We start from the raw sequence: 42445 nt of genomic DNA on the forward strand, positions 1-42445 counted from the left end.
CGGCAAGATCCGGTCGCGAGCCTCGACCACGCTGACGTCCGCGCCCAGCTTGCTGTAGGCAATGCCCAACTCCAGGCCAATATAACCGGCACCGACCACGATCAAACGCTTGGGGATGGCGCTGGGTGTCAGCGCTTCAGTGGACGAAATGATCGGCCCACCGAGGGGCAGCATCGGCAGATTGACCGAGGTCGATCCGGTGGCCAGCAGCAGGTGCTCGCACTGAATACGCATGCCAGCGCCTTCAACCTCGACGGTCTTGCCGTCAATGATCCGCGCCCAGCCGTGAATGACCTGAACCTTGTTTTTCTTCAGCAACGCCGCGACGCCCGAGGTCAAGCGGTCAACGATGCCGTTCTTCCAGTTCACGCTTTGGCCAATGTCCAGGGTGGGCGGCTGGACACTGATACCCAGCGCCGAGCCTTGACTGAAGCGCGTGGTCTGATGGAACTGTTCCGCGACGTGGATCAGCGCCTTGGACGGTATGCAGCCGACGTTCAGGCAGGTGCCACCCAGTGTCTGGCCTTCGATCAAAATAGTCGGTATGCCCAACTGCCCGGCACGGATCGCCGCGACATAACCGCCGGGGCCGCCGCCGATGATCAGCAAGGTGGTGCTCAGAGTCTGCTGCATGATTACTCCACAAACAGGGTGGCGGGTTGTTCGAGCAAGCCGCGAATGGCCTGGATGAATTGCGCCGCGTCCATGCCATCGACCACGCGATGGTCGAAGGAGCTGGAGAGATTCATCATTTTTCGAATCACGATCTGGCCTTTAATCACCATCGGCCGCTCGACGATGCGATTGACCCCGACGATGGCCACTTCCGGCAGATTAAGTACCGGCGTACTGACAATGCCGCCCAATGCGCCGAGGCTGGTCAAGGTAATCGTGGAGCCGGACATCTCGTCGCGACTGGCTTTGCCTGTACGTGCAGCGCTGGCGAGCCGGGAGATCTCCTCAGCGTTGGCCCACAGACTGCGGGCTTCGGCGTGACGGATTACCGGCACCATCAGACCGTTATCGCTTTGGGTCGCAACACCGACATGCACCGCGCCGTGACGAGTGATGATTTGCGCTTCATCGTCGTAGCGAGCGTTGATCTGCGGGAAGTCGCGCAGAGCCACCACCATCGCGCGTACAAGAAATGGCAACAGCGTCAGTTTGCCGCGACTGGCGCCCCATTTTTCGTTGAGGTGGACACGCAGTTCTTCGAGCGCGGTGACGTCCACTTCTTCGACATAACTGAAGTGCGCCGCACGGCGGGTGGCGTCTTGCATGCGTTGGGCGATTTTGCGTCGCAAGCCGATCACTGGGATCTGCTGTTCGTCATTGCGCTCGGCGTAAGCGGCTGCGGGGGCTGCACTGGCCTGCTGGCTCTGCTCGATATACGCGTCCAGATCTTCATGCCGAATAATGCCGGCCGGACCACTGCCCTGCACAAAACGCAATTCAATACCGGCATCCAGGGCACGCTTGCGCACGGCTGGCGAGGCTAACGGACGATCATTGGCCTGCCGAGTAGACCGGGCTTCCAGCGAGCGTTTTACACCGGGGACAGGCGCGGCTTGAGGTTTGGCTTCAGCCACGACGCTGACATCGACCTTGGGCGGGGCGACAAGCACGGGCTCACGGGCGGATTCGGCCACGGCACCCGAGGCGGTCTCCTTGAGGTTACCGGCGCCTTCGACTTCGATCCGAATCAGCTCACTGCCTACGGCCATGACTTCACCGGGCTGCCCGCCGAGGGCGATCACCTTGCCATGTACCGGGGACGGGATATCGACCATCGCCTTGTCGGTCATGACATCGGCCAGCACCTGGTCTTCAACGACCATATCGCCGACCTTGACGTGCCACTGAGACAATTCAACTTCTGCAATGCCTTCACCAATGTCCGGCATTTTAATAACGTGCGTGCCCATTCAGACCTCCATGACCCGTTTCAAAGCCGCACCCACTCGGGATGGACCGGGGAAATACGCCCACTCTTGAGCATGAGGATAAGGGGTATCCCATCCGGTGACGCGCTCGATAGGTGCTTCCAGATAGTGGAAGCAGTGTTCTTGCACCAACGCCACCAGTTCAGCGCCAAAGCCGCAGGTGCGCGTGGCTTCGTGAACCACCACACAGCGACCGGTTTTCTTCACCGAATTGACAATGGTTTCCAGGTCCAGCGGCCAGAGGCTGCGCAGATCGATGACTTCAGCGTCAATGCCGGTTTCCTCGGCCGCCACTTGAGACACATACACAGTGGTGCCATAGGTCAGCACGGTGACGTCGTTGCCGGGGCGGGCAATCGCCGCCACGTCCAGCGGCACTTTGTAATAACCGTCAGGCACGGCACTCGCCGGGTGTTTCGACCACGGCGTTACCGGGCGGTCGTGGTGACCATCGAACGGGCCGTTATACAGGCGTTTGGGTTCAAGAAAAATCACCGGATCATCATTCTCGATGGAGGCGATCAACAGGCCCTTGGCGTCATAGGGGTTGGACGGCATGACCGTGCGCAAACCGCAGACTTGGGTGAACATCGCCTCAATGCTTTGGCTGTGAGTCTGACCGCCATAAATGCCGCCACCGCAGGGCATGCGCAGGGTCAATGGGGCGGTGAACTCGCCGGCCGAGCGATAGCGCAAACGTGCGGCTTCAGAAATGATCTGATCCGACGCCGGGTAAACGTAATCGGCGAACTGAATCTCGACCACTGGCCGCAATCCGTAAGCCCCCATGCCCACCGCGACGCCGACGATCCCGCTTTCGGAGATCGGCGCATCGAACACTCGCGAGGTGCCATATTTGCCTTGCAGGCCTTCGGTGCAGCGAAAAACGCCGCCGAAATAGCCCACGTCCTGGCCGAACACAACCACGTTATTGTCACGCTCAAGCATGATGTCCATGGCCGAGCGCAAGGCCTGGATCATGGTCATGGTGGTTGTGGTCATGGCGGTTTCCAACTGAATATTATTGTTGTGATCGTTCATGTCAGATCCCCAGTTGCTGGCGCTGCAGGCGTAGGTGCTCCGGCATCTCTTTATAGACGTCTTCGAAGATGGTCGCGGCGCTGGGCATTTGCCCGCCCGCCAAGGTGCCGTAGCGTTCGGCTTCTTTCTGCGCAGCGATGATTTCGGCTTCGAGCTCGGCGCTGGTGGCCGCGTGCTCCTCTTCGGACCATTGGCCGATGCGGATCAGGTGTTGCTTGAGGCGCATGATCGGGTCGCCCAACGGGAAGTGACTCCAGTCATCGGCCGGACGGTATTTGGACGGATCATCCGACGTCGAGTGCGGGCCGGCACGGTAGGTCACCCACTCGATCAGAGTCGGGCCCAGGTTGCGTCGTGCGCGTTCAGCCGCCCAGGCCGAGGCCGCGTAGACCGCCACGAAATCGTTGCCATCCACCCGCAACGAGGCAATACCGCAGCCCACACCGCGACCGGCAAAAGTCGTTGCTTCGCCGCCGGCAATGGCCTGGAAGGTAGAGATGGCCCATTGATTGTTGACCACGTTGAGGATTACTGGCGCACGGTAGACGTGGGCGAACGTGAGGGCGGTGTGGAAATCCGATTCGGCGGTGGCGCCATCGCCGATCCAGGCCGACGCGATTTTAGTATCGCCCTTGATCGCCGACGCCATGCCCCAGCCAACCGCCTGGACGAATTGGGTGGCCAGATTGCCGGAGATGGAGAAAAATCCGAAGTCACGTACTGAGTACATGATCGGCAGCTGCCGTCCTTTGAGGGGGTCGCGTTCGTTGGACAGCAGTTGGCAAATCAGATCCACCAACGGCACTTCGCGGGCCATCAGGATGCTTTGCTGACGATAGGTTGGAAAACACATGTCGGTTACGTTCAATGCCAAAGCCTGGGCGCTGCCAATGGCCTCTTCGCCAAGACTCTGCATGTAGAACGACATTTTCTTCTGGCGCTGGGCAACGACCATGCGGTTGTCGAAAATCCGCGTCTTGAGCATGGCACGCATGCCTTTACGCAGGATTTCGACAGAAACGCCTTCAGCCCATGGGCCGAGTGCCTGACCTTGATCGTCGAGCACCCGAATCAGGCCTTTGGCGAGGTCAGCGGTATCGGACGGTTCGACATCAATCGGGGGCTTGCGGACGAGACCGGCATCGTTCAGATGCAGGTACGAAAAATCGGTTTTACAGCCTGGACGGCCAGAAGGTTCAGGAACGTGCAGGCGCAGGGGTTCGTATTCGTTCATGGGCTTTCTCTACGCTCGCTTTTGTCATGTGTTTTTGTTGGGCGCTGGAGCTTGTTCAATCATTGGACGCCGATATCCCCTTTGGAAAATCTTGTCCTACACAAATCATAGGCCTGAGCGTGGAGAATATTTTTCTCAACTTCGTTGCGTGCAGAGCCATTTAAAGATATTTATTCTGAATAAATAGAATAAACAGGCGTATTTGTCTCATGAGAAAGCTTGATCGTACTGACATAGGGATTCTCAACAGTCTTCAAGAGAATGCCAGAATCACCAATGCCGACCTCGCACGCTCCGTCAATCTCTCCCCTACCCCCTGCTTCAATCGGGTCAAGGCGATGGAAGACCTGGGGCTCATCCGGCAACAAGTCACCCTGCTGGACCCGGAACTATTAGGACTGCACGTCAACGTGTTTATCCATGTCAGCCTGGAAAAGCAGGTTGAGGAAGCCTTGCACGAGTTCGAAGAGGCCATCGCCAATCGTCCCGAAGTGATGGAGTGCTATTTGATGGCGGGCGACCCAGATTATTTGATCCGGGTGCTGGTGCCGACCATTCAGGCACTGGAGCGTTTTTTGCTGGATTTCCTGACCAAAGTGCCAGGAGTGGCCAACATTCGCTCCAACTTCGCGCTCAAGCAGGTGCGCTACAAAACGGCGTTGCCATTGCCAGCCAATGGGCTGAGTCTGGAGCGTTAGTGAGCTTGGTACGGACGCTTGTCAGCGTCTGACCCGCTGCAAACGAACCGCCCGTCAGCCACGGCCGTGTTACTATCGCCCCTCATTCGCAGCCGTCTGGCATCGTCGTGAAATCTTCTCTTCTCTTCTTTTTTTGCCCATGACCTCGACGTCCGATACCCAACCCGACTTGCCGACAATTCTTGTTGTCGATGACGAGTTGCGCTCGCGGGAGTCGCTGTGTCGGGTGCTGAATCAAGAGTTTGAAGTGCTCCTGGCCGACTCGGCGATCGAGGCCCGCAAGCTGCTCGAAGAGCACCCGGTCTCGGTGATTATCTGCGACCAGCGCATGCCCGGCATGAGTGGCATCGAGTTCCTCCAGGAAGCTCGCGAGCGCTGGCCGGAAGTCGTGCGTATTGTTCTTTCCGGCTACACCGATTCGGAAGACATCATCAACGGCATCAACCTCGCCGGGATCTATCAGTATCTGCTCAAACCCTGGTTACCGGAGCACTTGCTGAGCACCGTACGCAACGCGGTGGAAAGCCAGGCCCTACAAAATCATATGCAACGACTGGATCTGGAGCTGCGCGCCGGCACGCCAGTGTTGCGACGGCGCAACCAGGAGACCCTTTCCAGGGTCCGTGAAACCTTCGACTTTTCACGCATTGTGCGCGCCGTTGGCGGACCGCTGGATGCGCTCTGTGAAATGGCCGCGCGCGTTGCCCGCTACGACCTTCCAGTGCTGCTGCTGGGTGAGTCGGGCACCGGCAAGGAACTGCTCGCTCGCGGCATTCACTATGCCAGCCCGCGAGCGGCCAACGCGTTTGTCATGGAGAACTGCGCGGCGCTGCCCGACACCCTGCTTGAGTCCGAGCTTTTCGGTCACAAGCGTGGCGCCTTCACCGGCGCCCACCAGGATCACATCGGCCTGTTCCAGAGGGCAAACGGCGGCACCCTGCTGCTCGACGAGATCGGTGATACTTCACCGGCGTTTCAGGTCAAGTTATTGCGGGTTCTGCAAGAAGGCGAGCTGCGTCCGGTCGGCGCGTCCAGCACAGTTCGAGTCGACGTTCGGGTCATTGCCGCGACCCACCGCGACCTTGAAGAGGACGTGCGCGCCGGACGTTTCCGTAGCGATCTTTATTACCGGCTGGCGGGCGTCAGCCTGGCGCTGCCGCCACTGCGCGAACGCAGCGCTGACGTATTACCGATTGCCAACAAGTTGCTGGATGACGCCCGCCAGGAACTCGATTTACCCGAATTGAACTTCGCCAACGATGCCTTGGCCAGCCTGATCGGCTATTCCTGGCCCGGTAATATCCGCGAACTGCGCAACGAGATTTACCGCGCCGCCGCCTTGTCCGATGGCGCGCAAATCAACGCGCGGGCCTTCTCCTGGCGCGTATTGCAAGGCCAGGCCAGACTTGCCCTGTCCACCAGTACACCGACCTCAAGCCCAAGCGGGACACTGCAAGAGCAACTCGACGCCATTGAGGCAACCCTGTTAAAAGAGTCGCTGTTGCGTCATCGCTGGAACAAGACCCACGCGGCCCGTGAGTTGGGCCTGTCCCGCGTAGGCTTGCGGCAGAAACTGCGCCGCTTCGGTTTGGAGGAGTCCTGATGAAAGACAACGCGTTCAACGTGCTTTGGCTGCAATCGGGTGGCTGTGGGGGCTGCACGATGTCGCTGCTGTGCGCCGACACTCAGGACTTCGCAGGCATGTGGCGCAGTGCCGGAATCGAACTGCTCTGGCACCCGTCGCTGTCGCTGGAAACCGGCGACGAAATGGTCAGTATCCTCAACGACTGCTTGCAGGGACGTACCCGTCTCGACGCGCTGTGTATCGAAGGCTCCATGCTTCGCGGCCCCAACGGCACCGGGCGCTTTCACATGCTGGCCGGCACGGGTCGGGCAATGATCGACTGGGTTCGGGACCTGGCCGAAGTAGCCGAATACACGTTGGGCATCGGTACCTGCGCCGCGTATGGCGGCATCACCGCTGCCGGTAATAACCCGACGGACGCCTGCGGCTTGCAATACGACGGCCATCGCCTGGGCGGCTTGCTGGGTGCCGATTACCGTTCACGTCGCGGCCTGCCGGTGATCAACGTTGCCGGATGCCCGACTCACCCTGGCTGGGTCACCGACACCCTCATGTCACTGGCCGCCGGCCTGTTCGCCGAGCCCGACCTGGACATCCTGGGGCGGCCGCGCTTCTACGCCGATCAGTTGGTTCACCACGGCTGCACGCGTAACGAGTTCTACGAATACAAGGCCAGCGCCGAGAAACCTTCGGACCTCGGCTGCATGATGGAAAACCTCGGCTGCAAGGGCACCCAGGCCCACGCTGATTGCAATACGCGCTTGTGGAACGGCGAAGGCTCCTGCACCCGTGGCGGCTATGCCTGCATCAACTGCACCGCCCCTGGTTTCGAAGAACCGGGGCATGCGTTCAACCTCACGCCCAAGGTGGCAGGCATTCCCATCGGCCTGCCAACCGACATGCCCAAAGCCTGGTTTGTCGCCCTGTCAGCGCTGTCCAAATCGGCAACGCCCAAGCGGGTCAAGCAGAACGCCACGTCCGACCATCAACTCATCGCGCCCGTTGTGCTTATCCCACGGCGTTAGGAAAGCCTTATGTCACGTCTGGTGGTGGGTCCTTTCAATCGTGTCGAAGGTGACCTCGAAGTGCAGCTTGAGGTGGAAGACGGCCGCGTGCGTTCGGCGCAGGTCAACGCCACCATGTTTCGCGGCTTCGAGCAAATACTGCTACAACACGCCCCGCTTGATGCGCTGGTCTATGCCCCACGTATCTGTGGGATTTGCTCGGTATCGCAGTCGATTGCCGCCGCCCGTGCACTGGCCTCACTGGCTGGCGTGCAACCGCCTGACAACGGTCTGCTGACGATTAATCTCATGGCGGCGACAGAGAACCTCGCTGACCACCTGACTCATTTCTATTTATTTTTCATGCCCGACTTCGTGCGCCCGGCGTATGCAGAACGACCGTGGTACGCGGCGGCTCAGGCGCGCTTTACGCCGGGCCAGGGCAGCCAGCAACGTCTGGCGGTGTCCGCCCGCAAACGCTGGCTGGATCTGATCGGCACCCTGGGCGGAAAGTGGCCGCACACGGGCTCCATCCAGCCCGGCGGCTCGACCCGTGCCATTGATGCGGCCGAACGCCTGCGTTTGCTGACACGGGTGCGCGAGTTCCGCCAATTTCTCGAAACCGAGCTGTTCGCCACCCCACTGGAGCGCATCGTCGGGCTTGGCAGCGAAAACGAACTTTGGGCCTGGCAGGCAGAAGCGCCAGGCCAAGGCGATCTGCGCCAGTTCCTCGATATCACGCTGGACAGCGGTCTGGAGCATCTCGGTCCGGGACCGGGGCTCTACCTGTCCTATGGCGCCTATCCGCAGCCCGACGGACATATGGTGTTCCCACAAGGCCTGTGGAACGCTGCTACGCAGCGGGTAGAAAGCCTGGAGCTGGCGGATATCAGCGAGGACGCCGCCCACGCCTGGCTGGATGACAGCGGCGGCCCGCTGCATCCGGCCCAAGGCCAAACCGAGCCGCTGGCAGAAAAACTTGCCGCCTATACCTGGAACAAGGCCCCACGACTGGCAGGCGCCGTGCTCGAAACCGGCGCCTTGGCCCGTCAACTGATCGCGGGTCAACCGTTGCTGCGCGACGCTGTCGCCCGCTGCGGGGCAACCGTCTACACCCGTGTACTGGCTCGGCTGGTGGAACTGGCCCGTGTAGTGCCGCTGATGGAGCAGTGGCTGATGGCCCTGCGCCCCGGCGAACCCTATTATCGCGCCGCAGAACTGCCCGACAACGGCAGCGCCGTGGGCCTCACTGAAGCGGCGCGCGGCGCCCTCGGCCATTGGCTTCGGGTCGAGCACGGACGCATCGCCAGCTACCAGATCATCGCGCCGACCACCTGGAATTTTTCCCCGCGTGACGCTCAGGGTCGACCCGGTGCACTGGAGCAAGCCCTGGAGGGCGCACCCGTGCTGCCCGGCGAGAAAACGCCGGTTGCGGTGCAGCATATCGTTCGTTCTTTCGACCCGTGCATGGTTTGCACGGTGCATTGAACCTGGAGAACGTCATGGCGCGCAAAGCAGCGCCCGGCAACCTCGACGAGGACGCCTGGCTGGAAGTGATCGGCAAGATGGATGAAGTCTATTCACAGCTGGTGCAGGACGAAATCGCCCTGGAAGAAAAAAATGCCGAGCTGGAGCAGTCGCAGCAATTCATCGCCGGGCTGCTGTCGTCCATGTCCGACGTGCTACTGGCCTGCGACCCGGACGGACGCATCGAAGAATCCAACAATGCCCTGCGCACGCTGGTAGGACGCGACGAACAGACACTCCTCGGCAGCCCGGTCTACGCCTTGCTGGCCGACGCGCGAAGTGACGAACAGCTGCGCAAGACATTGGCCGGCCTGCGCAGACCCAATGCCAGCGCCAGCCTCGAACTGAATTTCAAAGACGGCCTCGGCGCGCCGGTGCCAGTGGATATCAGTTGCACCGTGCGCAGTACTGGCAACGGACGCTGCATCGGTCACGTGCTGGTGGGGCGCCCGCTGGGTGAGCTGAAACACGCCTACCGCCAGTTGCACGAAGCCCACGAAGCCCTTAAGCGCACCCAGCAACAACTGCTGCATGCGGAGAAAATGGCCTCCCTCGGTCGGTTGGTCGCCGGGGTCGCCCACGAACTGAACAACCCGATCAGCTTCGTACTCGCCAATGCCCATGTTCTGGGGGGTTACCGAGAGCGTCTTGAGCAGTATCTGGAGGCGGTCAACGCCGACGAACCACGGGAAATACGTGAAGCCCTGCGCCGACAGTTGCGCATTGACCCACTGCTGGCCGACCTGCCGTCGCTGATCGAAGGTACGCTGGAAGGCGCGCAACGGACCGCCGACATTGTCAGCGCGCTGAAGCGCTTTTCGGCGGTGGATCGCGAGACGCTGGGCGAGGTTGCGCTGAACGAAGTAATCGAGCGGGCCATTCACTGGATCACCCGCGGCATCGCACCAGATCTGCGCGTGCACTGGCACCCCGAAGGTGCACCTTGTGTGCACGGCAACAGCGGGCAGTTGCTGCAAGTGCTGATGAACCTGATGCAAAACGCCTACGACGCCGCCCAGGCTGCCGAGCGCGAAACACCGGAAGTGTGGATAAGCGTCGAACAGGAACCCGGCTGGGTCACCCTGCGCCTGCGCGACAACGGCAGCGGCATTGCCGCAGAACATCTGACCCAAGTGTTCGACCCCTTCTTCAGCACCAAACCGGTTGGCAAGGGCACAGGCCTGGGGCTGTCGATCAGCTACAGCATTGTCGAACGCTGCGGTGGCCGTCTGATCGCAGGCAATCATCCTAAAGGCGGGGCCGAGTTCACCCTGATCATCCCCAGCCAGTCCGCTGACTAAGCACAGACGCGCCTAGCGCCACTGCAAAGCGAGTATCCGTTTACCCACGAACAGTGCAAGAACAGTGTCCAGCGCACGGCACACAAACACGGCTGCAGCGCGTTCGAACAGGGCTGGCACAGGGTTTGTATGACATTCTCTTTGATTTCCAGCCAGCCCCCCTTCCTTGCGGAGTACCCATGCCTGTATCCAACGCCGCCGGAACCGCCAAAAGCGCGGCACCTTTGATCTTCAAGCGCCACGTGGTGATGATTTTCGGTGGCCTGCTCGCCGTCAATCTTATGGCCTGGCTCTGGGCCTTCATTGCCTTCCGCGACTACCCGTTGCTGCTCGGCACCGCGTTCCTCGCCTACAGCTTCGGCCTGCGTCATGCCGTCGATGCGGACCATATCGCCGCCATCGATAATGTCACTCGCAAGCTGATTCAAGAGGGTCAACAGACCGCCACCGTGGGCCTGTTCTTTTCCTTGGGACACAGCACCATCGTGATCCTCGCGACCTTGGTCATCGCCTTGACCGCCTCGACGTTCAAGGCGGACATTGAGGCGTTCCACGGTATCGGTGGCCTGATTGGCACCTCGGTTTCCGCCGTCTTCCTTCTATTGGTGGCGCTGATAAACCTGATCATCCTGCGCTCGGTGTACCTGGCTTTTCGCCGGGTTCGGCGCGGCGAGCGGGTCGGCGAACAAGAGATGAATGCAATGCTGGCGGGCGGCGGCCTGATTGCGCGACTGGTACGCCCACTGTTCGGCCTGATCAGCCGCAGCTGGCACCTTTACCCACTAGGCTTTCTGTTTGGCCTGGGCTTCGATACCGCCACGGAAATAGGTTTGCTGGGCATTTCAGCGGCACAGGCTTCGCAGGACTTGCCCATCTGGTCGATCCTGGTCTTCCCCGCGCTGTTCACCGCTGGCATGGCGCTGGTCGATACCGCCGACAGCGTGATGATGACCGGCGCCTACCACTGGGCTCTGATCAAACCTGCGCGCAAGCTCTACTACAACCTGACCATCACCTCGGTCTCGGTGTTGGTGGCGCTGCTGGTGGGTGGCCTGGAAGTGCTGCACCTGATTGCCTCGCGCCTGGGTCTGGAAGGTGGCGCATGGGACGTTATCGCGTCCCTGAACGACGACTTCGGCTTGATCGGCTACCTGATCATCGGGCTCTTCATCCTCACGTGGACCCTCTCCCTGCTGTTCTACCGTCTTAAAGGCTACGACCGGCTGGACCTCGACTACCCTGCGGCTTAAAGCGGGTCCCCGCCTGACAAACAGGTCGGAGCCTTCGGGGCAGCGTTGGCTGAGCGACAGCGCTGCCCTCACCGATCAGCCCGTTACCAGTAAAGAAGACCAGTGGAAACCAAGTATCCACTACTGCGCGTTCGACCCTAAAGCGCAACGCTCGAATACGATTAAAAACTCCTTAAAAAACAACCGCATACATGAAATTAAGCGCTACCCGGCAAGACCGCGACGAAATGGCACAGGTCTTGTAGTTACCAGGCATTACTTTCAGTACGTGGCGTGCAACCCCACTCGAAGAATATTCCTGGGGAGGAGAAAACAGGTGACCGAAACATTTTATGAAGTGATGCGCAGACAGGGCATCTCACGTCGGAGCTTTCTCAAGTTCTGCTCCCTAACCGCGACGTCACTGGGGCTCGGCCCGGCGTTCATGCCCAAAATCGCCTGGGCGATGGAGAACAAGCCGCGCACGCCGGTGCTCTGGCTGCATGGCCTGGAATGCACCTGTTGTTCCGAGTCGTTCATCCGCTCCGCGCACCCGCTGGCCAAGGACGTGGTGCTGTCGATGATCTCCCTGGATTACGACGACACCCTGATGGCTGCGGCCGGGCACCAGGCCGAAGCCATCCTCGACGAGGTCATGACCAAATACAAAGGCAACTACATCCTCGCCGTTGAGGGCAACCCGCCGCTGAATCAGGACGGCATGAGCTGCATCATCGGTGGCAAGCCGTTCATCGAACAATTGAAGCGCGTTTCCCGCGATGCCAAGGCGATCATTTCCTGGGGCTCCTGCGCCAGTTGGGGCTGCGTGCAAGCGGCCAAACCCAACCCGACCCAAGCGGTGCCGATCCACAAGGTCATCACCGACAAACCGATTATCAAAGTGCCGGGTTGCCCGCCGATCGCCGAAGTCATGACCGGGGTGATCACCTACATGCTGACCTTCGACCGTTTGCCTGAACTGGACCGTCAGGGTCGGCCGAAAATGTTTTACAGCCAGCGTATCCACGACAAGTGCTATCGCCGTCCGAACTTCGACGCCGGCCAGTTCGTCGAGGCCTGGGACGATGATGCCGCACGCAAGGGCTACTGCCTTTACAAAGTAGGCTGCAAGGGCCCGACCACCTACAACGCCTGCTCGACCGTGCGCTGGAATGGCGGCACCAGCTTCCCGATTCAATCCGGGCACGGCTGTATTGGCTGTTCCGAGGAAGGGTTCTGGGACAAAGGTTCGTTCTACCAACACCTGACTGACGTCAACGCCTTTGGTGTGGAGGCCAATGCCGATCAAATCGGTCTTGCCGCAGGTGTCACGGTCGGCGCTGCGGTCACTGCCCATGCCGCAGTGACCGCCCTCAAACGCGCCAGCAACGGCAAAACGCCCACTGCACCGCATGACGCCCCAGCGACAAGACAGGAATAACCATCGATGAGCAACTATTCGACCCAGGGTTTCGACCTGAACAACACTGGCCGACGCATCGTCGTTGACCCTGTCACTCGCATCGAAGGCCACATGCGCGTAGAGGTCAACCTCGACGCCAACAACATCATTCGCAACGCGGTCTCCACCGGCACCATGTGGCGCGGCCTCGAAGTGATTCTCAAGGGCCGCGACCCGCGTGACGCCTGGGCGTTCGTCGAGCGCATCTGCGGCGTGTGCACCGGCTGCCACGCGCTGGCCTCGGTACGTTCAGTCGAAGATGCACTGGGCATCCGCATTCCGCCGAACGCGCACCTGATCCGCGAAATGATGGCCAAGACCCTGCAGATCCACGACCACGCAGTGCACTTCTATCACCTGCATGCGCTGGATTGGGTTGACGTGGTGTCCGCACTCAAGGCGGACCCCAAGCGTACTTCGGAATTGCAGCAACAGGTCTCGCCGTCTCACCCGTTGTCGTCGCCCGGCTATTTCCGCGACGTACAGAATCGGCTGAAGAAGTTTTTCGAAAGCGGCCAACTCGGGCCGTTCATGAATGGCTATTGGGGCAACCCTGCCTACCAATTGCCGCCGGAAGCCAACCTGATGGCGGTCACCCATTACCTCGAAGCCCTCGACCTGCAAAAAGAATGGGTGAAGATCCACACCATTTTCGGTGGCAAGAACCCGCACCCGAACTACCTGGTGGGCGGCGTGCCCTGCGCGATCAATATCGACGGCGATCTAGCCGCCGGTGCCCCGCTGAACATGGAACGGCTGAACTTCGTCCGCGCCCGCATCGATGAAGCGCTGACCTTCTGCCGCAACGTTTATGTACCGGACGTGCTGGCCATCGGCACCATCTACAAACAGAAAGGCTGGCTGCATGGCGGCGGTCTGGCCGCGACCAACGTGATGGACTATGGCACTTACGCCAAGGTCAATTACGACGACAGTACCAACCAGTTGCCGGGCGGCGCGATTCTCAATGGCAACTGGGACGAGATCCTTCCGGTTGATCCTCGCGATCCGGAGCAAGTGCAGGAGTTCGTCACCCACTCTTGGTACAACTACCCGGACAACGATAAAGGCCTGCACCCGTGGGACGGCATCACCGAGGCCAATTACGAGTTGGGTGCGAAGACCAAGGGCACTCGCACCGCCATCGAAGAAGTCGACGAAAGCGCGAAATACTCTTGGGTCAAATCGCCTCGCTGGCGTGGGCATGCCATGGAGGTCGGGCCACTGGCTCGCTACATCCTTGGGTATGCCCACGCACTCAAAGGCAACCCGCACTGTCAGCGAGTCAAAGAGCAACTTGAGGGCGCGTTGCAGGCGGTCAACCACAGCCTGCCCAAGACCCTCGGCATGCCTGAGACCGACTACAGCGCCAAGATATTGTTGCCGAGTACCATCGGCCGCACCCTGACCCGCGCGCTGGAGGCCGAATACTGCGCGGAGATGATGGTCGACGACTGGAACGAGCTGATGACCAACATCCGCAACGGCGACCGTTCCACCGCCAACGTCGAGAAATGGGACCCTGCCACCTGGCCGTCCGAAGCCAAAGGTGTCGGCATCGTCGCCGCACCGCGTGGCGCGCTGGGCCACTGGATACGCATCAAGGACGGTCGCATCGAAAACTACCAGTGCGTCGTGCCGAGCACCTGGAACGGCAGCCCGCGTGACGCCAAGGGACAGATCGGGGCTTTCGAAGCCGCCTTGATGAACACCCCCGTGGCCATTCCCGATCAGCCGGTGGAAATCCTGCGCACCCTGCACTCCTTCGACCCTTGCATGGCCTGCGCGACCCACGTGATGAGCGAGGACGGCGCAGAGCTGAGCACCGTCAAGGTGAGCTGAGTAATCAAGGCATCCGGCAGGTGCGAAAAGGCACCTGCCCTTCCAAAGGTGAAGATATGACCCTCCAGACCGAAACACCCATAGGCCTGCCGGAGTACGTTTACGAGGCACCGGTGCGCCTGTGGCATTGGATCAACGCCGCCTGCATTCTGGTACTGGCGGTAACCGGGTACTTGATCGGCTCCCCATTGGCCACCCAGCCAGGCGAGGCCAGCGCACACTTCCTGATGGGCTACATCCGTTTTGCGCACTTCAGCGCAGGGTATGTGTTTGCCATCGGTATCCTGGGCCGCGCCTATTGGGCGCTGGTGGGCAACCATCACGCCCGCGAGCTGTTCTCGGTTCCGGTGTTGAGCAAAGCCTACTGGACCGATTTCCTCAGTTGGCTGCGCTATTACCTGTTCATTGGCCCTACGCCGGAGCCCACATTCGGGCACAACCCACTGTCGCGCTTCGCGATGTTTTTCGTCTTCCTGCTGAGCTCGCTGTTCATGGTGCTGACCGGTTTCGCCCTCTACGGCGAAGGCTCGCAAATGGGCTCATGGCAGGAACGAATGTTCGGCTGGGTACTGCCACTGCTAGGGCAATCCCAACAAGTCCACACCCTGCATCACGTGGGCATGTGGGTCATCGTGGTGTTCATCATCCTGCATGTGTACGCCGCTGTGCGCGAAGAAATCAACGGTCGCCTCAGCCTGATCGGCGGGATGATCTCCGGCTACAAGACCTTCAAAAAATGAACACACCGACAGAGTCGCACATGAACACCTCAGAATCGCCCCGTCCGCGCATCACCGTATTGGGAATCGGCAACCTGCTGTGGGCCGACGAAGGCTTCGGCGTGCGCTGTGTCGAGGCATTGCAGCAACGCTATGAGTTCGCCGACAACGTCGCGCTGATCGATGGCGGCACCCAGGGTCTGTACCTTATCCAGCATGTACAGGAAGCCGATTACCTGCTGATTTTCGACGCCGTCGACTACAACCTCGCCCCCGGTGAATTGAAATTCATCGCCGATGACGAAGTGCCCAAGTTTCTCGGGATCAAAAAGCTCAGTCTGCACCAGACCGGCTTTCAGGAAGTGCTGATGCTGGCCCAACTGACTGCTCACTATCCTCAACGAGTCCTGCTGATTGGTTGCCAGCCAGAGCAGATGATGGACTATGGCGGCAGCTTACGACCCAGCGTCAAGGCAGCCATGGAAGGCGCGCTGGACGAAGCCGTTCGGGTGCTTGAAACCTGGGGTGCCGAGCCGCGCAAACGTGCTTCGCCGCTTAACGGGGACGACGCTGTGACCCTGCCGCACCTGGAATTGCAACGCTACGAAGGCGAGCGTCCATCCGCGCAGACCGCCTGCCGGATCGGTGACGAACGCATCCTCGCCAGGCGCACCTGATATGTGCATCGGACTGCCCATGCAAGTGGTTGCCGTAAACCCTGGTTCAGCGCTGTGCCGTAACCGCCACGGCGAGGAACGGCTCATCGATACGGCGCTGGTCGATACCTGCACCGTCGGTGACTGGTTGCTGATCTTCCTCGACGCAGCGCGCGAACACCTCGATGCACGACGGGCAGCGGAGATCGACTCGACCCTCGCCATGCTCGAAGCCGCGCTGTACGGCACCCCGCCAACACCCGACAGCGCGCCCGGTTTCAGTCTGCCCTCCGCGATGAACGCCGAACAGCTCGCCGCCCTGCTGGGCCAGATGCCACCCGTTGCTGCGCGTACGCGGCCTAACCTCAAGGAACCCATATGAGTGAATCCGCCGCCTTCATGGCGCCCATTCCCGCCACCCCTGCTATCCCGCCACTGATCACCCGTCTGGTAGAGCAATTCGATGCCACCTGGATTGGCAGCGACAACCTCGACGCCTGGCTCGCTGAAAGCGGTGACTGTCTGTTACTGCTGTGCGGTGACCCGGTGCGCCACCCTGAATCCCTGGATGTGGCGGTGGTGTTGCCCGAACTGCGCCAGGAAGTTGCCAGGCGCCATGGCTGCACCCTGCGGTTGGGCGTGGTTCATCGCGCCGAGGAAGAAGCCATCGCGGCACGCTTTGCCCTGCGTCGCTGGCCAACCCTAGTCTGGCTGCGCGACGGTGGCTACGTCACCACCATCGACGGCATGCATGACTGGGACGAATACCTCAGCCTGGCCGACAAGGCCTTGAACCTGAGCAACGCCCGCATCCCCTTGTTCGCCGAAACGCCCAGCGGCGCTACCGGCGGCTGCCAGTGAACAGAGGAACGCCCATGGCCCCGCAAATGTACATCCCGGTGGTCGATCTAGGCCCAGGCTCTCAAGTGGAAGACGAGGTCCTCGAATACATCAGCATGCCGCAAGGTATGTACACCCACAGCGCCCCGATACTGCCCGAACCGGAAGAATTGGACACGCTGCCAGGCGCCCGCCAAGCCTTGCAGGACCTGCTGCAAATGCTCCACACCTGCAATCGCGGTGAAGTGACCCGGAGCCTCGACCTCAGCGGACTTGAAGCCGGCGACCGCACGCTGCTCGATCAACTGCTCGGTGAGGGCGAAGTCAGCGTACGCGTTGTCGTGCAAACCCCGTTGCGCATCCAGGAATCGATCTTCGCCGGGGTCTGGCGAATTTACGGTGAGGGCCACGACTATGTCGAAGTCGGCGCCGCACCTGTGCAACTGCGCACTACCGCCCATGCCGCGGCCCGACCAGCCGCGTTTGACCTGCCGTCACAACTACCGCCTGGCGTGATGAACGCTCCGGCGATTCTCACCGAGGTGGAAGACCAGACCCGGCACTGGCAAACCGGTAGCCCCGCGCACGTGATCAACCTGACACTGCTGCCGCTGTCCGAACAAGACATTGCCTTCCTCGACGCTTATTTGCCGGTCGGCCCGGTGCGGGCACTGGCTCGCGGTTACGGCAATTGCCGGATCAGCAGCACACTGGTGCACAATTGCTGGCGCGTCACCTACTTCAATTCCCAGGACGCGCAAATCCTCGACACCATCGAGATCACCGACTTGCCAGAAGTGATTTGTGCTGCGCCGGAAGACCTCAGCGATTCGCTGGAACGCTTCGAGGATGTCATCCAATGGTTCGAAGGGCAGTAACATGACCGACAGACCCAGCTTCGAAGGCAGCTACAGGGGCGACTCCGCGCGCATCAGCGATACCACCCGTCTGGAGTGCAAAATCTGCTGGTGGGTGTACGACCCGAGCGAGGGCGACCCGGTCTGGCAAATCGAGCCCGGCACGCCGTTTTCAGCGCTGCCGGACCATTGGTGCTGCCCGAACTGCGATGGTGCCGCCGAGCAGTTCATGGTGATCAATGACACAGTCTGAATCGCCACCCTCCCCGACCCTGCGGGGTGAGGCGCTGGCTGCCCACTTCAGAGACATCGCCGACACCCGCATGCGCGGCCTGCCCTTTCTCAACCCAAGGCTGGACGTCGAGGCGGTAGGCTTCGCCGTGCAGATTGCGGGTGAAGATGCGACCTCTGGCGTACTCGGCATTCTGATCACGCCCTGGTTCATGAACCTGATGTGGCTCGCGCCCGCCTTGAGTGCACCGCTGGCCCAAGGTGCCTCCCGAGAGCATTTTTTCGGTGGCCAGCGTCTGACATTCATAGGCGCAGTCGACGAGGCGTTCGGCGTTTACCAAAGCTGTTCGTTGTTTTCCCCGATGTTCGAGTTCGCCGATCAAGCGGCGGCCCGCGCTACCGCCGAACAGGTGCTCAGCCTGTTGCGCGACACCCCCAAAGAGGAAGAGCCGCAATACCCGGCGCTCAGTCGTCGCGCCCTGCTGTTCGGGCGTCGGCCTGGTGCCTCGGAATGAATGCCTCAAGCAGTTTGTCGCCACTCGGTGGATCGCTGAGAGTGCGTCCCGGTCAGCAACCGGCGATCATTGGCGGTCGGCCATTACTGGCGGCTCGGCTATTGCGAGGCCAGCCACCCGAGGCCGCCGCGCAACGACTGCCCCTGCTCTACAGCCTGTGCGGTCAGGCCCATCGTTTGACTGCACAACTGGCCATCCGCGCAGCACTGCAGGGCCAGACGAACACCCTCGTGGCCGCCAGCCAGGCGTTGCTGGCCGAAACTCGCCGTGAACACTTGCGACGCGTCTTGCTGGACTGGCCGCCGCTACTCGACCCAGGCGCTCCGCGCCCCTCTCCAGGGGAAATGCGCGCGTGGGATCAGGCACCCGAAGCGGCCATGACTTTCTGGCTTGGCGGCCCGGTACGCGTCTGGCTACAGCAGTGGGAAGACGACCCTCATCACGCGTTGCTGGAATGGACCCAGCGCAACGAACACTGGCTGAGCCGCATACTTGCCAACTGCCGCAGAGACGCAGACGCCCTGCAATTGCCGGTGCATGCACTGCAACTGATCACCGATACCCCGGCGCTGCACGCCGTGGCAGATCACCTGCGCCGTTCCACCGACTTTGCCCTGCGCCCTGAGCTGAATGGACAGCCGTGCGAAACCGGCAGTTGGACCCGGTTCGGCGAAACACATCCGGAACGCTACACCAGCGCCTGGCTGAGGTTGGGGGCGCGGGTCGCCGAATTGGCACGACTGTCACTGCCCGATGCCCGCCCACCGGCGCTTGGGGTGATAGCGTTGGGTCAGAACGAAGCCCTGGCCTGGAGCGAAACCGCTCGCGGTCTGTTGCTGCATCGGGTATGTCTGGAACGCAGCGGCGGCACCGTGCAGATAGCCGACTATCAGATCGTCGCCCCCACCGAGTGGAACCTTCATCCGCAGGGTGCTCTGGCCCTGGCGCTGTCATCGCTGCCGAGCGCCGATCCACGCAGCCAGCGCCAGGCTGAACTGTTGATGGCAGCCTTCGATCCCTGCATCGCTTTTACGCTGGAAACAGACAAAGACAACCACCAAGGACAATCAAGCCATGCATGAACTGAGTCTGGCGGGCGGAATTCTCAGCGCCGTGGAAGCAGCGGCTGCCGCTGATCCGTTCGTGCGCGTCAGCCGTTTGCGCCTGGAAGCCGGAAAGTTGGCAGGGGTCGAGGTACACGCGCTGCGTTTCGCCTTGGAAGCGCTGGCACCGGGCACCTTGCTGGCCGGTGCGCAGATCGACATCGAAGAACCGCACGGACAGGCCTGGTGCCTGGACTGCGCCGCCACTGTGCCATTAGTCGAGCGCGGCGCACCGTGCCCGACCTGCGGCGGTTTCTGGCTGCAACCTACCGGCGGCACCGAATTACGCATCCTCGACCTGCAGGTCGAGGATCACTGATAGTTGATTTCTGATTTGAAATCTGGAGGAACGCCATGTGCGTCGTTTGCGGCTGCGGTACCGGCCATTCACACGAGCAACACCCAAGCAACGAGTCAACCACCGATAGCGAAGCGCGGGTCGACGCCACGGGCGATCTGCATTACGGCGCGGGCGAAGCGCGGGTCTCGGTGCCCGGCCTGAGCCAGGCAAGGACGATCCGCATCGAGCAAGATGTGCTCGGCGAGAACGACCGCCACGCCGCACGCAACCGAGAGAATTTCATCGCCCACGGCGTGCTGGCCCTCAATCTGGTGTCCAGCCCCGGCTCCGGCAAAACCACCCTGCTGTGTGCCACCCTCCTCGCCCTGCGCGAGCGCCGAGCCGGGTTGCCAATCGCGGTGATTGAAGGCGACCAGCAGACCCGCAACGACGCCGAGCGCATCCGCGCAACAGGGGTGCCGGCGATCCAGATAAACACCGGCAAGGGTTGCCACCTGGACGCACGGATGATCACCGAAGCTTACGCGCGCCTGCCGCTGCACGACGCATTGCATGCCGCAGGGCATGAGCATCACCACCCAAAGGCCCCGCTGCTCTCCAACCACCATCATCACCACGCCGCCCACGATCATCATGCACACGGCGCAGGCGAACCGGCGGGCATTCTGTTTATCGAGAACGTCGGCAACCTGGTGTGCCCGGCACTTTGGGACCTCGGCGAGGCCGGTAAAGTGGCGATCCTGTCAGTCACCGAGGGCGAGGACAAGCCGCTCAAATACCCGGACATGTTCGCCGCTGCAAAGCTGATGATCCTCAACAAGATCGACCTGCTGCCTCATCTGGACTTCGACGTGCAGCGCTGCCTGGACTATGCCCATCAGGTCAATCCGCAGTTGCAGATCATTCAGCTCAGTGCCCGTGACGGCACCGGCCTGGACGCCTGGCTCGACTGGCTACTGGCGGGTGCGCCGGAGAGTGACCGCAAGGCTGCACGCATCGCCGCACTCGAAGCCGAACTGGCAGCGCTGAAAGCGCCGGCCAAGGGGGCCTGACGTGCATAGCCAAAAACTCCCCAACGCGAACGTCTGGCCGCCCGTATTGGCCTGCGGTGCCTGGCTGAAAAACGCAGCCTGTCTGCTGCAACGCGATCAAGTGCTGTGGTCCCCAGTGCATGGCGATTTGGGCGATCCACAAAGTTGTCTGGACCTCGAAGCCTCGCTGGAGCGTTTGCTCGCGCATGCCGACGCTACCCCGCAGGCAATCGTCCATGACCTGCACCCGGACTTCTACAGTTCCCAACTGGCCGTGAGCCTGGCCGCTCGGCTGGACGTGCCCGCGCTGGCGGTCCAGCACCACCATGCGCATATCGGCGCACTCATGGCCGAACATGGGCTCGACGGCCCGGTGCTGGGTCTGGCGCTGGACGGCGTCGGCCTCGGCAGTGACGGCGCCGCCTGGGGGGGTGAGTTGCTATGGGTCGCGCCCCACGCCTGGCGCCGACTCGGGCATCTGCTGCCACTGCCACTGCCGGGCGGCGACATCGCCGCCCGTGAGCCTTGGCGTCTGGCCGCAGCCGCGCTGCATCTACTGGGCCGCAATGAAGAAATCATTACTCGCCTCGGCGCGCTGGTCGGCGAGCAAAGCGCTGGCACCGTTGCAGGCATGCTCCGCCGTAACCTCAACTGCCCACCCAGCAGTGGCGCGGGACGCTGGTTCGATGCCGCCGCCGGTATTCTCGGGATCAGTGTGCGCCAGCAAGCCGAGGCAGAAGCCGCCATCGCCCTGGAACGTCTGGCCAGCGACTATCTGGCAGCGAATGCCGAGCCAACGGTCGAAGGCCTATGGCGCATCCGCGCTGACGGCGTGCTTGATCTACGGCCGCTGCTCACACGTCTATTCGACTTGGCCGATCATGGCCGTAGCGCCGAAGGTGCCGCACTGTTCCACCTGACACTCGCGGCGGCCCTGACTGACTGGGTGCTGCAACAGCCTGCAAAACTGCCGGTACTGCTCGGCGGTGGCTGCTTCGCCAACCGTCTGCTCAGTACGCGCCTCAGCCATCTGCTCGGCACCCACGGCGTGCCGGTCTTCAGCGCACAGAGCGTGTCCTGCGGCGATGCCGGACTGGCCCTCGGCCAAGGCTGGATCGCCGCCCACTGGCCCGAACTTGAAAGCCAAGCGGCGTTGCCGCTGGAGGAACCTCTGTCATGTGCCTAGCTATTCCCGCCCGTGTGGTCGAACTGCGCAGTGGCGACACCGCACTGGTCGATCTCGGCGGCATCCGCAAAGAAATCTCTATAGCGCTGGTGCCCGAGGCACAGGTCGGCGATTACGTGATTATCCACGTCGGCTATGCCCTGGGCCTGATTGATCCAGAAGAAGCCCAGCGCACGCTGGACATGTTCGACGAGTTGAACCGCACGCAACGGGAAGCCTCATGAAGTACATCGACGAATACCGCGACGGCGAGCTGGCTCAACGCATCGCCGCACGCATCCGCGGAGAAGCCCATCCCGACCGATCCTATCGGTTTATGGAGTTCTGCGGCGGCCACACCCACGCGATTTCCCGCTACGGCGTCAGCGAGCTACTGCCCGACAACGTGCGCATGATCCACGGCCCCGGCTGCCCGGTCTGCGTGCTGCCGATTGGACGTATCGACCTGGCGGTGAAGCTGGCCCTGGAACACGGAGCAATCCTTTGCAGCTACGGCGACACCTTGCGTGTGCCCGCGTCTGAAGGGCTTTCCTTGCTCCGCGCCAAGGCCCACGGCGCCGATATCCGCATGATTTATTCGCCGCTGGATGCACTGAAAATCGCCGAAGCGAACCCGGAACGGCAGGTGGTGTTCTTCGCCATCGGTTTCGAAACCACCACACCGCCCACGGCACTGATCATTCGCGAAGCGGCGGCACGTGGCCTGGATAATTTCAGCGTGCTCTGCTGCCATGTCCTGACTCCGGCTGCGATTTCGCACATCCTCGCCGCGCCGGAAAAGGACGCCGCGTCGGCGGTGGAACTGGATGGTTTTGTCGGCCCGGCGCATGTCAGCATCGTCATCGGCTCGGCGCCTTACGAAGCCTTCGCCCGCCAATACCACAAGCCAGTGGTCATCGCCGGTTTCGAGCCGCTGGACGTGATGCAGGCGATCTTGATGCTGGTGCGCCAGGTCAATGAAGGTCGGGCTGAAGTCGAGAACGAGTTCATCCGCGCTGTCGGACGCTATGGCAATACGGGCGCCCAGGCGCTGATGGATGAGGTCTTCGAGTTGCGCCCCAGCTTCGAATGGCGCGGGCTCGGTGAAGTCCCCCTCAGCGCCCTGCGCATTCGTCCGGCCTTCGCCCGCTACGACGCCGAAGTGCGCTTCGACTTGGAGTACCAGGCGGTGCCGGATCACAAGGCCTGCGAATGTGGCGCCATCCTCCGCGGGCAGAAAAAACCCACGGATTGCCGCCTGTTCGGCACCGTGTGCACACCCGAAAATCCAATGGGCTCGTGCATGGTGTCCAACGAAGGCGCCTGCGCCGCGCATTACGCCTACGGGCGCTACAAAGACATTGAGGTAGTGGCTTTATGAACGCTGGTTCCCCCGTCAAGCGCGGCTATGTCCGCCCCCTGAACCTGCGAGAAGGACGCATCGACATGAGTCACGGCGCTGGCGGCCGTGCTTCGGCGCAATTGATCGAAGAACTGTTCGTCGCCGCCTTCGATAACACCTGGCTGCGTGAGGGCAACGACGGCGCGGTCTTCACACCCGAACTCGCCCCCGGCGAGCGCATGGTTATGGCGACGGACGCGCATGTGGTTTCGCCGCTATTCTTCCCCGGCGGCGACATCGGCAGCCTGTCCGTGCATGGCACCGTCAACGACGTCGCCATGACCGGTGCGCGACCGCTGTACCTCGCCGCCAGCTTCATCATTGAGGAAGGTTTCCCACTCGCAGACCTGAAACGCATTGTCGACTCCATGGCCCGTGCCTCCCGTCAGGCGGGCGTCCCCATCGTCACCGGCGACACCAAGGTGGTCGAGCGCGGCAAGGGCGACGGCGTATTCATCAGTACCACCGGGATTGGCGTGGTCGCCGCCGGGGTGAATACCAGCGGCCATCGTGCTCGCCCTGGCGATGCCATTTTGCTGTCCGGGAGCATTGGCGAACACGGCGTGGCAATCATGTCCAAGCGTGAGGCGCTGGAATTCGACACCGAGATCATCTCCGACAGCATCGCCCTGCACGAACTGGTTGCCCATATGCTCGCGACCGCCCCCGGTTTGCGCGTGCTCCGCGACCCGACACGTGGTGGCTTGGCGACAACGCTGAACGAGATTGCCGGTCAATCCGGAGTTGGCATGCTCCTCGACGAAGCCATGATCCCGGTGCTACCACAGGTCGAAGCCGCGTGCGAACTGCTCGGCCTCGACCCGCTGTACATCGCCAACGAAGGCAAGTTGATCGCCATCTGTTCCGAGGCCGACGCTGAACCGTTGCTGCACGCCATGCGCCAACACCCGCAGGGGAAAGACGCGGTGCGCATCGGCACCGTATTGGATGACTCGCACGGCTTCGTGCAAATGCAGACCCGTTTCGGTGGGCGCAGGATAGTAGACTGGCTGACCGGAGAGCAGTTGCCTAGAATCTGTTGATCATAGGGTTCGAGCTGCCGGACAGCCCGTGACTGAACGGCCTCGACCCACAGACCAAGAGTCTCATTGAACCGATGTATGACCTTCGATCATCGCGACTCCCCCCGCTTCTACGCAAATTCCTGCGACCGCTGCTGGATCCCTATCGACGCTACCGTAACGCCAGGCTTATCCACGCCGTGCGCGTATCGCTGGGGTTGCTCGCGTCGATCTTGTTGACCACCGGCATCAACCTGCCCCACGGGGAATGGGCCTCGGTCACCATGCTGGTGGTAATCGGCGGACTTCAGCACCATGGTAATATCGGCAAAAAAGCGGCCGAGCGGGCGTATGGAACGCTGATAGGCGCCGCCGTTGGCCTGTTGCTGGTCGCCCAGCAAGCGTACTTGGGCATACCGTTGCTCACGTACCTGGGCATGTCTGCGGTATGCGGCTTTTTTGCTTATCACGCGATCGGCAAAGGCGGCTACACGGCGCTGCTGTCGGCAATCACCGTGTTCATCGTCGCCGGTCATGGCGATAACCCGATATCCGATGGCCTTTGGCGCACTGTCGATATCCTCATTGGCATCGTCCTGGCCCTGGCGTTCTCTTTCGCGCTGCCCCTGTACGCGGTCTTTTCCTGGCGCTACAACCTGGCGAGCGCACTGCGTGACTGTGCCGCGATCCACAGCCGCATCATCAGTGGCCAATCGGTCAGCGACGACGAGTACCTCAAGCTGATGAACCGACTGACCGGCGCCATGGTGCAACTGCGTTCGTTGATGCCCTCCGTGTCCAAGGAGGTGCGGATATCACTCAATAAACTCGACGCCATCCAGCGCAATCTGCGGCTGTGCATCAGCACCCTGGAGATCCTCGCCAACACCCGGCCCACCGCCAACGACGAACAGGCCATGGCCGTGTTGCAGCTGTCCCTCAACGCCGAACACAAACAGATACGCGTACAGCTGATTGCAATGGCGCGCGCACTGCAAACCGGTGTCTCGGAGCGGATCGAGCGCCCTGTCGGCGGGGCAGACAATACGGCCGCGTTGAGTGCCCCGGTCTACTCGGCACTGGACGGCTACCGACTGTTGACCCTGCAACTTGCCGCCACCGTCGACGATCTGCGCCAGCAACTGGCGAACACTGCAAGGAAATGGAAGATCTGACTGTTACTCATTGGACCGCGAAAACGCCCTCCACGATGATTCAATACACCTGCGTCACAAAAAAGGTGCCCGCACTAATCCGACAGAATGAACCGTATTTTTCAGGGGCCCTCCTATACTCCACTGCGCACGCCGTCTAACAGCAACACCATGCATGCCTTGTTTTTCATCTATTGAATAACGAAGGGAGCAGACTGTGCGACCCACTCTCCTTGATCAGATCCGCGCAGGGGCCTTGCGCTGGTGGCAAGAGTCCTTTATTGATCGCTATCGCCTTTGGCGCGCCCGCGTTAACGGCATTGAAGTGACACAGTCGATCCAGTATTACCGAGCTGCCGAACACTTAACCGATAGCGCCGACCGTGGACCGGATAACTCGGTCCAGTTGGTGGCGTACAAAGCGGCCTGGGTTCGGGTTTATGTACGTTCCGGGTTATTAAGCTCCGTTGCCAATGTCACTGGTTCGCTGGACCTCGCGCGCCGTAACCACGCCTTGAACTATGACGCCGTCGCGACTTACGCCGCTCAAGGTGCGGCGACTGTTACGGCTGAGCAAACCGTTGATTACGCAACCGAGCGCAACAACATAAACCGTACCTTGAACTTTTTGATTCCTGCCCAGGAGTGTCATGGCACGTTACGGCTGACGGCGCGCCTGCAAGGCATTGAAAGTTCAGACAGCAGCATTATCATCAATACGAACCTGGTTCAGACCCTGCGCGTGCGTGCCATTCTCGTCGCATACAACGGTCCCAGTTCCGCCAATACACCCGCACCCGGTCAACCGGCCATTACCCAACTCACGCTTCCCGCGCCGACACTCGCGGATTTGCAAACCAATGCATCGATGGCGTTCGCTGCCATGCCCGTGCAGGCCACCGGATCGTTCGCCAGTTGCGGCACCTTGAACTGGGCAACCCCACTGGACGACGTACGCTCTGGACCAGGAGCCTGTTCAACCAATTGGGGCACCCTGCTCAACTGGCTTGCACTACTCCGGGACAACGACGGCAACCGCACGGACGTTGTGTATTACGGTTTGCTCCCCGCTGGCATCCCGCTCAACGTGCCAGGCTGTGGACAGGATGGCCTGGGCGCTGGAGCCGTGGGTAATCAACTGACGTTCCTGCATGAAATCGGCCATGGCTATGGCTTCCAGCACACCCCATGCGGTGCCGCAGGGGCGACCGATCCAAACTACCCGACTTACGAACCCTATGCCTCCGCGTCCATTGGTGAATTCGGGCTCGATATTCGCAACGGCGCGGTGTACGACCCGACGACGGCGCGGGACTACATGTCCTATTGCAATCCACGCTGGATGTCTCTGTATCAACACGACCGCTTGCTTCAGCACCCGCGACTTGAGCCCCGGTGGTTGAGAGAGCGTTCGATTTTCGATGATTACCCTCTGGAAAGGGCTTTTGACATCGAACACCTCTGGTGGCCCGATCCACCATGGCTACAGGACGAACTGCAGGGGCGAACGATGAATCCGGTCATTTCCATCGTGGGTCATGTCGAGGAAAACGGGGAGATTCAGGTTCAATCTGTCGCACGTGTCCCTGTGACAGCATTGCCCACGGGCGTGCAGACACACTGGGTTGCGCAACTCATGAACGAGCAGGGCCACGTGATTGCAAGTGGATCGCTGGTGCGCTCCGACTTCCAGGGTGGATGCGGCTGTTGCCAGGGCCACGGACACCCGAACCAAGACCCCGACCGCCCACCGTTCATGTTCAAAGTCTACCTGCCTGACAGAGCGCCCGGCTCATCGCTGCGCATCGCAGGTCCGGCAGAGCAAGTCTGGACACGCCAGGCGCCTGCACGTCCTGCGCAGTTCGTCAGCGCCACAGCCGACGTGACGTCGACACAACAACTGGCGCTGAGGTGGCAGGTCGACGCCGAGAGCGATGTCGACGTCTGGGTGCAATGGACTGTCGATAAAGGCGAGCGATGGCACGGCTTGGCCGTTGGCCTGCGGGGTGGCGAAGCGGAGTTGCCGCTGACCGGTTTACCCGCAGGACAGGTCCAGTTGCGCTTACTCGGACATGACGGATTTTTCACCGCCGAATCGCCAGCGTTGGTCGTCGACTTGCCCGAACGTGCGCCTGAGGTGGCGATTCTTTACCCGCAGAACGGGCAGACGCTGCGAGCCGATCAACCGATACAGGCGTCAGGCAATGCAACTGACTCCGCAGGGTATCCACTGTCAGCGGAGCGACTCACCTGGATGCTCGACGACAAGGTTGTAGGACGGGGGCGCGAAGTATGGCTCTCCCCTGCTGCCGGTCGCCATGAATTGGTACTCGACGTCGACTGGAGCCAAGGCCGAGTTCAAACGGTTGTGGTTTTTAATACGGCAAAAGATCAGGGCCGAACGGGTCCTCACGCCCGGTGAGAAAGGCACCTGCTCAGGGCTGGATTTCGACCGAAAAGCACCTACACACGTGAGCCGACTCATTAAGCGTGCCTGTGCCCACCTCTTACAGGCGATAATGCCCCGCAATAGTGTTATCCACTCAACAAAGGGGCGCTGCAGCAGTGATGTTTGAGATCAAGCAATTCAATCCTGAAACCTATCGACGGCAAACGCGACGCAGTACGCTGATCATTATCGTGATCTTCGCGCTGCTGGCCATGGTGCTGTCCAGCGTTGCCGTGAAGCTGTTTGGCGAACCCGGTGGCGATAATTTCCGCTTGAATGCGGCGGGCGTCATTGCCGCGTTGGCAGTGACCGTGACCGTGGTGCGGTTCCAGTTCTGGTCGCAGGCATGGATGGCACCGGCCGTCTACGGCTGGCAGCTGAAACGCAGCCTAATGAGCATTACCAACGTCATGCATTACGTCACCGAGGGCGTGCAGGCCAGTGACCCGACGGCCATGAAACTGCTGCGCTTTTATCACTTGGGGCTCACGCAGATGCACCAGTTGGATGGCAACTCCGGCGCAGCAAGCCAGACAGTGCGAGAGGCCGACCTGCACAAGGCGCGCATGGAAGCTCTCGGCATTGATACCGACCAGCATCGACTGGATCCCGCCTGGCTTGCGGCGGCGAAGAAAGCCAGTGCGGCGAAGGCGAAGTAACACCCTCGCGATACAGTATCGCCCCAACGACACGTTGATACCTGAGCGTTGGGGCCAGGCCCGGAACGATGACCGCCCGAGCCTTTCAGGCTGTTTTTGACGCCCAGACAATCACTACGGACAGGTCACATCCGGTTTTTACGTGACCACCTGATAACAAGGCACATAGGCCGCGCCGCCTGGCAGCTTCATGCGGTGCTGCTCGACGAACGATTTCAATAAGCGGTCCAGAGGCTGCATCACCGCCGCGTCGCCACGGATCTGGTAAGGGCCATGCTGCTCGATCAGGCGAATGCCCTTGTCTTTCACATTACCGGCAACGATGCCGGAAAAGGCACGCCGCAGATTGGCCGCCAATTCGTGAGGAGGCAGGTCCAGGCTCAGTTGGAGACTGGCCATGTTGGCGTGGGTGGGGTCGAACGGGCGCTGAAAGCCTTCCTCGATCCTTAGCATCCAGTTGAAATGGAAAGCGTCATTTCGGTCTCGACGGAACTGCTTGACCGCTTTTAGTCCCACGGTCATTTGCCTTGCTACTTGAACAGGATCATCGATGATAATTTCGTAACGAGTCTGTGCGGCCTCCCCCAGCGTAGCGCCGACGAACGCGTGCAACTGATGCAAGTAGGGCGCGGCACTCTTTGGCCCGGTCAGGATGACAGGGAGCGGCAGGTCCTTGTTGTCAGGGTGCATCAGGATCCCGAGCAGGTAGAGGAACTCCTCGGCTGTGCCCGCGCCGCCTGGAAAAATGATTACACCGTGGCCGACGCGCACGAAGGCCTCGAGGCGTTTTTCTATGTCAGGAAGGATCACCAGCTCATTGACGATCGGGTTAGGCGCCTCGGCAGCGATGATTCCCGGTTCGGTCAGGCCCAAGTAGCGGCCGCCGATGATTCGCTGCTTGGCGTGAGCAATGGTGGCACCCTTCATCGGCCCTTTCATTACGCCAGGCCCACAACCGGTGCAGATGTCCAGGCTGCGCAGGCCCAGTTCGTGGCCGACCTTTTTGGTGTACTTGTATTCCTCGGTGTTGATCGAATGGCCGCCCCAACACACCACCATCTTCGGCTCCAGACCGGGACGCAGGGTGCGGGCATTGCGCAGCAGGTGGAAGACGTAGTCAGTGATCCCCTGCGAGCTGCTCAGGTCGATGCGCTGGCTGTCCAGCTCACTCTCGGTATAGACGATGTCACGTAGCGCGCTGAACAGCATCTCGCGGGTACTGGCGATCATCTCACCGTCGACGAAGGCGTCCGCAGGCGCGTTGAGCAGTTCGAGGCGCACGCCACGATCCTGCTGGTGGATGCGAACCTCGAAGCTCTCGTAGGCCTCAAGAATAGTCTTGGCGTTATCTATGTGGGCGCCTGTGTTGAGGATTGCCAAGGCGCATTGGCGGAACAGCTTGTAGATGCTGCCAGCCCCGGCTTCGCTCAGTTGCTGAACTTCACGTTGGGACAGAGTCTCCAGGCTGCCCCTTGGGCTTACCGAAGCGTTAATTACATGTCTTGGGGCCATTCTAGGTTCCTGAGATCGATGCCACCGAGCCCGGTAGGGTCAGTTGCATCAGGAGGGTGAGTGCCAAATGCAGTCGCGCGTGACGGGTATTTTCTCCGGCGACCGGGCTGAAAAGCAAACGTTGCGGTGAGATCCTCCGGGGTCGAGCGCCTTCACCACAGCAGAGAAAGCGGCAGCTAAAGGCCAATGAGCAGTTTCGTCATCTTACCCGGCCACGCATGGAACGGCGCTAACTCATAAGATCGCTGGGTTTTCTTGCCCCCCCTTTCACCACCTATACTCAAAAGGCCATGACCCGAGACGCTGAACGCCCCTTCCAATGGGGAAGGCGCAAAGCGGCAAAAGCACTCCATGCCGGGTATCAGAAGGATAGCCGCGCACTGAGGCTTGCGAATCAAAAAAGGCGTGGAGTGTTTGTTTGAAGCTCATCCAATGCCGGATGGGTTAACGCGGTCGAGTCTATTTAGAGGACTGCGATCTTGAATCTGCGTTCCCTGATCCTCGCCCTTATCGTCGCCTTGATGATGGCGTTGGTAGGGTGCGCCTCCAAAAATCACGCCCCCGATCAGACTCCGCCGGTTCTGGTTTCGGAGGATACCTGGCGACAGGTCGACTGGGATATTGTCACCGCGTCGCTGACCGCGAAAGGATCGGCCAAGGACTATGCGCGCAGCTCCATGGCAAACTGGAGGGACCTCGCCTACCAGCGCACCGAGGCAGACTTCATTCCGTGGTTTACCGGCTACTGGACTCAGCAATGGCTGACGCTCAAGGTGGCCTGGTACAAGGTGAGCACAGGGAAAGAGACCGATCCGGCCAAACGAATGGCTAACTATCTGCAGGAGCAATACCACAATCGCGTGCTGGACCCTGTTGCCAAGCAGATTGATCCCGGCGCGGTCATGGAGCAGACGACGAAACTGTACATCCAGCTTCTCGGCACGCAACTTCAGGGCATTGCGCCACGCTACGGTGTGCCTCTAGACCAATTAGACCGACGATTCAAAGACATTCCAGCAATCGAGCTGGCGCCACCACCCAATCGTAACGCTTCGCTCTACCAGATCATCCACATCGATCCTGTCGTCAAGCTGCCGGCGTATGTGGCTCTGGTCAATCAGATCCGCAATACGCCAAGTGGTGCGGGCGCCGGTCCATCGGACGCAAGCATATCGTCAGTGGCACAACGGACCAGCGAAAAACTGGAGGCCACGCTCCCCACCCGAGGTGTCGCAGGCGCTGTCGCCGCGGCGGTTGGCCGAGTAGCAGGCACGATGATTTCCCTTGCTGTGTCGGGTTTCGGCGCCATTGCGCACGAGAAAGAACGGTCAGAAATGGTGGAGCAGCTTCGGGTAATCCTGAGCGCCGCCCTGGACGATGAGCGGCGTAACCTGATGGACAATCCCACCGCCGGGGTAATGGCAGGGGTCTATCACTTGTCAGGACACATCGAGGGAAGCCTCATCAAAACCTTTACCCCGTCGGTCGAATTAGAACCGATACCTCAAGACCTTCCTCCGCCCGGTGAGCAACCTCTCCAGGACAACAAAAGTGATGAGCAAGCGCCGAGCGACGACGGGAAGGCGACTGAATAACGCCACAAGGGTCGGGGCATTTTTATCGCGACGGCACTCAAGGAAGATAAATAATGAATTGACCGCCCCCCAACTTGCCGCCGTTGGCCAGTTCGATATGTCCATGCACGCCATTGCGCTCGTGCCGTTTGGCGATGTGCGCTGCGAAATAGAGGCCTAGACCGGTACTGCCGCTGCTTTGATTGATGCCCTGCACATAGTCTGACTGACGCTCGATCATCTGCGCTGGATACCCGGGTCCGTCGTCATTGATCGTCAACACAAGTTGGTCTCCCTCCTCATGGGCGCTGATCAACACAGCATGGCGCGCATAACGGATGGCATTGATAATAATGTTCGCCACCACCGAACCTATCAGTTCACGGTCAAAAAAGCCGAGCACATTAATGCCCTGGAGTTCGTAACTCGCGACGATCCCGTGACTGTTCAAGACATCCTGATGGCACGCCAGTTGTGCTTCGATGAAATCATCGAGCTCATGATAGTCAGGCCGCAGCGGCAACTGGTTGACGCCCAACTTATACAAACCGAGCAACTGCACCAACATCCCGTTGAGATGGGCGAATTCGTATTCGATGGCCCCATGCTCGGGGGTGCCTTGCTGCACGTCGGGCAGCCGCATCAGCCACTGGCTATGAGCGTGCATCAATGTCGCCAGGGAGTTCTTCATGTCATGCACGATGGAGGCGATCACCATCGAGAAGTCGAGGCCCTCATCGTTAGTATTCATGCGCCAAACGCCCGACTCTGCAACTTCTGATAACGCTCATAACGGGGATCCGTGTCAGGCATCATGCCGATCATGTTCAGGCACACCCGACATTCTTCAAGCCGTGCAGCATCTGGAGTCACGCCCTTCGCAGGCAACAACGATTGCACCATGTTCAGGGCGATACTGATGTTCTTCGATTGCAACGCCAACGCGCGGCGGAAAAAATCCTGCGCTTCGGCGAGATTGCCAGCCTTGTAACTGCGTACGCCTTGAAGGTTGAGGTCAGCGGCGGCCTTGCCCGCACCAAGGATCGCAGGATCATCGGTCAGGCGAGAGATGCCCTGCATGACTGCGGGGTCATCGCCGTAGATTTCTGCGCAGTTTTTCAATACCCCTGCTCCAGCTTCCTCTTGACCCAAGCGCTGAAGCTGGGCGGCAACCGCCAGTGCCGCGTCGGCGCCGAGAAAGCTCTCCATGCCCTGAAGAACTGCCAACGCCTGCGCGGTCAGCTTCGCGGCGGTCTCAGGGTCCGACTGTTGCAGACTGGTCGCCTTCATCAGACGAGTGCGCAATTGCAGCCCCTGATCGTTGCCGTACTCCTTAGCGACCTCGCCCAGCGTCTGGTTGATCTCCACCCGGGCCCGGGCATCCAGGCCCTTATCACCATTCTTGCTGATCAGTGCTTGTGCCAGGCCGAGGTTGCTCTCTGGATCCTTGAAGCGCGAGTACTGCCCTTGGGACACGGCATGACGATAAGCCTTGGAGGCGCTTTCAAAATCTTCGTTACCCATCGCCAGCTTGCCCAGCAACCTTTGCCGACGCACCGCCAATGGCGACAAACGTACCGCATCCTCGAGTACGCTTTGGGCGCGTCGCGCGTCACCACGGGCAACTAACACATCAGCCAGGCCATCGTAGAGCGTCGGGATCATCGGAAAGGCAATCATTGCCCGCTCGTAAATAGCCTGAGCCTCGCTGGCCTTGCCGCGCTTGAACAATAATTTGCCAAGCGCCGCGTAAGCCCAAGGCGTAGCGCGGTCGGCCAGGATCATCTTGAGAAAGCTTTCCAGCGCATCATGCTGATTCAGATCGCGCAGGGCATCAGCCTTGTAGCGCTGGCAGAGGGGGGCAAAGCGCTGGTCCTTCTCGGTGAGGCTGGTGCAGGCGGCCAACACATCGGCAGGCTTGCCGCGATCAAGCGCCTGGAGAATCGGTTTGAGCAACGTCTTGCGCTGGTCAAGCTTTTCAAGGCGCTGGGCCAGGCCCGCTCGGTTGAACGGCTTGGTCAGATAAGCATCCGGCTCCCATTCCAGGGCGCTCATCACCATGGCCTGGCTGTTCTCGGCGGTGACCATGACGAAAACACCTTCATGGCTTATCAGCTTATCGGTCATCAGGTCTTCAAGCACCTGCTGACCATTTTTCTTACCGTCACCGAAATTGAAATCATGCAGGATAAAGTCGTAGCGTTTCTGCGCGCACATGAGTAGCGCCTGCTCACCCGTATCGGCGGTGTCTACTTCCACAACGCCCAGTTCGCGCAACATGGACCTGACCGAACTGCGAAAATCGGAGAAATCATCGACGATAAGAAACTTTTTTTGGTTGTACGCCAGCATCGAGATTCCTGTCATGGGAAGTAAAGAGTAGGAGCCCAAAAGCAAATACCAATGCAAGGACGGATTGAGCTTCGCTGCCCATTTCGGCGCGCACATAATAGCTAAGCGTAATAGGTCATCAAGCGACTTTACATAGCAATGCTATCCTTCTTGCTTGCCGCATCGCAATGGCCTTGATCCAAGCGTTTCCAGACGCTCGGGCGAACGCTATAAGAGCTTCAGCGGCAACCGGATTTTTGGTCAATTCGGACAGCAGAAAGATAGTCTCCTATCGACCCAAAACAGGAAATCAATACTGGTAGAAATCGGCAAGAAGAAGACTATGAACACGATACCCATAACGCCATAAATTGCCCAAGAGCCATGTCGCTCTTTCTGTGCAAGACAGTCAAGCAGAACTCGGAGTCATGCGTGGACAAGGACCGTAATCAGACGACAAATAGGGCAGAAAAAATTATGCATGTTTGTCACCTGATTACAGTGAGTGACTTATAGGAATTTTTTGTCTTAATACACTAAACGCAACGAACACTCTTTACCGTGAGAAGTTTTCTCTGACCTGCCCCTCTGGAGAGTGCTTAAAGAGTTGGATTAAATAGTATCCACGGTCAATGGCCGAGGCATTTGTTTGATCGCCCAAGGACATTGATAATGGCAAAATTGTTCCTGCCGCAGTGATCAGCGATGCTTAATCAGGAGGGCGACTCGCAGCGGTTTTCCCCCGCGTCCGAGAGGTCGAATGAGTAGGTGTTGCGACCCGACTTCTTGGCTGCGTACATCGCATGGTCCGCGTGCTGGACCAAGGCTTCGATATCGTTGCCATCACGTGGGAACATGCTGACACCCATGCTTGCATTGATTCTCACTTCATGACCATCAATGAACAGGGGAAGCTGGAAGCGGTTATGCAGCTTCTCCAGGATGGTGACAATATGCTGGGTATCCTCAACCGCCTCGAAGAAGATGACGAATTCATCCCCCCCCAAACGTGCCACCGAATCGTTTTCGCAGGTGGCAGAACGTAGCAGGTTGGCCACCGCCTTGAGCACATGGTCACCGAGGCTGTGGCCGTACCGGTCGTTGATGCTCTTGAAGTGATCGAGATCGACAAACAGCACCGCCAAGTGCTTGCCGCTACTCTGTGAATTGATCAAGGCACACTCAAGGCGATCAAAGAACACCCGACGGTTCGGCAGACCGGTCAGCGGATCATGTCGAGACAGGTGTTCGAAGGCCGTGCGGCTGTGCGTGAGGTCGTCCAGTTGGCTGAGGATTTCTTCCTCCATTTCGCGAAAACTCTGGGCCAACTGGCCCAATTCGTCCTGACGCGAGGGCAGCTCGCTGATCTTGCGTTCACGGGAAAATAGCTGCACGGCTCGGGTCATGCTTTTCAGCGGCCGGATGACCGCACGCGAGGTGATGATCGCCGTGAGCAGGGCCAGCAGACTGAACAGCAGAACAATCTGGACGATCTTCTGGCCTACACGCGAGGCCTCGGCGAGTACGAGGCTTTGTGACTGGCCGAGGCCGAGGACGATGAAAGGTTCTGAGGTCTGCGCATTGTTTGAGATTCGTACAAACGCTGCAACCAGCCCATCTTGCTGCTCCTGCGCGACGCTACGACTGATTACGTGGTCCTTATGCCTCTCACCCAGCAGTCTGGCGACTTCCGGGAACTCGTCCTGGATGAACAGACGACGTCCCTGGTCAAATCCGAAAGTGCGTTGGTGGTCTGGGTGGACCAGCAGGTCGCCCCAGCGATTGCTCAGATACACTTGGTATTGCGCGGGCAAATCTCCCTGCAATTGGCTAAAGAGCTGGTCGAGGTCGACGTTGATCACCATCAGGGCGAATACTTTACCGCTGGCGTCAGCCACGGGTGTGGACACGTGCAGGGTCGGCTTGCCCAACCCGGAGTGAGCGCCCTGCTCATGATTGATCACTATCGGGGACAAGCGTGTTTCACCGGGCGCCAAGCGCAAGGTGTCGAACACGTAAGCGTAATGGGCCTTCTCCTGCAGATCGGCACCGCTGACGCGTAACAAGCGCTCACCGTCGCGATCCACCCGCACCAGTTCGAGGCCATGGTCGACAGCGCTGATCAGGCGAACCTGCATATAGTCTGGGTGCACTTGCAACATCGCGCGGAACAACTCGGCAAGGTTATCTTGCGCATGTAAACGCGTACTCTGGCTACCGGCGTCCGAAAGCTCGCGTACCTCGGGGCCGTTGGCCAGCAGTTGCGCATCGAGACCGATGTCGTCTAGGTTGCCGTGCAAGTTGCGTCCGAGCACCTGGGCGGAAGTGAGCAGGTCACGTTCTGCGGCCTTGAGCAGAATGTCGCGACTACTGATGTAGGAATAATATCCGGCCAGACCGGTGGGCAGGATGCCGAACAGAGCCATCAGGCACCCGAGTTTGAGGGCGATACTGAACCTCATCGCGCCTCCTGCAGGGGCGGCCGGTCGCCGGACATGATGCGCTGCCATAGCGCAGTACGATGTGCATCATCCTCGACAGGACGCAGCCAGATCAGTTGTGCCGACGGGTCCATACCAACCGGCTCCACCAAGGTATTGGACAAGCCCTGACGCTCGCTCAAGGCGCGACTGACATGGGGCTCGAGGGTGAAGTTGATCCAGGCTTCGGCCAACACTGGATCGCGCGCGTTGCGACTGATCGCCCAACAGTCGAGCCAAGCCAAAGCACCTTCTCGCGGAATCACGTAACCGACATCGGCGCCAGCGTCCTGCAACTGCTTGAGCTGCTGCCGGCCATAGTTGGCAAATAGTAGAGCCACCGAGTGCTCACGGAACAGTTCGGCAGCTTCCTCCGGTAGAGAATAGAAGGTCAGCACGTTGCGGCGCAGAGCGATCAACTGATCAGTGACCAAAGGGAAGTCAGCGGCGGCGATGTGGAACGGGTCGCCACCGCGCGCCAGGTTAGCCAGAGAGAAGTTATGGCTGCTGGTGTTGAACGCCAATACACGGCCTTGGAATTTGGGGTCCCACATACTGGTGATCGACTGCGGCGGCTGACTGAACTGCTGTCGGTCATAGATCAGCCCCATGTCCGAATAGGTGTAGGGGATCGCGTAGACGCTGCCGCCGGCCATGATCCCGGGGATCTTCGAGTAGTCGCGAAAGCGCAAGAGTTGGCGCGAGGTGTTAGTTATACGCGCAGGTTGCAATGGCTGTAGCAGTTGCTGACCTATGTAGTACTCGACTTCCGCAGTGTTGGCAGCGATCAAGTCGTAGTTGCCACCCTGATTTTCCGCCAGCTTGCTACGCAGCACTTCGTCGCTGCCAACCAGAGTGACTTCGACCTTCACTTTGTAACGCGCCTCAAACTCCGCGACCAGGTCGCTGTCGGCATAGCCGGGCCAAGCAAGCAGACGTAGCGTTTGAACGCCAGCCTGTGCCAGGGTCGGGACCAGGATGGAGAGAAGGACGAGCAGAAATGGGTAGAAGTGCTTCATCGACAAGGCCAAAAAAAGCGAGATTTTGAGTATATAGATGGCTATATGCCTTAGTCTTTAATACCACGCCCAACTTTCGCCGTTGGTCGGAAACAGTCTATTCGCGAGATCAATGAGGGCAAGACCCCCCTCTGCGTTTAAACCGGAAAGCAGCTCACCAAAACCCGATCATGTGTCATTCGAACCATCACAGAGCATTGTGGCTCAGCAATTCCCACGACTGGTGCGTTGATCGCCTCTTCCGCCTTCGCCGTAAACATCGAAATAAAGCCTGAGGAGAAAACAGGTCAGCCAGTTCCTATCCTTAACCAGCGTTTTCCAACAAGCGTGTTCCGTGCTAGGCCAATCGTTCATCGATATCAATCGAACAGAGTCACCCTTCTCACTGCGTGGTTGACACGTTTCCTTGCGGCCGACGGCAAAGACTGGCAAGCAACTTGCTTGATCTGATCACACTTGAGCCATCAACGACGATGGTTTCACAACTATTACGGGCAACGGCGTCCGCTCACCTCCGCATTGCGGAAAGTGAGCGTGCGCCGTTTTTGCGTTCACACTGGTTCAAAAGGAAATCCTCATGCCTGCTCAAGGAGTCCTCCCAATGGGCCATGCCACCGCAACGCTGCACAGGGGCGCAGGCAAGTGCCGTCCTACTGGCACGTCATTCGGCAAAGCATTGTTCAAACCGGGCATAGCCCTACTGGAACGCAGCGGGATCAACCTCTGGTTACCGCTCGGATTGGCCCTCGGCGCCTGTGGTCTCGCACTAGCCGAACAGCCTGCCAGCGCACTGACCCTCATCCCTGGAGTTCTCTACCTAGGCTGTGCCTGGCAATTGCGCGAGCGCGATCAACGCCATCTACAGACATTCTGGAACACCGAACTGGCACGACTACTGCGCAGCTCCCGGAATGCCGACCTCGCGACGCTGCTGGTGACCACAAGCACTTCGCTACGCAACAGCGAACGCATGCGTAGCGAAGTGCAGTTCGCCAGCCGCGCCTTGGAACAGATGGCCCAGCAGACCAGCGACCAAGGTGAGGAGCAGAGCCAACGGATCGCCATGATCGCCGCTGCCAGCGAGCAGATCGACCAGACCCTGCACAGCATCGACGCCTTGGCCCAGGATGCATTGGCGGCCTTCGCCGACGCCCACGCCCGAAGTGACGCCGGCTGTCTGGAGGCTCGCGCCGTAGGCGGAAGCATGCTCGCCATCCAGCACAGCCTGGGCAATACCGCGCAGGCTGTGGAAGCTTTGCTGCAGCGAACGGCCGCAGTCGAAAAAACGGTGAATAGCATCCAGGCGCTGGCCAAACAGACCCAGTTGCTGGCACTCAATGCATCCATAGAGGCCGCCCGCGCAGGCGAGCATGGCCGTGGTTTCGCCGTAGTAGCCGATGAAGTCCGCAGTCTGGCCCAGGCTACCGACCAAGCGACCCACGAAATCACCAAGGTCGCGACAGCGATCGCCATGGCTGTGCGCCAGGTAGATGGCGAGGTCAAAGAACACCGCCATTTGTTGGAAGCCGGCAACCGGCAGAGTGAGCACCTCGCCACCAACCTCGAAGACCTCGCTCAACGAAGCCAGACCAATCTGCAACAACTCGGCGCCATGCAACAGGCGCTCAGCGAACACCAACAAGCCAATCATGCTCTCAGCGAACAGCTGCAACAGGTCAATGGGGCCGTGCAGGTGCAGAGCACACAGACTCATGCGCTGCACGACCTGACCCGCTATCTCAACCAGCTCACCGCCGGAAACCGAACATGAACCCACAAGCCGCCGTGGCATTCGATTCTATCCAGCCGCCGCAGGGCGACCCAGCACTGCGGCGGGCATTATTGCAGGGCATTGACCTGCTGCAAGGCCTGCAGCAGCATCGCGGTCTCGGCGGACAAACTACCAGCGAAGCACGGCAGCGTTGCCAAACGCTGGGCGCCTCGCTCGACCACCGCTGGAAGGAATGGCCCTATGCTGAACAGCGGCAGAACTGGCAAGCGTTACGCCGTGCCCCCGCAGATTTCGATGGCCATTGCCGTTTGCTGCAAGACCTGCTGGCCACTATCCAGCACCTTGAGCTACACCGTTGCGCGCTCAATCTGCAGCCCCCAAGTATCGCCGAACGCTGCTGGGAACTGGAAGATCTTGGCCGGCTGCGGGGTCTGTCAGTACGCGCAGCCGCCCATCGAACCTGCCCTTTGGAAATGCTTATCCAGTTGCAATACCTGCACGAACGCTTACTCAGGCATGCCCCCCGCTCGCTGCATAGCGCTCTCGATCAGTTGCAGCACTGCCTTATTGATACTCGAATCGTGTCCATCGCCCCTGCGGAGTGCTACGCCCTGCTCACCCCATTACTCGACGAACGCCTGGACGCCATCCGCCGAGATCTGGACTAAGGCGGCTCTCCGCTCAACTTGGCAACAGAGCGCTATAGTCGTCGCACGCAACTCTTGAGCCCTATTTTCCTCGCACACAAACAAAACCCCTGTTTGCGTAAGCAAACAGGGGTTTCGGAATTTAATCTTGACGATGACCTACTCTCACATGGGGAAACCCCACACTACCATCGGCGATGCATCGTTTCACTGCTGAGTTCGGGATGGGATCAGGTGGTTCCAATGCTCTATGGTCGTCAAGAAATTCGGCTGCCGGATCGTCGTGCTTGCGCGCAACGGGCCAACTAATGGGGATGTGATAGATCTGTGGTTTGTTGCCAATTTTCGGTTTGTGTCGTCTTCACACACCGCAATCTGCTCTTTCGACGCAAATTGCTTGGGTGTTATATGGTCAAGCCTCACGGGCAATTAGTATTGGTTAGCTCAACGCCTCACAGCGCTTACACACCCAACCTATCAACGTCGTAGTCTTCGACGGCCCTTCAGGGGACTCAAGGTCCCAGTGAGATCTCATCTTGAGGCTAGTTTCCCGCTTAGATGCTTTCAGCGGTTATCTATTCCGAACGTAGCTACCCGGCAATGCCACTGGCGTGACAACCGGAACACCAGAGGTTCGTCCACTCCGGTCCTCTCGTACTAGGAGCAGCCCCTCTCAAATCTCAAACGTCCACGGCAGATAGGGACCGAACTGTCTCACGACGTTCTAAACCCAGCTCGCGTACCACTTTAAATGGCGAACAGCCATACCCTTGGGACCGGCTTCAGCCCCAGGATGTGATGAGCCGACATCGAGGTGCCAAACACCGCCGTCGATATGAACTCTTGGGCGGTATCAGCCTGTTATCCCCGGAGTACCTTTTATCCGTTGAGCGATGGCCCTTCCATACAGAACCACCGGATCACTAAGACCTACTTTCGTACCTGCTCGACGTGTCTGTCTCGCAGTCAAGCGCGCTTTTGCCTTTATACTCTACGACCGATTTCCGACCGGTCTGAGCGCACCTTCGTACTCCTCCGTTACTCTTTAGGAGGAGACCGCCCCAGTCAAACTACCCACCATACACTGTCCTCGATCCGGATAACGGACCTGAGTTAGAACCTCAAAGTTGCCAGGGTGGTATTTCAAGGTTGGCTCCACGCAGACTGGCGTCCACGCTTCAAAGCCTCCCACCTATCCTACACAAGCAAATTCAAAGTCCAGTGCAAAGCTATAGTAAAGGTTCACGGGGTCTTTCCGTCTAGCCGCGGATACACTGCATCTTCACAGCGATTTCAATTTCACTGAGTCTCGGGTGGAGACAGCGCCGCCATCGTTACGCCATTCGTGCAGGTCGGAACTTACCCGACAAGGAATTTCGCTACCTTAGGACCGTTATAGTTACGGCCGCCGTTTACCGGGGCTTCGATCAAGAGCTTCGCGTTAGCTAACCCCATCAATTAACCTTCCGGCACCGGGCAGGCGTCACACCCTATACGTCCACTTTCGTGTTTGCAGAGTGCTGTGTTTTTAATAAACAGTCGCAGCGGCCTGGTATCTTCGACCGGCATGGGCTTACGCAGTAAATGCTTCACCCTCACCGGCGCACCTTCTCCCGAAGTTACGGTGCCATTTTGCCTAGTTCCTTCACCCGAGTTCTCTCAAGCGCCTTGGTATTCTCTACCCAACCACCTGTGTCGGTTTGGGGTACGGTTCCTGGTTACCTGAAGCTTAGAAGCTTTTCTTGGAAGCATGGCATCAACCACTTCGTGTGCCTAAGCACACTCGTCATCAGCTCTCGGCCTTAAGATCCCGGATTTACCTAAGATCTCAGCCTACCACCTTAAACTTGGACAACCAACGCCAAGCTGGCCTAGCCTTCTCCGTCCCTCCATCGCAATAACCAGAAGTACAGGAATATTAACCTGTTTTCCATCGACTACGCTTTTCAGCCTCGCCTTAGGGACCGACTAACCCTGCGTCGATTAACGTTGCGCAGGAAACCTTGGTCTTTCGGCGTGGGTGTTTTTCACACCCATTATCGTTACTCATGTCAGCATTCGCACTTCTGATACCTCCAGCAAGCTTCTCAACTCACCTTCACAGGCTTACAGAACGCTCCTCTACCGCATCACCTAAGTGATACCCGTAGCTTCGGTGTATGGTTTGAGCCCCGTTACAT

General features: G+C 59.8%; 36 protein-coding genes, 2 rRNA genes and 1 pseudogene (2 of these 39 running past the window's edge). 28 read left to right on the forward strand and 11 right to left on the reverse strand.

Annotated features, from left to right (window positions below; translation table 11 throughout):
* The 4 genes in view from lpdA to ACVBEG_RS16275 are tightly spaced (at most 2 nt apart) and all read right to left on the reverse strand, a layout consistent with a single transcriptional unit that may run on beyond the window.
* Nucleotides 1-633, reverse strand: partial view of a dihydrolipoyl dehydrogenase gene (gene lpdA, locus ACVBEG_RS16260; protein ID WP_322178558.1) — the start only. Its footprint begins 759 nt before the window's first position; 633 of the gene's 1392 nt are visible here — the first part of the coding sequence; the start codon lies at nt 631-633; its stop codon lies beyond the left edge, outside the window.
* 2 nt (nt 634-635) lie between these two features.
* Nucleotides 636-1925: a dihydrolipoamide acetyltransferase family protein gene (locus ACVBEG_RS16265; RefSeq protein WP_322178557.1), complete on the reverse strand. Its 1290-nt coding sequence runs from the start codon at nt 1923-1925 to the stop codon at nt 636-638.
* On the reverse strand, nt 1926-2984 hold the full coding sequence (locus ACVBEG_RS16270; protein WP_322178556.1) for an alpha-ketoacid dehydrogenase subunit beta: 1059 nt from the start codon (nt 2982-2984) through the stop codon (nt 1926-1928).
* 1 nt (nt 2985) lies between these two features.
* The gene (locus tag ACVBEG_RS16275) at nt 2986-4218 is read right to left on the reverse strand and encodes a 3-methyl-2-oxobutanoate dehydrogenase (2-methylpropanoyl-transferring) subunit alpha (RefSeq protein WP_322178555.1); all 1233 of its coding nucleotides are present in this window, start codon (nt 4216-4218) and stop codon (nt 2986-2988) included.
* Nucleotides 4219-4427: 209 nt separating this feature from the next.
* On the opposite strand from ACVBEG_RS16275, the gene bkdR reads away from it, so the two are divergent.
* From bkdR to ACVBEG_RS16400, 25 genes are all read left to right on the forward strand, one after another.
* The gene (gene bkdR, locus ACVBEG_RS16280; protein WP_322178554.1) at nt 4428-4916 is read left to right on the forward strand and encodes a Bkd operon transcriptional regulator BkdR; all 489 of its coding nucleotides are present in this window, start codon (nt 4428-4430) and stop codon (nt 4914-4916) included.
* Between the two features lie 139 nt (nt 4917-5055).
* Complete coding sequence (locus tag ACVBEG_RS16285; protein ID WP_322178553.1) at nt 5056-6519, forward strand: sigma-54-dependent transcriptional regulator; 1464 nt, start codon at nt 5056-5058, stop codon at nt 6517-6519.
* Nucleotides 6519-7526, forward strand: coding sequence for an NADH-quinone oxidoreductase subunit B family protein (locus ACVBEG_RS16290; protein WP_322178552.1), 1008 nt, complete (start codon nt 6519-6521; stop codon nt 7524-7526). Before ACVBEG_RS16285 ends, ACVBEG_RS16290 begins: the two co-directional genes overlap by 1 nt.
* A gap of 9 nt (nt 7527-7535) precedes the next feature.
* On the forward strand, nt 7536-8993 hold the full coding sequence (locus ACVBEG_RS16295) for a nickel-dependent hydrogenase large subunit (RefSeq protein ID WP_447108057.1): 1458 nt from the start codon (nt 7536-7538) through the stop codon (nt 8991-8993).
* A 14-nt stretch (nt 8994-9007) separates the two neighbouring features.
* Nucleotides 9008-10333 carry a PAS domain-containing sensor histidine kinase gene (locus tag ACVBEG_RS16300; protein ID WP_322178550.1) on the forward strand — a complete coding sequence of 442 codons (1326 nt, stop codon included), beginning with the start codon at nt 9008-9010 and terminating at the stop codon, nt 10331-10333.
* Nucleotides 10334-10512: 179 nt separating this feature from the next.
* Nucleotides 10513-11583 carry a HoxN/HupN/NixA family nickel/cobalt transporter gene (locus ACVBEG_RS16305; RefSeq protein WP_322178549.1) on the forward strand — a complete coding sequence of 357 codons (1071 nt, stop codon included), beginning with the start codon at nt 10513-10515 and terminating at the stop codon, nt 11581-11583.
* Between the two features lie 316 nt (nt 11584-11899).
* Nucleotides 11900-13003: a hydrogenase small subunit gene (locus ACVBEG_RS16310; RefSeq protein WP_257604422.1), complete on the forward strand. Its 1104-nt coding sequence runs from the start codon at nt 11900-11902 to the stop codon at nt 13001-13003.
* A gap of 6 nt (nt 13004-13009) precedes the next feature.
* A complete protein-coding gene (locus tag ACVBEG_RS16315; RefSeq protein ID WP_219063220.1) occupies nt 13010-14866 on the forward strand; it encodes a nickel-dependent hydrogenase large subunit in 1857 nt (618 codons plus the stop codon).
* 56 nt (nt 14867-14922) lie between these two features.
* Entirely contained in the window at nt 14923-15606 is a 684-nt protein-coding gene (cybH, locus tag ACVBEG_RS16320; RefSeq protein ID WP_447108058.1) for a Ni/Fe-hydrogenase, b-type cytochrome subunit, read from the forward strand.
* A gap of 20 nt (nt 15607-15626) precedes the next feature.
* The gene (locus ACVBEG_RS16325) at nt 15627-16262 is read left to right on the forward strand and encodes a HyaD/HybD family hydrogenase maturation endopeptidase (RefSeq protein ID WP_322178547.1); all 636 of its coding nucleotides are present in this window, start codon (nt 15627-15629) and stop codon (nt 16260-16262) included.
* Nucleotide 16263: 1 nt separating this feature from the next.
* Nucleotides 16264-16623, forward strand: coding sequence for a HypC/HybG/HupF family hydrogenase formation chaperone (hypC, locus tag ACVBEG_RS16330; protein WP_447108059.1), 360 nt, complete (start codon nt 16264-16266; stop codon nt 16621-16623).
* Nucleotides 16620-17102 (forward strand): hydrogenase, encoded by a 483-nt coding sequence (locus ACVBEG_RS16335; protein WP_322178545.1) that lies wholly within the window; start codon nt 16620-16622, stop codon nt 17100-17102. Before hypC ends, ACVBEG_RS16335 begins: the two co-directional genes overlap by 4 nt.
* Before the next feature lie 14 nt (nt 17103-17116).
* Nucleotides 17117-17959, forward strand: coding sequence for a hydrogenase expression/formation protein (locus tag ACVBEG_RS16340; RefSeq protein WP_322178544.1), 843 nt, complete (start codon nt 17117-17119; stop codon nt 17957-17959).
* A 1-nt stretch (nt 17960) separates the two neighbouring features.
* Nucleotides 17961-18191 (forward strand): rubredoxin, encoded by a 231-nt coding sequence (locus ACVBEG_RS16345; RefSeq protein WP_322178543.1) that lies wholly within the window; start codon nt 17961-17963, stop codon nt 18189-18191.
* The gene (hybE, locus tag ACVBEG_RS16350) at nt 18178-18684 is read left to right on the forward strand and encodes a [NiFe]-hydrogenase assembly chaperone HybE (protein WP_322178542.1); all 507 of its coding nucleotides are present in this window, start codon (nt 18178-18180) and stop codon (nt 18682-18684) included. The genes ACVBEG_RS16345 and hybE overlap by 14 nt, the downstream gene beginning before the upstream one ends.
* A complete protein-coding gene (locus ACVBEG_RS16355) occupies nt 18681-19766 on the forward strand; it encodes a nickel-dependent hydrogenase large subunit (RefSeq protein WP_322178541.1) in 1086 nt (361 codons plus the stop codon). The genes hybE and ACVBEG_RS16355 overlap by 4 nt, the downstream gene beginning before the upstream one ends.
* The gene (locus ACVBEG_RS16360; protein WP_219063229.1) at nt 19759-20106 is read left to right on the forward strand and encodes a hydrogenase maturation nickel metallochaperone HypA/HybF; all 348 of its coding nucleotides are present in this window, start codon (nt 19759-19761) and stop codon (nt 20104-20106) included. The genes ACVBEG_RS16355 and ACVBEG_RS16360 overlap by 8 nt, the downstream gene beginning before the upstream one ends.
* 35 nt (nt 20107-20141) lie before the next feature.
* Nucleotides 20142-21140, forward strand: coding sequence for a hydrogenase nickel incorporation protein HypB (hypB, locus tag ACVBEG_RS16365; RefSeq protein WP_322178540.1), 999 nt, complete (start codon nt 20142-20144; stop codon nt 21138-21140).
* A gap of 1 nt (nt 21141) precedes the next feature.
* On the forward strand, nt 21142-22305 hold the full coding sequence (locus ACVBEG_RS16370; RefSeq protein WP_322178539.1) for a Kae1-like domain-containing protein: 1164 nt from the start codon (nt 21142-21144) through the stop codon (nt 22303-22305).
* Nucleotides 22296-22529: a HypC/HybG/HupF family hydrogenase formation chaperone gene (locus ACVBEG_RS16375; protein WP_322178538.1), complete on the forward strand. Its 234-nt coding sequence runs from the start codon at nt 22296-22298 to the stop codon at nt 22527-22529. The genes ACVBEG_RS16370 and ACVBEG_RS16375 overlap by 10 nt, the downstream gene beginning before the upstream one ends.
* Nucleotides 22526-23665, forward strand: coding sequence for a hydrogenase formation protein HypD (gene hypD / locus ACVBEG_RS16380; RefSeq protein ID WP_323565939.1), 1140 nt, complete (start codon nt 22526-22528; stop codon nt 23663-23665). Before ACVBEG_RS16375 ends, hypD begins: the two co-directional genes overlap by 4 nt.
* A complete protein-coding gene (hypE, locus tag ACVBEG_RS16385) occupies nt 23662-24729 on the forward strand; it encodes a hydrogenase expression/formation protein HypE (protein ID WP_322178536.1) in 1068 nt (355 codons plus the stop codon). The genes hypD and hypE overlap by 4 nt, the downstream gene beginning before the upstream one ends.
* Before the next feature lie 74 nt (nt 24730-24803).
* On the forward strand, nt 24804-25883 hold the full coding sequence (locus ACVBEG_RS16390; protein ID WP_322178535.1) for an FUSC family protein: 1080 nt from the start codon (nt 24804-24806) through the stop codon (nt 25881-25883).
* Nucleotides 25884-26079: 196 nt separating this feature from the next.
* Complete coding sequence (locus ACVBEG_RS16395; protein ID WP_322178534.1) at nt 26080-28284, forward strand: M66 family metalloprotease; 2205 nt, start codon at nt 26080-26082, stop codon at nt 28282-28284.
* Between the two features lie 146 nt (nt 28285-28430).
* Nucleotides 28431-28970, forward strand: coding sequence for a DUF3087 domain-containing protein (locus ACVBEG_RS16400; RefSeq protein WP_322178533.1), 540 nt, complete (start codon nt 28431-28433; stop codon nt 28968-28970).
* A 138-nt stretch (nt 28971-29108) separates the two neighbouring features.
* Here the strand turns inward: ACVBEG_RS16400 and ppnN are convergent, their stop codons facing one another.
* A complete protein-coding gene (ppnN, locus tag ACVBEG_RS16405; protein WP_322178532.1) occupies nt 29109-30482 on the reverse strand; it encodes a nucleotide 5'-monophosphate nucleosidase PpnN in 1374 nt (457 codons plus the stop codon).
* Between the two features lie 479 nt (nt 30483-30961).
* On the opposite strand from ppnN, the gene ACVBEG_RS16410 reads away from it, so the two are divergent.
* Nucleotides 30962-32077, forward strand: a complete 1116-nt coding sequence (locus tag ACVBEG_RS16410; RefSeq protein ID WP_322178531.1) for a hypothetical protein — start codon at nt 30962-30964, stop codon at nt 32075-32077.
* A 37-nt stretch (nt 32078-32114) separates the two neighbouring features.
* On the opposite strand, the gene ACVBEG_RS16415 is transcribed toward ACVBEG_RS16410, so the two are convergent.
* The 4 genes from ACVBEG_RS16415 to ACVBEG_RS16430 all read right to left on the reverse strand — a co-directional run bounded on the left by ACVBEG_RS16415 (nt 32115) and on the right by ACVBEG_RS16430 (nt 37886).
* Entirely contained in the window at nt 32115-32807 is a 693-nt protein-coding gene (locus tag ACVBEG_RS16415) for a sensor histidine kinase (RefSeq protein WP_322178530.1), read from the reverse strand.
* Nucleotides 32804-34408: a response regulator gene (locus ACVBEG_RS16420; RefSeq protein ID WP_322178529.1), complete on the reverse strand. Its 1605-nt coding sequence runs from the start codon at nt 34406-34408 to the stop codon at nt 32804-32806. The genes ACVBEG_RS16415 and ACVBEG_RS16420 overlap by 4 nt, the downstream gene beginning before the upstream one ends.
* Before the next feature lie 692 nt (nt 34409-35100).
* Nucleotides 35101-36849, reverse strand: coding sequence for a diguanylate cyclase domain-containing protein (locus ACVBEG_RS16425; protein ID WP_322178528.1), 1749 nt, complete (start codon nt 36847-36849; stop codon nt 35101-35103).
* Entirely contained in the window at nt 36846-37886 is a 1041-nt protein-coding gene (locus ACVBEG_RS16430) for an ABC transporter substrate-binding protein (RefSeq protein WP_322217066.1), read from the reverse strand. The genes ACVBEG_RS16425 and ACVBEG_RS16430 overlap by 4 nt, the downstream gene beginning before the upstream one ends.
* A 1225-nt stretch (nt 37887-39111) precedes the next feature.
* Between ACVBEG_RS16430 and ACVBEG_RS16435 the strand changes: the two are divergent.
* A pseudogene (locus tag ACVBEG_RS16435) lies at nt 39112-39657 on the forward strand (methyl-accepting chemotaxis protein); the annotation flags it as partial.
* The gene (locus tag ACVBEG_RS16440; protein WP_322178525.1) at nt 39654-40286 is read left to right on the forward strand and encodes a hypothetical protein; all 633 of its coding nucleotides are present in this window, start codon (nt 39654-39656) and stop codon (nt 40284-40286) included. The pseudogene ACVBEG_RS16435 and the gene ACVBEG_RS16440, both read left to right, overlap by 4 nt.
* A 125-nt stretch (nt 40287-40411) precedes the next feature.
* On the opposite strand, the gene rrf is transcribed toward ACVBEG_RS16440, so the two are convergent.
* Together rrf and ACVBEG_RS16450 are read right to left on the reverse strand one after the other, a co-directional pair.
* Nucleotides 40412-40527 (reverse strand): 5S ribosomal RNA (gene rrf / locus ACVBEG_RS16445).
* A 146-nt stretch (nt 40528-40673) separates the two neighbouring features.
* Nucleotides 40674-42445: ribosomal RNA gene (locus ACVBEG_RS16450) — 23S ribosomal RNA — on the reverse strand (it continues 1119 nt past the right edge of the window).

It is taken from the genome of Pseudomonas sp. GG8, assembly GCF_052976945.1.

Excerpts from the sequence above, each read along its gene's own strand:
- ACVBEG_RS16265 (WP_322178557.1), bottom strand. The coding sequence starts at position 1,925 with ATGGGCACGCACGTTATTAAAATGCCGGACATTGGTGAAGGCATTGCA.
- ACVBEG_RS16270 (WP_322178556.1), bottom strand. The coding sequence starts at position 2,984 with ATGAACGATCACAACAATAATATTCAGTTGGAAACCGCCATGACCACA.
- ACVBEG_RS16275 (WP_322178555.1), bottom strand. The coding sequence starts at position 4,218 with ATGAACGAATACGAACCCCTGCGCCTGCACGTTCCTGAACCTTCTGGC.
- bkdR (WP_322178554.1), top strand. The coding sequence starts at position 4,428 with ATGAGAAAGCTTGATCGTACTGACATAGGGATTCTCAACAGTCTTCAA.
- ACVBEG_RS16285 (WP_322178553.1), top strand. The coding sequence starts at position 5,056 with ATGACCTCGACGTCCGATACCCAACCCGACTTGCCGACAATTCTTGTT.
- ACVBEG_RS16290 (WP_322178552.1), top strand. The coding sequence starts at position 6,519 with ATGAAAGACAACGCGTTCAACGTGCTTTGGCTGCAATCGGGTGGCTGT.
- ACVBEG_RS16295 (WP_447108057.1), top strand. The coding sequence starts at position 7,536 with ATGTCACGTCTGGTGGTGGGTCCTTTCAATCGTGTCGAAGGTGACCTC.
- ACVBEG_RS16300 (WP_322178550.1), top strand. The coding sequence starts at position 9,008 with ATGGCGCGCAAAGCAGCGCCCGGCAACCTCGACGAGGACGCCTGGCTG.
- ACVBEG_RS16305 (WP_322178549.1), top strand. The coding sequence starts at position 10,513 with ATGCCTGTATCCAACGCCGCCGGAACCGCCAAAAGCGCGGCACCTTTG.
- ACVBEG_RS16315 (WP_219063220.1), top strand. The coding sequence starts at position 13,010 with ATGAGCAACTATTCGACCCAGGGTTTCGACCTGAACAACACTGGCCGA.
- cybH (WP_447108058.1), top strand. The coding sequence starts at position 14,923 with ATGACCCTCCAGACCGAAACACCCATAGGCCTGCCGGAGTACGTTTAC.
- ACVBEG_RS16325 (WP_322178547.1), top strand. The coding sequence starts at position 15,627 with ATGAACACCTCAGAATCGCCCCGTCCGCGCATCACCGTATTGGGAATC.
- hypC (WP_447108059.1), top strand. The coding sequence starts at position 16,264 with ATGTGCATCGGACTGCCCATGCAAGTGGTTGCCGTAAACCCTGGTTCA.
- ACVBEG_RS16335 (WP_322178545.1), top strand. The coding sequence starts at position 16,620 with ATGAGTGAATCCGCCGCCTTCATGGCGCCCATTCCCGCCACCCCTGCT.
- ACVBEG_RS16340 (WP_322178544.1), top strand. The coding sequence starts at position 17,117 with ATGGCCCCGCAAATGTACATCCCGGTGGTCGATCTAGGCCCAGGCTCT.
- ACVBEG_RS16345 (WP_322178543.1), top strand. The coding sequence starts at position 17,961 with ATGACCGACAGACCCAGCTTCGAAGGCAGCTACAGGGGCGACTCCGCG.
- hybE (WP_322178542.1), top strand. The coding sequence starts at position 18,178 with ATGACACAGTCTGAATCGCCACCCTCCCCGACCCTGCGGGGTGAGGCG.
- ACVBEG_RS16355 (WP_322178541.1), top strand. The coding sequence starts at position 18,681 with ATGAATGCCTCAAGCAGTTTGTCGCCACTCGGTGGATCGCTGAGAGTG.
- ACVBEG_RS16360 (WP_219063229.1), top strand. The coding sequence starts at position 19,759 with ATGCATGAACTGAGTCTGGCGGGCGGAATTCTCAGCGCCGTGGAAGCA.
- hypB (WP_322178540.1), top strand. The coding sequence starts at position 20,142 with ATGTGCGTCGTTTGCGGCTGCGGTACCGGCCATTCACACGAGCAACAC.
- ACVBEG_RS16375 (WP_322178538.1), top strand. The coding sequence starts at position 22,296 with ATGTGCCTAGCTATTCCCGCCCGTGTGGTCGAACTGCGCAGTGGCGAC.
- hypD (WP_323565939.1), top strand. The coding sequence starts at position 22,526 with ATGAAGTACATCGACGAATACCGCGACGGCGAGCTGGCTCAACGCATC.
- hypE (WP_322178536.1), top strand. The coding sequence starts at position 23,662 with ATGAACGCTGGTTCCCCCGTCAAGCGCGGCTATGTCCGCCCCCTGAAC.
- ACVBEG_RS16390 (WP_322178535.1), top strand. The coding sequence starts at position 24,804 with ATGTATGACCTTCGATCATCGCGACTCCCCCCGCTTCTACGCAAATTC.
- ACVBEG_RS16400 (WP_322178533.1), top strand. The coding sequence starts at position 28,431 with ATGTTTGAGATCAAGCAATTCAATCCTGAAACCTATCGACGGCAAACG.
- ppnN (WP_322178532.1), bottom strand. The coding sequence starts at position 30,482 with ATGGCCCCAAGACATGTAATTAACGCTTCGGTAAGCCCAAGGGGCAGC.
- ACVBEG_RS16415 (WP_322178530.1), bottom strand. The coding sequence starts at position 32,807 with ATGAATACTAACGATGAGGGCCTCGACTTCTCGATGGTGATCGCCTCC.
- ACVBEG_RS16420 (WP_322178529.1), bottom strand. The coding sequence starts at position 34,408 with ATGCTGGCGTACAACCAAAAAAAGTTTCTTATCGTCGATGATTTCTCC.
- ACVBEG_RS16425 (WP_322178528.1), bottom strand. The coding sequence starts at position 36,849 with ATGAGGTTCAGTATCGCCCTCAAACTCGGGTGCCTGATGGCTCTGTTC.
- ACVBEG_RS16430 (WP_322217066.1), bottom strand. The coding sequence starts at position 37,886 with ATGAAGCACTTCTACCCATTTCTGCTCGTCCTTCTCTCCATCCTGGTC.
- ACVBEG_RS16440 (WP_322178525.1), top strand. The coding sequence starts at position 39,654 with ATGAACCCACAAGCCGCCGTGGCATTCGATTCTATCCAGCCGCCGCAG.